The 57,671-nt window shown below is 58.7% G+C and carries 41 protein-coding genes (1 of these 41 running past the window's edge); 20 read left to right on the top strand and 21 right to left on the bottom strand.

Annotated features, from left to right (window positions below):
• From EYB53_RS05740 to hoxE, 5 genes are all read right to left on the bottom strand, one after another.
• Positions 1–1,158: the 5' portion of a Ni/Fe hydrogenase subunit alpha gene (locus tag EYB53_RS05740; protein WP_135477254.1), read on the bottom strand. The gene continues 267 nt to the left of window position 1, outside the view; only the first 1,158 of its 1,425 coding nucleotides appear in the window; its start codon is at positions 1,156–1,158; its stop codon lies off the left edge, out of view.
• Positions 1,159–1,225: 67 nt separating this feature from the next.
• Positions 1,226–1,759: an NADH-quinone oxidoreductase subunit B family protein gene (locus tag EYB53_RS05735; protein WP_135477253.1), complete on the bottom strand. Its 534-nt coding sequence runs from the start codon at positions 1,757–1,759 to the stop codon at positions 1,226–1,228.
• A 72-nt stretch (positions 1,760–1,831) separates the two neighbouring features.
• On the bottom strand, positions 1,832–2,539 hold the full coding sequence (gene hoxU, locus EYB53_RS05730; RefSeq protein WP_135477252.1) for a bidirectional hydrogenase complex protein HoxU: 708 nt from the start codon (positions 2,537–2,539) through the stop codon (positions 1,832–1,834).
• A 93-nt stretch (positions 2,540–2,632) separates the two neighbouring features.
• Entirely contained in the window at positions 2,633–4,249 is a 1,617-nt protein-coding gene (locus EYB53_RS05725) for a NuoF family protein (protein WP_135477333.1), read from the bottom strand.
• Positions 4,250–4,257: 8 nt separating this feature from the next.
• Complete coding sequence (gene hoxE / locus EYB53_RS05720) at positions 4,258–4,767, bottom strand: bidirectional hydrogenase complex protein HoxE (RefSeq protein ID WP_135477251.1); 510 nt, start codon at positions 4,765–4,767, stop codon at positions 4,258–4,260.
• Between the two features lie 196 nt (positions 4,768–4,963).
• Between hoxE and bchJ the strand changes: the two genes are divergently transcribed.
• The 3 genes from bchJ to EYB53_RS05705 all read left to right on the top strand — a co-directional run bounded on the left by bchJ (position 4,964) and on the right by EYB53_RS05705 (position 8,012).
• Positions 4,964–5,575, top strand: coding sequence for a bacteriochlorophyll 4-vinyl reductase (gene bchJ / locus EYB53_RS05715; protein WP_135477250.1), 612 nt, complete (start codon positions 4,964–4,966; stop codon positions 5,573–5,575).
• A gap of 109 nt (positions 5,576–5,684) precedes the next feature.
• Complete coding sequence (gene bchE, locus EYB53_RS05710; RefSeq protein WP_135477249.1) at positions 5,685–7,319, top strand: magnesium-protoporphyrin IX monomethyl ester anaerobic oxidative cyclase; 1,635 nt, start codon at positions 5,685–5,687, stop codon at positions 7,317–7,319.
• A gap of 261 nt (positions 7,320–7,580) precedes the next feature.
• A complete protein-coding gene (locus tag EYB53_RS05705; RefSeq protein WP_167857278.1) occupies positions 7,581–8,012 on the top strand; it encodes a phage tail protein in 432 nt (143 codons plus the stop codon).
• A gap of 153 nt (positions 8,013–8,165) precedes the next feature.
• On the opposite strand, the gene EYB53_RS05700 is transcribed toward EYB53_RS05705, so the two are convergent.
• Positions 8,166–8,702 (bottom strand): acyl-CoA thioesterase, encoded by a 537-nt coding sequence (locus EYB53_RS05700; protein WP_205712586.1) that lies wholly within the window; start codon positions 8,700–8,702, stop codon positions 8,166–8,168.
• 86 nt (positions 8,703–8,788) lie between these two features.
• Positions 8,789–10,753, bottom strand: coding sequence for a tRNA uridine-5-carboxymethylaminomethyl(34) synthesis enzyme MnmG (mnmG, locus tag EYB53_RS05695; RefSeq protein WP_135477247.1), 1,965 nt, complete (start codon positions 10,751–10,753; stop codon positions 8,789–8,791).
• Positions 10,754–10,825: 72 nt separating this feature from the next.
• Between mnmG and EYB53_RS05690 the strand changes: the two genes are divergently transcribed.
• A complete protein-coding gene (locus tag EYB53_RS05690) occupies positions 10,826–12,034 on the top strand; it encodes a response regulator (protein WP_167857277.1) in 1,209 nt (402 codons plus the stop codon).
• A gap of 109 nt (positions 12,035–12,143) precedes the next feature.
• On the opposite strand, the gene EYB53_RS05685 is transcribed toward EYB53_RS05690, so the two are convergent.
• The 4 genes from EYB53_RS05685 to EYB53_RS05670 form a co-directional block, all read right to left on the bottom strand.
• A complete protein-coding gene (locus EYB53_RS05685; RefSeq protein ID WP_135477245.1) occupies positions 12,144–14,174 on the bottom strand; it encodes a PP2C family protein-serine/threonine phosphatase in 2,031 nt (676 codons plus the stop codon).
• Between the two features lie 12 nt (positions 14,175–14,186).
• Positions 14,187–15,497, bottom strand: a complete 1,311-nt coding sequence (gene obgE / locus EYB53_RS05680) for a GTPase ObgE (RefSeq protein WP_135477244.1) — start codon at positions 15,495–15,497, stop codon at positions 14,187–14,189.
• A gap of 631 nt (positions 15,498–16,128) precedes the next feature.
• On the bottom strand, positions 16,129–16,326 hold the full coding sequence (gene tatA / locus EYB53_RS05675) for a twin-arginine translocase TatA/TatE family subunit (protein WP_097651868.1): 198 nt from the start codon (positions 16,324–16,326) through the stop codon (positions 16,129–16,131).
• A 98-nt stretch (positions 16,327–16,424) separates the two neighbouring features.
• The gene (locus EYB53_RS05670; protein WP_254150914.1) at positions 16,425–17,147 is read right to left on the bottom strand and encodes an NUDIX hydrolase; all 723 of its coding nucleotides are present in this window, start codon (positions 17,145–17,147) and stop codon (positions 16,425–16,427) included.
• A 363-nt stretch (positions 17,148–17,510) separates the two neighbouring features.
• Between EYB53_RS05670 and EYB53_RS05665 the strand changes: the two genes are divergently transcribed.
• From EYB53_RS05665 to EYB53_RS05655, 3 genes are all read left to right on the top strand, one after another.
• On the top strand, positions 17,511–20,099 hold the full coding sequence (locus EYB53_RS05665) for an MBL fold metallo-hydrolase (RefSeq protein ID WP_135477243.1): 2,589 nt from the start codon (positions 17,511–17,513) through the stop codon (positions 20,097–20,099).
• Between the two features lie 212 nt (positions 20,100–20,311).
• Positions 20,312–23,557 carry a PAS domain S-box protein gene (locus EYB53_RS05660; protein ID WP_135477242.1) on the top strand — a complete coding sequence of 1,082 codons (3,246 nt, stop codon included), beginning with the start codon at positions 20,312–20,314 and terminating at the stop codon, positions 23,555–23,557.
• The gene (locus tag EYB53_RS05655) at positions 23,554–24,492 is read left to right on the top strand and encodes a diguanylate cyclase (protein WP_135477241.1); all 939 of its coding nucleotides are present in this window, start codon (positions 23,554–23,556) and stop codon (positions 24,490–24,492) included. The genes EYB53_RS05660 and EYB53_RS05655 overlap by 4 nt, the downstream gene beginning before the upstream one ends.
• A 70-nt stretch (positions 24,493–24,562) precedes the next feature.
• Here the strand turns inward: EYB53_RS05655 and EYB53_RS05650 are convergent, their stop codons facing one another.
• Together EYB53_RS05650 and EYB53_RS05645 are read right to left on the bottom strand one after the other, a co-directional pair.
• Complete coding sequence (locus tag EYB53_RS05650; protein WP_135477240.1) at positions 24,563–25,741, bottom strand: MFS transporter; 1,179 nt, start codon at positions 25,739–25,741, stop codon at positions 24,563–24,565.
• Between the two features lies 1 nt (position 25,742).
• Positions 25,743–26,984 (bottom strand): cysteine desulfurase-like protein, encoded by a 1,242-nt coding sequence (locus tag EYB53_RS05645; protein ID WP_135477239.1) that lies wholly within the window; start codon positions 26,982–26,984, stop codon positions 25,743–25,745.
• Positions 26,985–27,124: 140 nt separating this feature from the next.
• Here EYB53_RS05645 and EYB53_RS05640 point away from each other — a divergent pair, with 140 nt between their 5' ends.
• Entirely contained in the window at positions 27,125–27,319 is a 195-nt protein-coding gene (locus EYB53_RS05640; RefSeq protein ID WP_135477238.1) for a hypothetical protein, read from the top strand.
• A gap of 68 nt (positions 27,320–27,387) precedes the next feature.
• Here EYB53_RS05640 and pknB read toward each other — a convergent pair whose 3' ends face one another.
• Positions 27,388–29,199 carry a Stk1 family PASTA domain-containing Ser/Thr kinase gene (gene pknB / locus EYB53_RS05635; protein ID WP_135477237.1) on the bottom strand — a complete coding sequence of 604 codons (1,812 nt, stop codon included), beginning with the start codon at positions 29,197–29,199 and terminating at the stop codon, positions 27,388–27,390.
• A gap of 163 nt (positions 29,200–29,362) precedes the next feature.
• Here pknB and EYB53_RS05630 point away from each other — a divergent pair, with 163 nt between their 5' ends.
• Positions 29,363–30,328 (top strand): nucleoside hydrolase, encoded by a 966-nt coding sequence (locus EYB53_RS05630; RefSeq protein ID WP_254150913.1) that lies wholly within the window; start codon positions 29,363–29,365, stop codon positions 30,326–30,328.
• On the opposite strand, the gene EYB53_RS05625 is transcribed toward EYB53_RS05630, so the two are convergent.
• Entirely contained in the window at positions 30,321–30,689 is a 369-nt protein-coding gene (locus tag EYB53_RS05625; protein ID WP_135477236.1) for a 2Fe-2S iron-sulfur cluster-binding protein, read from the bottom strand. The two genes, EYB53_RS05630 and EYB53_RS05625, sit on opposite strands and share 8 nt — an antisense overlap.
• 470 nt (positions 30,690–31,159) lie before the next feature.
• On the opposite strand from EYB53_RS05625, the gene EYB53_RS05620 reads away from it, so the two are divergent.
• From EYB53_RS05620 to acs, 3 genes are all read left to right on the top strand, one after another.
• Positions 31,160–32,110, top strand: coding sequence for a tyrosine-type recombinase/integrase (locus EYB53_RS05620; protein WP_254150912.1), 951 nt, complete (start codon positions 31,160–31,162; stop codon positions 32,108–32,110).
• A gap of 346 nt (positions 32,111–32,456) precedes the next feature.
• The gene (gene prpE, locus EYB53_RS05615; RefSeq protein ID WP_135477235.1) at positions 32,457–34,355 is read left to right on the top strand and encodes a propionate--CoA ligase; all 1,899 of its coding nucleotides are present in this window, start codon (positions 32,457–32,459) and stop codon (positions 34,353–34,355) included.
• Between the two features lie 30 nt (positions 34,356–34,385).
• Positions 34,386–36,320: an acetate--CoA ligase gene (gene acs / locus EYB53_RS05610; RefSeq protein WP_135477234.1), complete on the top strand. Its 1,935-nt coding sequence runs from the start codon at positions 34,386–34,388 to the stop codon at positions 36,318–36,320.
• Positions 36,321–36,401: 81 nt separating this feature from the next.
• On the opposite strand, the gene EYB53_RS05605 is transcribed toward acs, so the two are convergent.
• The 6 genes from EYB53_RS05605 to EYB53_RS05580 all read right to left on the bottom strand — a co-directional run bounded on the left by EYB53_RS05605 (position 36,402) and on the right by EYB53_RS05580 (position 45,835).
• A complete protein-coding gene (locus tag EYB53_RS05605; protein ID WP_135477233.1) occupies positions 36,402–37,979 on the bottom strand; it encodes a CHAD domain-containing protein in 1,578 nt (525 codons plus the stop codon).
• A 12-nt stretch (positions 37,980–37,991) separates the two neighbouring features.
• Positions 37,992–38,606 carry a CYTH domain-containing protein gene (locus tag EYB53_RS05600; protein WP_167857276.1) on the bottom strand — a complete coding sequence of 205 codons (615 nt, stop codon included), beginning with the start codon at positions 38,604–38,606 and terminating at the stop codon, positions 37,992–37,994.
• A 257-nt stretch (positions 38,607–38,863) separates the two neighbouring features.
• Positions 38,864–40,051, bottom strand: coding sequence for a tRNA guanosine(34) transglycosylase Tgt (gene tgt / locus EYB53_RS05595; protein ID WP_503827056.1), 1,188 nt, complete (start codon positions 40,049–40,051; stop codon positions 38,864–38,866).
• 25 nt (positions 40,052–40,076) lie between these two features.
• Positions 40,077–41,510: a cellulase family glycosylhydrolase gene (locus EYB53_RS05590; RefSeq protein WP_135477230.1), complete on the bottom strand. Its 1,434-nt coding sequence runs from the start codon at positions 41,508–41,510 to the stop codon at positions 40,077–40,079.
• 11 nt (positions 41,511–41,521) lie between these two features.
• A complete protein-coding gene (locus EYB53_RS05585; protein ID WP_135477229.1) occupies positions 41,522–42,943 on the bottom strand; it encodes a cellulase family glycosylhydrolase in 1,422 nt (473 codons plus the stop codon).
• 12 nt (positions 42,944–42,955) lie between these two features.
• Positions 42,956–45,835 (bottom strand): alpha-L-rhamnosidase-related protein, encoded by a 2,880-nt coding sequence (locus tag EYB53_RS05580; RefSeq protein ID WP_135477228.1) that lies wholly within the window; start codon positions 45,833–45,835, stop codon positions 42,956–42,958.
• A gap of 204 nt (positions 45,836–46,039) precedes the next feature.
• On the opposite strand from EYB53_RS05580, the gene EYB53_RS05575 reads away from it, so the two are divergent.
• The 8 genes from EYB53_RS05575 to EYB53_RS05540 all read left to right on the top strand — a co-directional run bounded on the left by EYB53_RS05575 (position 46,040) and on the right by EYB53_RS05540 (position 57,190).
• A complete protein-coding gene (locus EYB53_RS05575; RefSeq protein ID WP_135477227.1) occupies positions 46,040–47,278 on the top strand; it encodes a DUF445 domain-containing protein in 1,239 nt (412 codons plus the stop codon).
• Between the two features lie 192 nt (positions 47,279–47,470).
• Positions 47,471–48,745: a cystathionine gamma-synthase family protein gene (locus EYB53_RS05570; protein ID WP_135477226.1), complete on the top strand. Its 1,275-nt coding sequence runs from the start codon at positions 47,471–47,473 to the stop codon at positions 48,743–48,745.
• A 255-nt stretch (positions 48,746–49,000) separates the two neighbouring features.
• Positions 49,001–50,314 carry a glycosyltransferase family protein gene (locus EYB53_RS26370; protein ID WP_135477225.1) on the top strand — a complete coding sequence of 438 codons (1,314 nt, stop codon included), beginning with the start codon at positions 49,001–49,003 and terminating at the stop codon, positions 50,312–50,314.
• Positions 50,304–51,551, top strand: a complete 1,248-nt coding sequence (locus EYB53_RS05560) for a glycosyltransferase (RefSeq protein ID WP_135477224.1) — start codon at positions 50,304–50,306, stop codon at positions 51,549–51,551. The genes EYB53_RS26370 and EYB53_RS05560 overlap by 11 nt, the downstream gene beginning before the upstream one ends.
• On the top strand, positions 51,542–52,714 hold the full coding sequence (locus EYB53_RS05555) for a glycosyltransferase family 4 protein (RefSeq protein WP_135477223.1): 1,173 nt from the start codon (positions 51,542–51,544) through the stop codon (positions 52,712–52,714). Before EYB53_RS05560 ends, EYB53_RS05555 begins: the two co-directional genes overlap by 10 nt.
• Complete coding sequence (locus tag EYB53_RS05550; RefSeq protein WP_205712585.1) at positions 52,707–54,716, top strand: ABC transporter ATP-binding protein; 2,010 nt, start codon at positions 52,707–52,709, stop codon at positions 54,714–54,716. The genes EYB53_RS05555 and EYB53_RS05550 overlap by 8 nt, the downstream gene beginning before the upstream one ends.
• Positions 54,700–56,040 carry an aminoglycoside phosphotransferase family protein gene (locus EYB53_RS05545; RefSeq protein WP_167857275.1) on the top strand — a complete coding sequence of 447 codons (1,341 nt, stop codon included), beginning with the start codon at positions 54,700–54,702 and terminating at the stop codon, positions 56,038–56,040. Before EYB53_RS05550 ends, EYB53_RS05545 begins: the two co-directional genes overlap by 17 nt.
• A complete protein-coding gene (locus EYB53_RS05540; protein ID WP_167857274.1) occupies positions 56,030–57,190 on the top strand; it encodes an aminoglycoside phosphotransferase family protein in 1,161 nt (386 codons plus the stop codon). The genes EYB53_RS05545 and EYB53_RS05540 overlap by 11 nt, the downstream gene beginning before the upstream one ends.
• Positions 57,191–57,671 lie beyond the last annotated feature (481 nt).

Here is a 57,671-nt window from a genome sequence, read left to right as displayed (position 1 = left end):
CTGATAATGATGGAAGAGGCTCCCCCGTGGGGCTTCGCTACATCCGACGGCTTCGAGATGATTGACCCCGGCATCGGCGCGCAACACGCTCGAACCCAGCTCGGGGTCGTCGAGCAACTGAGTAACCAGTTCAAGCGCCGCGAGGATCTCGATCAGCCGTGCATAGTGGTAGTAGAAACTTGCCGTGACCATCCGGTGCCCAGCACGCTGGCGCATCTCGGTCAGTTCTGCGTCGGCGAGCGGTGTCCCTACCTGGTCGCACACGTTGAGGCGCGCCAATGGCCCCACCCGATAGATACCGTCGGGATAGCCGAGGGGTTGATAATACGGGAATTTCAGGTAGCTCCAGGCTTCCGATGCTTCACCAAAGAGTTGCTGATAGTCGTCAGCTTTGACCTGGTCGGCCAGGATTTGGCCTTCGGCATCACGCACGCGCAGTTTGCCGCCGTGATGTTCCCAGTTGCCTTCGGGTGTCACCATGCCCGCAAAAAGGCTAGGGAAGAAGCCATAGCTGGTAACTTCTTCGTCACTGGCATCAAGCACGGTCTTGAAGCGTGCCAGCGCATTGCGGGTGACATCCATTGCTTCGGGCAAACGCTGGCGAAAGGCCGCCCGCACCTCTGCACTCATCCCCGAACGGACGCCGCCGGGCACCGCCCAGGCGGGGTGGATCTTGCGCCCACCGAGCGCCTCGATGATCTCTTGCCCAAACTGGCGGAGCCGAATGCCCCCGCGGGCAAAGTCTGGTTCAGCCGCAATTAGTCCAAAGATATTGCGTTTCGCCGGGTCACTCTCATAGCCAAGAAACAGGTCGGGGCCGCTGAGATGAAAAAAACTGAGCGCGTGGGACTGAATAATCTGGCCGAGGTTCATCAGCCGTCGCAACTTATCGGCAGCCGGCGGAATCTCGACAGCAAGCAAAGCATCGCCTGCCTTGGCCGATGCTAGGATGTGGCTAATTGGGCAGATACCGCAGATGCGGGCCGTAATCGCCGGCATTTCCCAGAAGGGCCGCCCGATGCAAAAGCGCTCAAAGCCACGAAACTCGGTGACGTGAAACTGGGCATCGCGCACCGACCCGTCATTGTCGAGATAGATGCTGATCTTTGCGTGTCCCTCAATACGGGTGACAGGATCGATCACGATTGTCTGTGTCATAGGTCGTTCCTCTATAGGCCTCTGGCGAGGGCCATATGCGTCCAAGTGCGTTGCTTGGGTGTCGCGCTTACCCGAACCCTCCGACTAGTTCAGGAGGTGTACCTGCCAGCAAGGCTTCGAGCACGGCGCGGATGCGTGGGCCAGAAGGAGGACAACCTGCCAAGAAGAGGTCAACGGGGATAATCATATGGATCGGGACGACCTGATCAACCAGGATCGGGACAATCCCTGGCGTACTCGGCAGAATCCCACGGGGGTCGCCGTGTTCAATATAGACCTGCTGCAGGATGCTGCGCGCCTCGCCAAGTGGATTGCGCAGCGCGGTCACATTGCCGGTGACGGCGCAATCGCCGAGCGCAACGACCATGCGGCTACGTTCACGGACATCCTGGATCAATTCGAGATGCTCATCATTGGCAATCGCGCCCTCGACCAGGGTCAGATCGACATCTTCGGGAAAGGTCTTCTGATCTGCAATCGGGCTATAGACCAGATCGACGTGGGCGGCAAGATCGATCAACCATTCATCAAGATCGAGGAGCGACATATGGCAGCCCGAGCACCCTCCCAACCAGACAGTCGCAAGTTTCAGACGGTTCATATCGTCTCTCCATCGTTATGCTTCGGCGAGGTTCGATGGGCGATCAGGCTTGATCCCTACCCCGCCGAGGGGTCACCAGCGTTCATTGCGGGCTGCCACAATCGTGGCAATGCGACTGGCATCGCGTTCAAGCTCAGCCACGGTGCTGCCACGACTAAAGATTGCCCCGGTCGGACATGCCAGGAGGCACTTGCCACAGGAGGTGCAACTCGTGGCCTCGCCCCATGGCACATTGAGATCGGTAATGACCCGTGCATTCGTTCCACGTCCCGCAATATCCCAGGTATGCACGCCTTCGACCTCGTCGCAAGCGCGCACACAGCGAGTACAGAGCACACAGCGATTATGGTCAATGCCAAAGCGGGCGTGGCTAATATCAACGCTGCAATCTGGCGACAGATACTCGTAGCGCACGTGGCTCATCCCAACTTCGACGGCCAGTTGTTGCAATTCACAGTGACCCGAGGCGACACAGACGGCACAGATATGGTTGCGTTCAGCAAAGAGCAGTTCAACGATCGCCCGACGGTGGGCCTTGAGGCGGGGCGTATCAGTCTGTACCTCCATCCCCTCGGTGACGGTGGTATGACAGGCGGGTTGCAGTTTGGCCGAGCCAGCGATCTCAACCAGACAGAGCCGACAGGCACCTACTTCAGAGAGGCCATCCAGGTGGCAAAGCGTCGGGATGCTGATCCCGGCCTCACGTGCTGCTTCCAGCACCGTCTCATTCGAGCGGGCACTGATCAGCGTTCCATTAATCGTCAATGTTCTCGCGGCCATGCCATCATCCTTATAACGCTAGGGGTTGGGGGTGGTGTCAACACCCTTTGCGCCTTTGCGTCAAATCATCAAAAAACTTACTTCACACACTCCTCAGCGACTGGTGAGATTGATCCTCACCCGTTTGCGGAGCAGCCGTTCATACTCCTCACGAAAATAGCGCAGCGTACTCTGCACGGGATTGGGCGCAGACTGGCCCAGGCCACAGAGACTCGTCTCGCGCAGCAGGTGGCAGAGTTGTTCCAGGGTCGCCAGATCGGCTGCCGTTGCTTGCCCAGCACTGATTTTGCTCAGCAGGCGATACATTTGCACGGTTCCCGTGCGACAGGGAATGCACTTGCCGCATGACTCGTCCATGCAAAATTCCATGTAAAAACGGGCGATTTCCACCATGTTGGTGGTGGCATCCATCACCACCATGCCCCCCGAGCCCATAATCGAGCCAACCTCGGCGAGCGACTCGTAATCAACGGGGGTATCAAAGAGGGCTTCGGGAATACAGCCGCCTGAGGGGCCACCGGTCTGCACCCCTTTGACCGGGGTTCCATCGGGGGTACCGCCGCCGAGTTCTTCGACAATTTCGCGGATGGTCATCCCCATCGGTACCTCGATCAAGCCGGTATTGCGCACCTTGCCGGTAAGCGCAAAGACCTTGGTGCCTTTGCTGCGTTCCGTGCCAATGCCGGCGTACCAGTCGGCGCCATTGGTGATAATCGGCGCAATATTGCCAAAAGTCTCGACATTATTGATCAGCGTGGGATAGCCCCAGAGGCCGTGTTCAGCGGGATAAGGAGGCCGGGGTCGGGGTTGGCCGCGGCGACCTTCGATACTCGCGATCAGGGCCGTCTCTTCGCCACAGACAAACGCGCCGGCCCCGACCCGAATATCAACCCGGAAGTTGAAACTCGTATCAAAGATCTGGCTCCCGAGCAGATCATGTTTTCTGGCCTGGGCAATGGCCTTCTGCAGGCGCGCAATCGCGAGCGGATACTCACCGCGCACATAGAGGTAGCCCTGATCGGCCCCGACCGCATAGGCCGCAATGCTCATCCCTTCAAGGATAAGATGCGGATCGCTTTCGAGAATACTGCGATCCATAAAAGCCCCGGGATCGCCCTCATCGCCATTGCAGATGACAAATTTGCGTTCACCGGGACTCTTGGCGACCGTTGCCCATTTCAGGCCCGTCGGATAGCCGGCCCCGCCTCGCCCGCGCAGACCACTGCGGGTGATCGCATCAATCACCTCAGCCGGGCTCATCTCGTGGAGCACATGATAGAGCGCCTGATAGCCACCGACCGCAATATACTCCTCGATCCGTTCGGGATCGATCACGCCGCCATTACGCCGCACAATATGCAATTGACGGCTAAAAAACGGATGGGCGTGGTCGCCCTGTTTGACGTTGCATGGGCCGCCATCAAGTGAAGCAATAATTTCGGGGGCCTGTTCAGGGCGCACATGTTCAAAGAGCACCCCATCAGCTTCAACACTCACCATCGGTCCCTGGCCGCAAAAGCCCATACACCCGACGCCAACGATGTCAACCCGCTCGTTCTGTCCTGCCGCCTCAACCGCCGCTTGCAACTGATGAAAGAGTTCAAGCGCACCCGAAGCCTGGCATCCCGAGGAGGTACAGCAGTGGATCCGAATCGCCTTGCGGCGGCTTCGCTCCTGCTCGGCCATGATCTGAAGATCCTGAAATTCCATCACACCCCTCAATCCTCATCGAGCAACGCACGCACCCGTGCTCGCATCACTTCGGGATCGGCATGACCGGCCACATTGCCATCCACGATCACCGCAGGCGCAATGCCGCACGCCCCGAGGCAGCGAGCAGTCAACAGTGAAAGCTTGCCATCGGCAGAGGTTGACCCGGCCCGCAGGCCACTCTCGGTTTCGAGCGTCGCGAGCAGTTCCATCGCCCCTTTGACATAACAGGCTGTCCCAAGGCAGACCGTACAACTGTGCTCGCCCTGAGGGGTCAGGCTAAAGAAATGATAAAACGTCGCCACCCCATAAACACGACTGGGCGGAAGGTGTAGGCTATGGGCAATCTCGAGTAACCGATCTTCGGTCAGATGCCCATACAACTCTTGCGCTTTATGCAAGACCTCGATTAACGCATCGGCGCGGTACTGGTGGCGTTTCATCGTCGCCTCAAGGATCTTGAGGCGTTTGTCATTCGCCTGGTCAGCGGGTGACCTTGGGGGAGAGGCAGTAGACATACGCAGTCCCTATCTCGTCAACTATGACGCTCATATTGTCTCATGGTAGCATCCCGGCTCATCCTAATCAGAGAAGAAAACCTTACGTAGTGTTGAGCGATCATTACCCTTCGACCCGAGCCCGCGTGGTAGACTTTTCGCGGGCTGTCATGATATGAAATGTCATGGGATTGTTTTCATGGTGAAAGGTTCTGTTATGCATACAACACACGCGCCGGCAGGTGTTGTGCGCATTGGCCCTAACTCGATTATCCAGACGGTGGGGGCGCTCAACGAGTTGTATGGTGCCGAGGCTGCCCGGGCGATCCTGGAGCGGATTGGGCACAGCGCGTTGAACGAGCAATTGCCGACCGACATGGTTGATGAGCAAGTGTTTATGGCGCTGATCAACGCCTTGCGCACCGATCTCGGTTTTGAGGCGACCGGCAAGGTGCTGGCCCGTTCAGGCGAACGCACTGCCGACTATTTGCTCGCCAACCGTATTCCTGCACCGATCCGGATCCTTTTACCATGGTTGCCCGCTTCACTCGGTTTGCGCATCTTTTTGAAGGCGATCGCTGGTCATGCCTGGACCTTTGCTGGCAGCGGCCGTTTCAGCTACGACGTGGGGCGGCGAGGGGCCACCATTTGTCTGGCCGACAGCCCCGAGTGTCGTGGGATGGCAACTGATGCGCCGTTGTGCCACTACTACACCCACTGTTTTCAAACTCTCTTGCGTCCCTTGATCAACCCGCAACTCATGGTTCGTGAAACGGCATGTGGCGCGATGGGCGCTGATGCGTGTACGTTCGAGGTGACCATCCCCTGACAAGGGGCGTTCGCCGGAGGCACTGGCCTCCGTTCTCGTAGGTTTTTGTAGTACAGAGTCTGTTGTCAGTCGCAGGGCCATCACGGCCCCATCAACAAGGGAGACCGCTATGCGGATCATGATGATCCAGCCCAATTACCACGCGGGCGGAGCTGAAATCGCGGGCAGTTGGCCGCCGAGTTGGGTCGCCTACATCGGAGGCGCGCTTAAGACGGCCGGATTCGACAATGTTCGTTTCATTGACGCCATGACGCTCGACATCCCCAATGATCAATTGCGGGTCATCATCGAGCGCAACCGGCCTGACGTGATTCTGGCAACAGCGATCACCCCAATGATCATCAAGGCCCAAGAAACCCTGAAGATGGCGCGTGAGTTGTTGCCCAACACCAAGCTCATCCTCGGTGGCGTCCATCCAACCTTTATGTATGCCCAGGTTTTGTCTGAGGCACCGTGGATTGACTACATCGTGCGTGGTGAGGGTGAAGAGATCATTGTTGAGTTGCTCAAGAGCATTGAGGCCGGGAGTGATCTCAAAGATCGGGCGACGATCCAGGGCATTGCCTATCTCGAGAACGAGAAGGTTGTGGCGACGCCCGCACGTGATCCGATTGCGGATCTTGATACCCTGACGCCTGACTGGAGCCTGCTCGAGTGGGACAAGTACATTTATGTTCCGATGAATGTACGGGTCGCCGTGCCCAACTTTGCCCGTGGCTGTCCCTTTACTTGTCGTTTCTGCTCGCAGTGGAAGTTCTGGCGCAAATATCGTTCGCGCAGCCCGCTCAAGTTTGTCGATGAGGTCGAGACGCTGGTACGTGATTACAACGTGGGCTTCTTTATCCTTGCCGATGAAGAGCCGACCCTCAACCGCAAGAAATTTACGGCGCTCTGTGAAGAATTGGCGCGTCGCAAGTTGCCCGTGCTCTGGGGGATCAATACCCGTGTAACCGACATTATGCGTGACGAAGCCCTGTTGCCCCTCTGGCGCAAGGCTGGGTTGATGCATATCTCGCTTGGCACCGAGGCTGCCGCCCAGATGAACCTTGACCGCTTCCGCAAGCAGACGACGATCGAGCAGAATAAGCGGGCCATCAAGATGATCCAGTCTCATGGGATGGTTGCCGAAGCGCAGTTCATCATGGGCATGGAGAACGAAACGCCCGAAACCATCGAAGAGACCTATCGCCTCTCGCAGGACTGGAAGCCGGACATGGCCAACTGGAATATGTATACGCCGTGGCCGTTTGCCGAACTCTTCGAGGAACTGGGTGATAAGGTCGAAGTGCGTGACTATAGCAAGTACAACTTTGTCACCCCGATCATGAAGCCCGAGGCAATGGATCGCGAAGATGTGCTCAAGGGTGTGTTGCGCAACTATGCCCGGTTCTATATGCGCAAGGCCTTCTTTGAGTATCCCTTCATCAAAGATCCCGTCAAGCGTAAATATATGCTCGGTTGTCTGCGAGCCTTTATGAAGACGACCGTCACCAAGCGCTTCTATGACCTCGGACGTGTCCATATGAATGGGACGCAGATGGAGGTCGACCTGGCCTTTGATGAGTCGCGTGTCTTTACAATGGAGCAGCTGAGTACGCTGAAGGAAGATCGCCCCGAATTGGTGGCCGATATCACCTTCGGTGGGGCTATTCCCCGTGGCTTTGACCCCGAAGAACTCCGTCACCAGGCAGAGAATACCCTCAATACCCCTCTGCGTGACGAGAATAAGCAGGTTGGATGTTAGGTTCTTGGTGGCCCCCACGACCAGTTGCGCTGGTCGTGGGGGCTGTGTGGCGTTGATTGCCTGTTCCTCATTCACGTCCCTTGGCATCCCTGTAATGCTCTCTTAACTGTTAGGATGCATCTTACCACCCTACAGCCGCGCCTGTGGGGTTATACTGCATGGGACAGGGGATGTGTCGTTATTGTTCACAGCGGGAAGAGGTTCGTTAGACAGGGTCTTGCAGGATCTGTTGACAGGACTACGTTTACGAGGGAGGTAACCATGGCTTACAGAAAGTTGCCCAATCCCTTTGCCAATGTTCGCTACCTTGTCGAGGTTGATGGTGTTCCACGGGGTGTCTTTGGCTCTTGCAGTGGTCTTGAAGTTGAGCATCGCCATGTCGAGTTCTACTTTGGCCCTGATGCCATTGATCTCTTCGATGTCTACTCTCCCAATCACGAGGAGCGAGTGGTACTGGCTGAGGGAATCGCGCTCGATGACATGCTGCCAGAATGGGAACATGCGAATGCTGAAGGTCATATCGAGCGTCACGATGGTTCGATTGTTGCGATTGATGAGTTTGGCCGCCCCTGCGCACGCTGGCGCTTCCACGGGGCGTGGCCCGAGCATCTCGAGAGTGGGGGTGCTGTGGGTGATCGGCGTCGCCGGATTGAAAGTGTCGAGTTGATTTGCGACGATATTCTGATGAATTAGGACGAGCTGCCCCTGACAACTGAGGAGACCTGTCATCACGGTGGATTTGGATGGCAGGTCTTTTGCATGCCTTCGCCCTGCTTCGGCACAGAAAAGACGGCAACCAATAGGTTGCCGTCTTTTTTCGTTGTGGTGCGGTCAGGCAAGCACGACTCAAGCTGACTCAGGGCTCAGTTCGCTGAGCATATCTTCGGGGTGCTGGCGAATCTCCAGGCTGCGTGCTTCGATCTCTTTGCGGAGATCGCGACGGAGCTTGGCCGCCGCCCAGCGGCGACGCTGCTCGGCATTTTCAATTGGCACCGATGGAATGGGGCGTGGGTTACCCTCTTCATCAACGGACACCATGTTGAAATAGCAGGTCAGAACGTGGCGAATGGAACGCTCGGTGATATTTTCTGAAACAACCCGAATCCCGATCTCCATCGACGTTTTGCCGGTGTAATTGACTGAAGCAATGAAGGTGACAAGTTCCCCAACATGAACTCGCTCGTGAAACACCACCTGGTCAACTGACACCGTGACAACGTACGATCCTGCGTAGCGCGAGGCACAGGCAAAAGCAACTTGATCGAGTAGCTTGAGCAGATGCCCACCGTGGACGTTGCCTGAGAAGTTTGCCGTATCCGGTGTCATAAGCACCGTCATCTCGAGGGTGCGAAATTGCCCGGCGACACTGTTCGGGCTCTGCATACGAGCGCTCCTTGGCTTGGATCTGGAAGATGCGACCATACAGAAGGGTTTGAGGTTGCCCTTTCCCTTTAGTATAGATCGACGGGTTACAGGCTGCCTCCCGAGTTGCGGCGTTCCAGGGCAAAGAACAAAATGGCGACATCAGAAGGGTTGATGCCTGCGAGCCGACTCGCCTGCCCAAGCGTTGCTGGACGGAACCGGAGCAAGACCTGGCGCGCTTCGTTGCGGAGCCCGTTGAGCCCTTGGTAATCAAAGGTGTCAGGAATGCGCCGACTTTCCATTTTACGCATCCGTTCGACTTCACGTTGTTGCCGTTCGATGTAGCCCCCATATTTGCATGTGACTTCGACCAGTTGCTCGATCTCCCGTGCTGCTTCAGGCAGATCCAGCGCAGTGCGCAATTGCGGATAGCCGACATGGGGCCGGGCAAGCACGTCGGCGGCACTGGCCGGATTGTTCAGTGCCCCAATCCCTGCGGCGGTGAGTCGGGCATTGGTGTCAGCAGATGGGAAAATCCGGCGCTCGATGAGCGTTGTGTAGAGGGCTTCGGCGTCGTCGCGTCGTCGTTCAACAGCGGCAGCGCGGGCAGCGTCGATCAGCCCCAGTTCGTGGGCCAGCGGGCTCAGCCGGAGATCGGCGTTGTCCTGGCGCAACAACAGACGATGTTCGGCACGACTCGTGAACATGCGATAGGGTTCGTGGATCTCTTTGGTGACGAGGTCATCAATGAGCACCCCGATGTAGGCCTGGTCACGGCGCAGGATAAGCGCCGGAGCCTGCTGGACGAAACGAGCCGCATTGACACCCGCCATCAGCCCCTGCGCAGCCGCTTCTTCGTAGCCGGTGGTACCATTGATCTGCCCGGCCAGAAAGAGCCCGGCAAGGCGCCGCGCTTGCAGATCGGCCCCGACCTCGCCGGTACGCACGGCATCATACTCAATTGCATAGCCAATGCGCATCAACTCTACCTTGCGCAGGGCCGGAATAGTGCGCAACATAGCCCACTGCACATCTTCGGGTAACGAGGTATTGCACCCCTGCACATAGACTTCGTGGGTCTTCCAGCCTTCAGGCTCAAGAAAGAACCCGTGACGTTCTTTGTCGGCAAAACGGACGATCTTGTCTTCAATGCTGGGGCAATAGCGCGGGCCAACGCCTTCGATCACCCCGCTAAAGAGCGGCGCACGGTCGAGATTTGCACGGATCAGGCGATGAAAGTCCGCCCCGGTATAGACCTGATAACACGGGAGTTGGGGGCGCCACCCTTCACGCAGCGCAGCAGGATAGATGGCGGCTGGTTCGCCGTGGTAAGCTGGGGCGGGAGGGGCTTCGAGATCGGCATAATAGTGCCCAAAATAGTAGGGTACGCGGCTGCCGTGCTGGATCTCGGTCTGGCTAAAATCAATGCTGCGGGCATCGATCCGTGGAGGGGTGCCGGTTTTGAGGCGTACCAGCGGAAAGCCGAGTGAGGCGAGATCATTGCCGAGCGCCATGGCCGGTGCTTCGCCTGCACGCCCGGCCCCCCATGTCGCCTGGCCCGTGACAGCACGGCCACGCAGAAAGGTTCCGGTGGTCAGCACGAGCGCCCGTGCCTGGTACTGCCAGCCAGTGTGGGTGACAACGGTAAAACGTGCTGCTCTGGGATCGGTCGGGTCAGTGGGCATCAGGGGGATAATCTGCTCGACCATAGCTTGGCGCAAATCAAGCCCGGGCATGCGCTCAAGCGTCTCTTTCATCACCTGGGCATAGAGCCGCTTGTCGCACTGCGCACGCAGTGACTGCACAGCTGGCCCTTTGCTCTCGTTGAGCAGGCGGATCTGGATGGCCGTCTGGTCGGTCACACGGGCAATGAGCCCACCCATCGCATCAAGTTCGCGCACCAGGTGGCCTTTGGCTGGCCCACCGATGCTTGGATTGCAGGACATATGGGCCAGTTTATCGAGATCAATCGTGAGGAGCAGGGTACGGCAGCCGAGGCGTGCCGCTGCATTGGCAGCTTCACACCCGGCGTGACCGGCACCGATGACAATGACATCATATAAATGTTGCATAGTTACTATGGTATAATCGCCTCGACCGGATAAGTGTATCACCGTCTGCTGAAACCGGCGAGGAGCGATGGCTTGCCTTCTATTCTGATTATAGACGATGATGTGACTTTGTTGACGCGCCTGAGCATCCAGCTTGAACTTGCTGATTTTGAAGTTATCAACAGCAGTGATCTGGTCTATGGCGAGCAACTCTTTCATAAACACAAGCCCGATCTGGTGATGATCGAGGTTCGTTCGGGGAACGAGGCTGGCTGGGATGTCCTTGAACGGCTGGCCGGCCGCACCCAGGTGGTTGTGCTCAGTGCTGCTTCGCGTGAAGAGGATGTGGTTCGCGCCTTTACGTTGGGTGCGGTTGATTATGTGAGCAAACCCTATCGTTCCGCCGAACTGGTGGCACGGTTGCGTGCGCGTGTCGCTGCCGTACCGAAGAAGACTCGCTCGGTTGGTATGGCTACCCCAGGTACGGTTGAGCCTGCCCAGGCTCTAGCGCCAGGCGCGACTGGCAATATGAGCAGTGGCGCAAGTGCGGCTGCTCGTTCTGTTGTGACACCCCCGCCGCCGGTCGTTGAGCCGGTGTCTGTTGCTCTGCCAAAGCCCGAGCCATCGATGACCTCCCCAGCGGCTTCGGTAGCGCCAACGCCTGCCCAACCTGCTGGCGCGACTGGCTCGGTTCGTCCAACCGCAGTTGCCACGCCACCGGTTGCCCCTGGCCCACAACGCACCCCTCCTGATGAAGATCGGGTCTTTATGACGGAAGCCGAAGAGATGGCGATGCTCCGCATGCCGCCTGCTGCTTCGGGTGGATCCAAAACGATCCTTGCCCCTGATCTTGATGAGCACGCGGGCATCGGAGCACGACTTCGCCACGAGCGTCAGCGGCGGCATTTGACCCTGGTGCAGATCGAGAACGAACTCAAAATCCGGATGTCCTATCTACAGGCGATTGAAGACGAGAAGTTCACGCTCTTGCCGCGTGGCCCTGCTGCATTGCAGATGTTCCGCTCGTACCTGAGCTACCTGGGGCTTGAGACACCAGAGATCATGGACGAGTTTCGGCGCTTGCACTATGTTGAAATCAGTGAACCGCCGCCAGCCCTTGGTGGGATCGCGATGCCGCGGATGATATCGCGTCGCTCCATTGTCATCCTGGCCATCCTTCTGGCCCTTGTCGTAGGGTTGACGCTGATCTTTGTTTTTGATCCCGGCTTCTTCACCCGCCTCCCCGAGTTTTTTGTCTATCTCTGGCAAGAACTGGTCGCCCTCTGGCCGGGCGGTACGTAGGGTGATTGCAGCTTTGCGCCTTTGCGCCTTTGCGTCAAAACAACCGCCTTCTTTGCAAGGTATTGTGCCGAGACCTGGGTTTCCGCGTGCGCGGGAACGACATGGTTTTCTAGTGGCGGGCGAGGATCAACAGGGCAATATCATCGGATTGTGCGGCGTTGCCGGCGAAGGTCGTCACCGCATCAAGAATGTGCTCTTGCAGTTGATGGGCGTCGGTGGTGGTGCGGGCAACGGTGAGCAACCGTCTGGTTTCAAACATCTCTTCGTGCTCGTTCTGCGCTTCGGTGATGCCATCGGTATAAATGACGAGTACATCACCCTGCGCAAGGGTGATGTCGCGGGTTGCCCAGGTGCGTTCGTGATCAATGCCGAGGGGCACGCCGGTATTGGTCAGGGTCGCCAGTGAGCCATCGTGACGCAGCAAAAAGGGCGGATTGTGGCCGGCATTCGCGTAGCGCAAGGTTCCGGTGGCGGGGTCGAGGATGCCATAAAAGACCGTCACAAACATGGTGCTGTCCGTATCCATCAGGATACGTTCGTTGGCGGCACGCAAGACCGACGCGGGATCATCGCGATACTCAAACGCATACGTACGCAGCAGCGTCCGTGAGAGTGCCATAAAGAGGGCGGCCCCGGTTCCTTTGTCGGCGACATCAGCGATAATAAGCCCCAGGCAGCCACCGGGAAGCATGACGAGATCGTAGAAGTCGCCGGAGGTCTCGCGGGCAGGGCGGAGGGTTGCGGCGAGTTGCCAGCCGGGGATGGTGGGGATGCTTGTGGGCAAGAAGCTTGCCTGGATCTGCCCGGCCATCGCCAGTTCTTGATCAAAGCGATGGAGCCGCAGCGTGCGGCGGTGTTCGTCGACCCGATGGATCGCCGAAACAATCGTTGCGCCCAGGGTTTGCAGGGCAGGCAACATACTTTCGGGATCGCCTTCGAGCGTGCCCAGTTCAAGAAAGATCATGCCAATGGCGGGTTCGTTCTCGACGGCACGGATCGGCATGGTGACGCGCACAAAGCGGCCTTCGGCCCCGGGCCAGGGTGGGGTTTCATGCGGTTGCCAGATCCGCTCGACTGGATGCGCCGCGAGCCAGGCGAGCAGCGGCGTATCAACTGGCTCATCGGCAGGTCGTCGCAGCAAGATCTGATCATCAAAGAGCCCAATGCAGATCCGCCGCTCGCGGAACATGCCGGAAACGTGCTGTGCAAGTAGTGTGGGGAGAGCAGCAAGCTCGGGAGGGCTGGTCAAAATACTGCGCCCGAGCGCTTCGAGACGGGCGAGTTCTTCGCGTCGCTGATCGCTTGCGGCGACCGATTTGCTGAGCCAGTGGGCGATCAGGTTGATCATCACCACGCTTATGCACCAGAAGAGATAACCGGTCAGGGCATAGGCGCTGTAGACAACCGCCCCAAGCAGGGCAAACGGCAGCGGGGGCATGATCGTCAAGCCAACAAAACGGGTGAGGTACTGCATGCCCATGCGCCGTCCGGCTGTCTGCTTGAGCACGATCTGCAGGAGAAAGAGCACGGCAAAACAACCGAGCAACACCGCGCTAAAGACAAGCAAGGCCCCGAGCATCGCGCCAAGCGTTGTCAGCCCAAGATCGTTCGGGGGCAGGCTACCGCCGAGCATCGTGAACGCATAGTAGCAACTCAGGTAGCTCAGCCCGAGGGTACTTTGCGAGACGAGCGAATTGCGGATCACATTCCAACGCTGGACAAAGAGACGATACTGCCAGAGGCGGTGGGCTAGCTCGAAGAGGTGGGCGAGCAACAACATCCAGATCAGGCCGGGGCCGACAATCAGCAGCGTTGCCAGGCCGATCAAGACACTCAGATTGCCACTGATCATCTCGGTCTCGCCATCAGGCTGGCGGAGAATCCAGAAGAAACTCAACTGATTGATAATAACAATAAAGATGATCCCGCTGAGCATCAGCAGCCAGTTGGCCTGCAAGTCAGCGAGATCAGTGGCGACGGTGAGCCAGCCAAGCATACACACGAAGAGCACCACCCCATAGAGGGTGCCAACCACCTCGCGTTGCAAGATGGTGAAATCGCGGAGTGGCAGGTTGCCGGCCTGTGGCCAGAGACGAACAATGATCCTGGACAGGCGGTTGGGTGAGTCTGCCTGTGTCATCGTGCGGTGGGCTCACTCAAAACGCTGACTATCCCATTCGAGTTCGATATCGCCAATATAGACCATATCGCCCTCGTTGAGGCCAGCCTCAAGGAGGGCCTGACTGATCCCGGTCGCCTCAAAGACGCGTTGTACGCGGTCAACGGCCTCGATCTGGTCAAAATTAGTCATCTTGAGCAGCCGTTCGATCTTGATGCCGCGCACGCGCCAGCCATTGCCTTCGGGTTCAACCGAGAAGACATTCTCTTCGACCTCAGGTACCGGCCAGGTGAGGGGTGGTTCATCGGGTTCAACCGGTTCCAGATGGGGGACTGGCATTGCTCGCAGGTGGGTAGTTACGCGGCGTAACAGTTGCTCAATACCCTGGCGCGTTGCCGCCGAGATCGCAAAACAATCTTCGGGGTCAAGGCCAAGCTCGTGCTGCAGACGGGCGAGATTAGCGCGGGCCTCGGGCAGATCAATTTTATTGAAGGCAACGACCTGGGGGCGTTGGGCCAGTTCAGGCTCATAGAGCCGCAATTCTTCGTTGATCTGATGGAAATCGGTGACTGGATCGCGCCCGTCGACCCCGGCGGCATCAATAATATGAATGAGCACGCGGGTACGCTCGACGTGGCGCAAAAAAGCGTGTCCCAAGCCGACACCTGCGTGGGCACCCTCGATCAACCCGGGGATATCGGCAACCACAAAACGATCATATTCACCCACATCAACCATGCCGAGGTTGGGTTGGAGCGTGGTAAAAGGGTAATTCGCAATCTTGGGGCGGGCGGCACTGATGACCGAGAGCAGCGTTGACTTGCCAGCATTGGGAAAGCCAACGAGACCAACATCGGCAATGAGCTTCAACTCGAGATCGAGAGTCAGCTTTTGCCCTGGCTCACCGAGTTCAGCGATGCGCGGTGCCTGCCGCACAGATGAGGTAAAGTGAACATTGCCAAGGCCCCCGCGTCCGCCACGCGCCACCCGCAAGCGCTGTCCGGGGCGTGCGAGGTCAACCTCGTAGGTTTGACCATCGATCACGGCACGGACAACCGTCCCTGGCGGCACATTGATCACCAGATCATCGCCCTGACGCCCATACATCTTATTTTTCTGTCCATTGCCACCCGACTCGGCACGAAACGAGCGCTCATAACGGAAACTGAGCAACGTATTAAGATTGGGGTCGGCCTGCAGATAGATGTGCCCTCCACGGCCACCATCGCCGCCATTGGGGCCACCGCGGGGGATAAATTTTTCACGGCGAAAGGTTGCTGCGCCAGATCCGCCTGTGCCGGCCTGTACCTGGATGGTTGCCTGGTCAAAATAATCAACTGCCATATTCTCGTTCCATAAAGAGGTAGTAGTCCGTCAACGAACTTTTCTTGTTTTCCTGGGGGCGCGGGCGGCCCGCCCGCTTCGGGAGCAAAGGCGGGCCGGCCGCGCTCTCGGCCCGCGAACTTTCCCGGCGTTTTGTCATCCTGAGCGGAGCCGCAGGCGGAGCGAAGGATCGCGGCGTCCAGACGCCCAGAGGTGCTTCACTCCGCTCGGCATGATAAGGCCGCGAGCAGAGCGGAAAACGTACTTGACAGACGATTTAGCGATTCGCTTCGTCAGACGTCCGATCGAAGCCTGTGTCCACACGTACAATGAAAAAGGCGACAGAGAAGTGATCAGATCACACCTCTCTGACGCCCCAGGCTGGGCAACACATCTTTCAAGCTAGCAGCCCGTAGGTAGGGCGAAGGGCGATTGCATCATCTGCCGTCGCCGTAAATGGCTCGGCTCCTTGTCAGCGAAGGCCACCTGTGTGGCCTGATCAAGCCGACGAAGGTCGGCTTCGCCCCTGCTCGCCAAGGCGTTGACGCCGATGGTGTGGGTGCATGGGGGGCATCCGTAGATTTGACCTATGATGCGCACGGACATAGCGTCACGTACCAGCAGAAGATGTAATCGCCCTTAGGTGTGGGCGTTACACCTTGCTTTCACGCTCGGCTTTGGTCTCAGTTGTAGTAGTTGGTGCTGCATCATCGTCTTTCACGGCGTTCTTGAACTCACGGATGCTGCCCCCAAGGGCGCTCCCGAGGCCAGCAAGGCGTCCGGCACCAAATATGGCAATCACAATCACCAGAATAACAATTAATTCGCCCCATCCCAGTCCTAACATGATTCACTCCTTTTGCTATCTTTGCCTGAACAACCCTCTGATGAGGAAGCACGGCATAGCAAGGTACCTTGTACGGATGCTTGATGTAGGTTCATTATACCCTAGCCAGGGGGCGTGTCAACTGAAACCGACTCGGCGACTCGGCGCATGCGGGCTAATAATTCGCTCAACAAGAGCGCTGTGGCCCCCCAGACTTTATAGCCTTCGAGGGCAAAAAAGGGCACCCGCATGCGTACTGACCCACGCTCCCAGATCTCCTCCTGGACAATCGCCGGGTCAAAGAGGCACCTAAGCGGCACGCTGAAGGCAGCCTCAACCTCATCGGGGTTGGGGTGGAGGTCAGGTTCAACGAGGCTGAGGCCGACCACCGGGGTGAGACGGCTATTGCTTGGTGGGATATAAAAAGGCGTCAGTGTACCGAGTGGCTCGACATAACTCGTCCTAATGCCCAATTCCTCCCAGGCTTCGCGCAGGGCGGTTCCGATAGGGCCATCGTCTTGTGGGTCAGTCCGTCCTCCTGGCAGCGAGACCTCGCCACGATGGGTAGTGAGGCGTGTCGAGCGTACGGTCAGGGGGAGCCAGAGTTCACCCTCACTCGGATAGAGCAGGAGCAGGGCCGCTGAGTCGCGGGGCGTGACACCGGGCGGTGGTAGCATCGGGCGCATTGGTTGCCCATCGAGGTCGCGTAGAACCAGCAACTCGTCCATAGTCAACGCAAACGACCGGCTCATGGCCTGGCGCACTACATCACGTTGCATCGTTAGTAGAGGTGTTGCAGGGGCAACACCCTGGGGTAATTCTGGGCTCATATCTTCCTCAGCCATATCTTCTTATGGTATTGTAACATGCTTGCAGCGGGCTTTTCTGCTAGAGGGGCGTAGCCCTAGGGCGATTGCATTTTCTTCCGTCGTCGTGAACGGCTCGGCTTTTGGTTTGCAAAGGCCATCTGAGTAGCCTGAGCAAGCCGGCGAAGGCCGACTTTGCAGACCGTCGCCGAGGCGTTCTGGGTTTTACCCATTCCATCGGGCGTACCGGAGTGCCGACTTCAGTCGGCTGAGCCGGAAGCCGACTGAAGTCGGCTGAGCCGGAAGCCGACTGAAGTCGGCACTCCCTCCTGGTTTCTTCCGCGAAGGAACGACTCTTGTGCTGGCGCACGCTGCCAGCGTAGCTGACAGCAGGTGAATGATATGCAGATCCAGTTTCTTGGTGGTGCGAGTGGCGTGGGTGCGACCTGTCAACTGGTTGCGCTTGGGGGGCGGCATGTGCTGGTTGATGCCGGGGTGCGTATGGATGGCGGCGATCGTTTGCCTGATCTGGCCGCCCTCGCTGGGGTTCACCTTGATGCGATCCTGGTGACGCACGCCCATGCTGACCATATTGGTGCTTTGCCCCTAGTGGCTGATCGCTTTCCGGGGGTGCCGATCTATGCGACGGCGGCGACACTGCGCTTGATGGAGGTGATGCTCGGTGATGCGGTGCGGGTGATGGCCCGTCGTGCCGCCGATGAACTTGAGTTGCCGCTCTATGACGATGCGCTGGTCGCCGCGACGCTGCGCCGCCTCCGTCCGCTTGCGGTTGGCGAGCAGCGCTTGCCCGAGTTGCCTGATGTGCTCGTCTCTGCGCAGCGAGCCGGCCATATCGCCGGGGCTGTGAGCCTCGGGTTTGAGGCCCAGGATGGGCGTCTGGTGATCAGCGGCGATGTCAGCATCACGCCGCAACGGACGATCCTGGGGGCGGCGACGCCTGCGCCGCTACGCCCGGATCTGCTTGTGCTCGAGAGTACCTATGGGGCGCGGTTGCATCCTAATCGGGCGATCGAAGAGCGGCGTCTGGCCGAGGCGGTGGCCGAGGTGATCGAACGCGGCGGCCACTGTTTGATTCCGGCCTTTGCGCTCGGGCGGGCGCAAGAGGTGATTCTGATTCTGCGCGCCGCTCAGCGTGATGGCGTGATTCCGCCGTTTCCAATTGCCGTTGATGGACTCGTTCGTTCGGTCTGCGCGGCCTACGCCGCGTTTCCTGATGCGCTTGGCCCCGCGCTCCGTCGTTATGTGTTGGGCGGCGGGCGGCCCTTTTTCAGCAGTCGTATTCAGCCCGTCGAGAACCAGATGCAACGTGAACGTGTGCTGACCGGGCCTCCTGGTGCGATCATTGCCTCGTCGGGGATGCTCACCGGTGGCCCGTCGGTCTGGTATGCCGAGCGCCTCGCCGAGCAGCCGCAGGCGGCGATCTTCTTTAGTGGCTACCTCGACGAGGAGGCGCCGGGGCGCCGCTTGCTTGATCTGGCTGATGCGCAGCCCGAGCGTCGCCAGATGACGTTTGGCGCACGTACGGTGCGGGTGGCCTGCCAGATCGGGCGTTACGGGCTCAGTGCGCATGCCGATGGCGACGAACTGGCCGCGCTGGTGCGCACGCTCAAGCCGCGTACCGTTGCGTTGGTGCATGGCGATCCCGAGGCGCGTGCGGCGCTGGCGGCACGGCTCGTTGGCCTGGCCGAGTTGATCTCCCCTCAGGATGGTCAGACGTTGACGGTTGCGCCGGCGGCGCGTGGGGGACGGCGGGTGGTTCTCCCTCCTTCGCCCGAACCTGCCGCGCCCGCCTATGCCTTGGGCAACGGTGATCCGCTTGAGACCGCCGGACTCGAACGGCTCTGGACGGCGCTGCGCGATGGCTCGGGCATGCAGACGATGAGTGTACGTGAGCTTGCGCGGGTCTGGTATGGCCCGGAGGTTACCATTGAGCAGGAAGCGCAGGCCGGAGCTAGCCTGGAAGCTGGCAGCGCCTATTTTATGTCGTTGCCCCTTGTTCCGGGTTTGTGGCGTTTGCCTGCACCTGCCGAGGTGCGCCGGGTGCTGGCGGCGGGTGGTGGTCGTCGCACCGGGCCACGGATCAACAGTGCGGGCATCCAGACGATCATTGATCAGCACCTCGGGGCGGCCCCCGATCTCTACCAGCGCAGTATTGATGCGGAGACCGGAGCGGTGATGCTCCGTTATTTTTTTCCGGTGATTGCTGCGGAACGTGATGCCGAGGCGATCACGCAGATCGCTGCCGAAGCGGGCGTGCCCGTGACCGTCTGGCCGTATCCGCACCAGGCGCAACTGGCTGCGCTGGCCCTTGAACTGCTCCCTGATGGCTTGCAGGCCGAGCGGAGCCCGGCGATCTACCACGAGGAAGGGCGGGTTGAAGTACGTTGCCAGGGCAGCGTCGATCCGGCAACCATTGCCGCTGTTGAAGCGGCCTTTCAGCAGCGGACGGGGCTACGTCTGGTGCTCAGAGTGCCCGGGGTGCCGCAGGAGGCGGAAGGGTCAGTGGCGGTGGATGAGGCGAGTTTTGCGCCGCCTGAAGGAGCTATGCCAAGCGAACTCAACTTTGCCTTGAGCACCGCGCGTTCCTGGTTTGGCCCTGCGAGCGGCTGCTACAAAGCGAGTGCTGACCAGCAAACGCGGGTTGTCACGCTGCGGTTCCATTTTCCCCTGGTTGCTCGTTCATCCTATGCAGCACAACTGGCTGAGCTGGCGGCGTTCATCGGCTGGACCGTACGGCTCTGGCCGCAGCCTCACCAGGATGCGCTGATGCGAGCGGCGCGTGAAGCCTTGCCACCAGGCCTGACGGCGCAAAGTTCGCCGGCCCTGCAGAGCGCCACCCGTGAGGTGGTTGTGCGAGTGCAGGGCTCGTGCAGCAGGGCTGAATTGACCGAGGCCGTCACTCGTCTACGTGAACAGACGGGATGGACCCTGACCGTACGTGGTGCGCATCATACCGATGCATCGGTATGAGTACTGGTAGACAACTTGCGTACATCTATTTATACTTAACCTTAATTATATGACTTCTCATGGCATATACGTAGTCTGTCAACTAAATTTTCTGCCTTTCCTGGGAGCGAGGGCGTCTCGCCCTCGGGGTGCGTTCGAGGGCGGAACGCCCTTGCTCTCAGGAATTTCTGACATGCTCGCGACCGTGTCATGCTGAGTGAAGCGAAGCATCTATGAATATTGATGCACTCACCCTCTCGATCACCTTGATCATCGCCAACCTGCTGCAAGTAGTGGCGCTTATTGGCCTTGCCTGGGTCAATCAGAGCCGCCCTGGCGTGGGATGGTGGGCACCGGGTATGGCGGCGATCACCCTGGGTTTTGTGACCTACGCCTTGCTTCAGCAGCGCATTCTTGGTACGGTTGCCATTTTTGCCAACAACATCTTTTTTCTGGCAGGTATGACGGCGATCTACATTGGGGTCGTGCGGTTTTTTGGTGAGCGCGAGCAACGTAGTTTTCTGCTGTCCTTCTGGGCGAGCTTTCTGCTGGCTCTTGTCGCCCTGATCTATGGTCTTGAGAGCCTGGCTGCGCGTCGCATGCTCCTCTCGTTCAGCGTAGTGCTCTTCTCGGGTTTGATCGCGTGGACATTGTGGCGCCACAAAGGTTCTGTGGTCCCGAGCGCGTCCTCTTTTCTGGCGCTGATCTTTCTGGTCAATGGCGTCTTCTTTGGCTTGCGTGGCTTCGCGCCGCTGGTGTATAGCCTGAATGCGACCGTGCTTGTGCTTTCGCCGACGGAAACAGTGACCTATCTGCTTTCGCTTGGCACAACGACCCTCTGGACCTTTGGCTTTATTCTGCTGGTCAACCAGCAGTTGCATAGTGAAAACCGTGAAGCACGCGAAAACCTCGAGGCCATTTTTAATGCACGCTTTGAGGCCGTGATCATTACGCAGCTAGAGGGGGGGTATGTTGTCAAGGTCAATGAAGGTTTTACGCTGCTGACTGGTTTTACTCCCGAGGATGTCATTGGGAAGAACGCGGCTGTGATCAAGATCTGGAAAACCCCGGAAGATCGCTACCCGATCCTCGATCTGATCCAGACCCAGGGTTTTTGTCAGAATGTTGAGTTACAGCTTTTGCGTAAAGATGGCACTGAATTCACGGCGATGCTTTCGGCCAAGGTCATCTCGTTGCAAGGTATTCTGCACATGATCACGGTGGTGTATGATATCAGTGAGCGCAAGCAGATCGAGCATGCGCTACGGCAGAGTGAGGCCCGCTATCGGTTGATCTCAGAAAATACCCAGGATGTGATCTGGCTGATGGATCCATTGAGTGGCCGTTTTACCTACGTAAGCCCGTCGGTGCAGAAGTTGCGTGGCTACACCCCCGAAGAGATCATGGCCGAGCCGGTGACGGCAGCCTTGACCGAGGAGTCGCGGCGTGTGGTGGAGGAGGAACTGCGCCAGCATCTGAGTGCATTTCTTGCTTTGACTGAAGGAACGATCTCGCGCATCAACGAGATTGATCAACCGCACAAAGACGGTCATATCATCCATACGGAAGTAATTACGACCTATGTATGGAACGAACAGCGTGAGGTCGAAATTCTGGGCGTGACGCGGGATGTCACTGAGCGTAAACAGACTGAAATGACGTTGCGTGAGACCAATGCCTACCTCGAGAACCTGATCAACTATGCCAATGCGCCGATCATCGTCTGGGATCCACAGTTTCGTATGACGCGCTTCAATCGCGCCTTTGAACACCTGACTGGTTGGTCTGAGGCCGAGGTCAAAGAGCAATTCCTGACGATCCTCTTTCCACCAGACCTTGCCGAGCAGTCAATGACGCTGATTCACAAAACGCTGACTGGTGAGCGTTGGGAAACCGTAGAGATCAAGATCCAGCATCGTGATGGTTCGGTGCGTACGGTGCTCTGGAACTCGGCGACACTCTTTGAGGCCGACGGGGTGACGCCGCTGGCGACGATTGCTCAGGGCCAGGATATTACCGAACGCAAGCGCGTTGAAGAGGCGTTGCTGGTTGCCAAGCAGCAGGCCGAAGCCGCCAATCATGCCAAGAGCGTCTTTCTTGCCAATATGAGTCACGAGCTGCGCACGCCGCTCAATGCGATTCTCGGGTTTTCGCAATTAATGACGCGTGATCCCAACCTGACCCCGGCGCAACACGAGAATCTTGATACGATTAACCATAGTGGTGAGCATCTGTTGCATATTATCAACGACGTGCTCGATATGGCGAAGATCGAGGCTGGCCGACACACGTTCCTGGCTGGCCCGGTTGTCGTCAAGCGGCTGCTTGACGACCTGCGGATCCTCTTTCGGCTGCGTGCCGAGGGCAAAGGGTTGGCCCTGAACATCGAGGCGGCACCGACTGTCCCACCGCTGGTGATCACCGACGAGGCCAAACTGCGGCAAATCTTGATCAACCTGCTGGGCAATTCGATCAAATTTACCACCGTTGGCCAGGTGACCCTGCGGGTACGCACCCAGATCTTACCTGCCCCGCAACTCATCTTCGAGGTGCAGGATACAGGGAGTGGCATTGACCCTAATGATCTGGATTCGATCTTCAACCCGTTCATTCAATCATCGATGTCCGATCGACTGCGTGAAGGAACCGGCCTCGGCTTGACGATCAGTTATGAGTTTGCGCAGTTGCTCGACGGGGATCTGGTTGCGGCGAGTAGTGGCATTCCGGGAGAAGGCTCGGTCTTCACTCTGACGCTGCCGTTGCAGGTGGAACGCTCAGAACTTGAACCAGTTGCGCCTCTGCCGGGCTATGCGCGGGCAATTGGGCTTGAGCCAGGCCAACCCCACTACCGTATGCTGATCGCCGACGATCGCCCTGAAAATGCACGCTTGCTGGTGACACTGCTGCTGCAGCTTGGCTTTGAAGCGGAAAGTGTGCCCAATGGCGCTGAAGCAGTCGAACGGTGGCGCACCTGGCAGCCTCACGTCGTCTGGATGGATCTACGGATGCCGGTGATGGATGGCATTGATGCCAGTCAGCATATCCTCCGGGCATGTGAGTATGATCCGGCGCTCTTGCGTCCGGTGATTATCGCCCTCTCGGCGAGTGTGTTTGGTGAGGCTCAGTCACATATTTTAGCTTCTGGTTGCGATGCTTTCATTGCCAAACCATTTCGTGAGCACGAAATTGTGTTGATGCTCGAACAGTATCTGGGGGTTCACTTTTGTTATGAAGCCCAGCCAGCGAACGGCACGCATCCGTCTGCGGGCGATCGGGCAATGTATAGCCTTGATCCGATCTGGCGTGACCAATTGCGTCAGGCCGCCGTTGAAGTCAATGTGGCCCAGATGCATGCGCTGATCGATCAGATAAAGGTGAACTATCCTGATTTAGCTACCCAGATGGGAGCCTGGATAGATGACTTTGCGTATGAAACCTTGCTTGCCTGGCTGGAGATACCAGGGTCAGAATCACTATGACAACACCAAAGCTACCAACGATCTTGATCGTTGATGATACCCCCGCCAACTTGCGCTTGCTTGCGCAACTCCTTGCTGACCATCAGTATGAAGTTCGCCCAGTGACCAAAGGAACTGCCGCTCTGGCGGCAGTGCGGGCGGCCGCACCTGATCTTATTTTGCTTGACATTCGCATGCCGGATCTTGATGGTTACAGCGTGTGTGCGCAACTTAAAGCCGATGAGCTGACGCGCAGCATTCCGATTATTTTCCTCAGTGCGCTTGGTGATACGGATGATAAGCTCAAAGCGTTTCAGGTTGGTGGGGTTGACTATATTACCAAGCCGTTTCACCCCGAAGAGGTGCTGGCGCGGGTACGCACCCACCTGGCGCTGGAACAGGCGCGCTCAGCCCTCGAAGTTGCCAATCGCGAATTGAAAGAGGCCCTGGTGCGGCAGGAGTATCTTGCGCGCACGGACTGGCTGACGGGGGTGCTCAACCGGAGTCATTTTTTTGCGCTGGCGGTACACAATTTTAACAACGCAGTCCGCTATCGCCGTCCGCTCGCGTTGATGATGTTTGATCTTGATCACTTCAAACAGGTGAACGACCGTTTTGGGCATCCTGCGGGTGATCTGGTCTTACAAGAAGTGGCGCGGGTTACGATTGAACAGATGCGGTCGGCTGATGTCATCGGACGTTATGGCGGTGAAGAGTTCATTGTGCTGTTGCCCAATACGGGGCTTGACGCAGCAATGACAACCGCCGAGCGGCTACGTGAGCAGATCCGCCAGCTTGAGGTGGTGACTGAACGTGGGGGAATCAAGGTGACGGTGAGCATCGGGGTTGCTGAGCATCTGCCGAGTGACGAGTCGATTGAGCACCTGATTGATCGTGTCGATCAGGCCTTGTATGCGGCCAAGGCGCAGGGGCGGAATTGCGTCGTGAGTGGGTAGGTGGATGCGGGGTCGAGACGTTGCATTGCAACGTCTCGACCCCGCATCCGAGGTGATCTGATCCAGCGGCTCAGATGGCGTGTGGGAGGATGGGACGGCGGTTGTAGATGCCGTAGGCCACGACCCCTGCAAGGGCGGCGAGGACACCGCCGAGCAACAGCGGGGCACCTGGAGCAACGGCTCCGAGCATCCACGTAGCGGGGATAGGTGCCAGCATGCGGGCCAGGCTGTCGAGTGAGGTGTAGACCCCGAGGATCTGCCCACGTTCGTCGGCCTCGCTGGTGCGGATCAAGAGGCTCTGCAGGCTTGGCCCAATCAATCCCGAGCCAAGGGCGACAAGCATCAATGAGATAAGCAGAAGGGGCCAGATCCAGGCGATTGCTGTGATCATTAATGATGCATAGAGCAGGATTGTTCCGGTGATGATGAGGCGTTCTTCGCCAAAGCGTTTGACGAGTCGTCCGGTAAAGCCTGCCTGCAAAATGACGGTAACCACGCCGACATAGGCGAGCAAGAGGCCGGTCTCACGTGGGCCAAAGCTGTAGCGCCGCTCACCGTAGAGGGCAAAACAGCTCTGGAAAAAGATGAGGGCCAGCGCACTCAGGAACCCGGTCAGATAGAGAGGCTTTAACACGGGGCGCTGGCTGAGCCTGAAGATCGCCTTGAAGGTTGCGATGGGACCACCCTGACCACTGCGGCGGCGCTGGGGTGGTTCTGGCAAAACGATAAGCGTGACAAGCAGGGACACGAAAGCAACGGCAGCGGCAGCAAAAGCGGGCAGTGCAAAGCTGAAGGTGGCAAGGATCCCGCCAAAGACTGGCCCGAGGATGAAGCCCAGGCCAAACGCCGCCCCGATGAGTGCCAGGCCACGGGCGCGATTGCTGTCGTCGGTGACGTCGCTGATGTAGGCCTGGGCGACTGTGATATTGCTGGCCATGATGCCGCCGACAAAACGGGCTAGAAAGAGCATCGGCAGCGAGGTTGCCAGGCCAAGCAGCACAAAGCCCAGGACGGTGCCAAGCTGGCTCAGGACAAGGATGCGGCGGCGTCCAAACCGATCCGACAGGCTCCCAATAATAGGTGCGCCAACAAACTGAGCAGCAGCGTAGGTGACCAGCAGCAAACCAACTTGCACCTCACTTGCCCCGAGGTGTTCGGCATAAAACGGCAGAAGGGGCAGAATAATACCAAAGCCGAGCAGGTCAATAAAGACGACCAGAAAGATCGCCAGCAGGGGTGATTTTTGCATATCAGTGTGTTGTTGCTAACTGTTCGAGCTCGGCAAGCAGGTACTCGACTTCTTCGACGGTGTGATAGTGGGCCAGGCCGATCCGCACCATGCCCCCGTGGGGTTCCACGCCGAGACGCTCGCTCAGGCTCAGGGCATAGTAGTTGCCGTCCCAGGCAAAGATCCCGCGGGCGGCCAACGCCTCGGTGATGGCCCGTGGGGTAGAGCCTTCTAGGCGGAAAGAGACGGTGGGGGTACGTGCGGTGAAGCGCTCGGGTTCGCGCAGGCCATAGAAGGTGAGCCCGGGAATCTGGAGTAACCCGCTAACCAGGCGCTCGCTCAGGGTGCGTTCGTAGGCCTGGATGGTTTGCAGCGCCGTTTGCAAGGCTGCGCGACGATTGGGGGCACCTGGTTGGGCCAGACTGGCGAGGTAATCAACGGCAGCCACGGTGCCTGCTAGTCCTTCGTGGTTCTGGGTGCCGGTCATCCAGCGTTCGGGCGAGGTATTTGCAGCGGGGCGGACTTTGTAGGGCTGCAGGTGTTCGAGGTGCTCGGCTTTGCCATAGAGGACACCGACGTGGGGGCCAAAGAATTTATAGACACTACAGGCGAGGAAATCGCAGTCAAGGGCCTGCACATCAATGGGGCCGTGGGGGGCATAATGCACGGCATCAACAAAGGTGAGTGCCCCGGCCTGACGAGCCTGGCGTACAATCGTAGCGACATCATTGATTGTTCCGACGGCATTCGAGGCATAGCCCACGGCGACCAACCTGGTGCGCGGCGAGAGCAAGGCCGCGAAGTTTGCCATATCGAGGGTACAATCTTCGACATCAACATCGACCTCGCGGATCGTCACACCGCGCTCTTCGAGGGCACGCCAGGGCGCCACATTGGCATCATGGTCGAGGCGGGTGACAATGATCTCATCACCCGGCCCCCAGGTGCGCCCAAGGGCGCGACTCAGAGCAAACGTCAGACTCGTCATATTGGCCCCAAAGACCGTCTCGTGGGGGGCACAGCCAAGCAGATCGGCCATGGCTGTGTGGGCAGCGGCAAGGGTCTCATCGGTACGCTGGCTGGTCAGAAACGCCCCGTGGGTATTGGCATTGCGCCGGGTCAAATAATCACTGATGGCATCAATCACCATCTGGGGCACCTGTGTACCACCGGGGGCATCAAAGAAGACGGCCTGGCGACCGGCAACGAGCTCGGACAGGGCAGGAAACAAAGGGCGTACGTGATGGGGATCAAAAGGGTACATAAGACTTTTGTTACCTCGCGAGCACATTCCTGCAAACACCTTGTTATCAAGCAATGGTATACTTGATTCTATACTACTGTAACTGTTTCAGCTACAATCGGGTAGAACTATCAACAAGACTTTGTTAAGGAGATCCGTTCATGTCATCATCTCTCGAACTACGACATTATAAGGCCCCTCGTTGGATCAGCACACCGGCTGGCCAGTGGGCGTATGAAGTTAACGCAGAATGGCGCAAGCAGGCGGATGGCACGTTTGCTGTTTCTGAGCGCCGCCTCTTGCTCGAAGAGGCTGAAAAACTGCAGAAGGTGGCCACTGAGGCGCATCAAGACTAAACGCATATCCCATTGATACGACGAAGAAACCGCCAGTTTTACTGGCGGTTTCTTTGTCGTATCAATGGTTAGCCACCGGGGGCTTTGACCCCGAGGATCACCTGGCTGCCACGAGGAAGCATGTCGCCATTGCGCACCGGTGGCCCATCGGCAATCTGCGCACTCACGACTTCGTTGTCACGGAAGCGATCATAATCAATGAGCCGATCGCGCCCCTGTTCATCGACATAGATCAGCGTGATACCGGGTGTATCACCGAGGATCTGCTCGGCCTGGTCGCGTTGCAACCCGATCACATTGGGGAACCGTACGACATCGCCCTGGCTCACCGTTAGCACAACGACCTGGCCCTGGGGCACACGGAGACCCGGCCCAGGGGTCTGGCGAATCACAAAGCCCACGTCAATCGTGGTGCTTGGCGTTTCGACGACTTCTACGCCGAGGCCGGCCCCGGTGAGACGTGAACGAGCGTTGGAAGCGGGGGTGCGGATCACATCGGGCACTTCAACGAGTTGCGGGCCAAGACTAACGGTAAACGTCACCCGCTCGCCTGGCAATACTAGGGTGCCTGGGGCGAGTTCCTGGCTCACAACCTGCCCGGCAGCGACGGTGGCATCAAAGGTTTCACGGCGAACTGGTTCAAGTTGCAATTGACGCAGCGATGTTTCGGCAGCTTCGGCACTGAGCCCGATCAGATTTGGAAGCCCCACTTCGAGCGATACCGTTGGCGTTGGCTCATCCGGCGTGCTCGTTGGCGTGAGTGCCGATGGTACTGTCGGCGTTGGGCGATTGCCTCCTGTGCCCCAAAGACTACCGATGACACCCTGAAACATCCCACTGCTGAAGAGATAGATCATCCCGACGAGCACCCCAAGCACGAGCATGCCAACAAGAAAGACCCCACAGCCAGGGCCTTCCTGTCGTGGGGCTCGGGCTGGCGCCGAGCGCGGTGCTGGTGGCACTGGGAAACGCCCAGAACTACCGGTGCTTGATGAAGGACGCACTGGCGGAGTGGCGATCGTGGTTTGCGCCAGCGACGGATTAACCGTTGTCTCTTGCTGGGCCAACTGGCTGTAGTTGCTCAGCAGATTGATGAATTCCTGGGCATCGCGGGGGCGTTGGGCGGGATCCTTCGCCAGCGCGCGCAAGATCAGGGCCTCAAGACCAGGCGGGATCGCCGAATTCAAACGACGTGGCGGGACCGGTGGCTCAGAGACATGTTTCATCGCGACGGCCACCGCGTTATCCCCGGTAAAAGGCAGCCGACCAGTCACCATCTCGTAGAGCACAATGCCAAGCGCATAGATATCAGACTGGACGGTCGCCGGGCGCCCCTGGGCCTGCTCAGGTGACAGGTAATCGACTGTCCCAAACGAGACTCCGGTCTCGGTGAGGGCGGTCGAGAGATGGCTTTTGGCGACGCCAAAATCAGTGACGTGGGCCTGACCATCGTGGGTGACGATCACATTCTGGGGTTTGATATCGCGATGGATCATGCCGGCGCGATGCGCGGCCTGGAGCCCACGGGCAATCTGGGTTGCGAGATCAATGGCTCTGGCGACTGGCAGCGGTCCTTCGCGGAGAATAATCGTCTTGAGATCCGTGCCATCCACATATTCCATCACAATATAGTGAACATCGCCATCCTGGCCGACATCATAGATGTCCACAATATTGGGGTGCGCGAGCATAGCTGCTGCTTGCGCCTCGTGGCGAAAGCGTTCAAGAAAATCTTTTTCACTGAGAAAATGGCGATGCGGGATCTTGATCGCCACGCGCCGATTGAGACGCCGATCAAGGCCCAGATAGATGCGGGCCATTCCTCCTTCACCGATCTTCTGCTCAAGCTCGTAACGTCCATCAAGGACTTGTGTATGCATAGCGGTCGTCATTACAACGTGCGAACCCTGACGCGGGACGCGAAAGTATTGCGTAAGGCAGGGTCATTATGACACTTTGCGCCAGAGGCGTCAATGCAGATCGCTGGAGGCGATATGTCCTATAATGCGTGGTACAGCCGAAAGTCAAGGTAAAGGAAGCGCTATGGATATGGTCTCTTCACGACCGCGCCGGGTGGTTCTTGATACTGATCCCGGGATTGATGATGCGCTGGCGATTTTGCTGGCGCTTGCTTCGCCAGAAATAGATCTTGTCGGGTTAAGTATCGTGCATGGGAATTGCCCGTTGTCAGATGCGGTGGCAAATGCGCTGGCCGTCTTGCAGCTTGCCGGGCACCCGCATCTTCCGGTGGCGGCTGGGTGCGAGCGTCCGCTGCTGCGTGAGCCGGTGACGGCACGGAAGACGCATGGCGGGCGTGGCCTTGGTTATGCCAGTTTGCCAGCGAGCCCGGCGGTGCCAGTGGCCGAACATGGAGTGGATATGATCATCCGCGAGATCTTGGCTGATCCGGGTGAGGTAACGCTGGTGGCGGTCGGTCCGCTCACGAATGTCGCATTAGCGTTACGCAAAGCGCCGCAGATCGCCAAAGCGGTACACGAATGCATCATCATGGGTGGGGCGTTGCATGATCAAGGCAATACGACCCCGCTTGCCGAGTTCAATATTTATGCGGATCCCCACGCAGCGCAGATTGTCTTGAGTAGCGGGATGCCGATCACCATCATGCCGTGGGACATCACCAAGCAGGTGCGGGTCACTGAGGAGCAGGTGCAAGCATTGCGTGCGCATGGTGGGCCTGTGCCCCAGTTTATTGCCGACGCAACCCGGTTTTATATGGACTTCCACCGTGAACATTTTGGGTGGGCGGGATGTGCCATTAACGACCCTGCGGCCCTTGCCCTGGTCTGGTGGCCCGAACTGGCCGAATTGGCCGAACTCTATGTCACGGTAGAGACAGCGAGTGAGTTGACCATGGGCAAGACCGTGGGTGATTTTCGGGGGTTAACCGGGCAACCTGCGAATGTTCGCTATGTGGCCCGGTTTGACAGTGCGACCTTCGTTGAACGTTTTCTGGCTCGTATGGCGGCCTTGAGCCAGCTGATCAGGTGAGTTGATCAAGCGGAAGGAAGACGGCTTCGGGCGTCACCTCAGCTTCCAGGGCGGGGCCAGTATCGGTCCAATTCTGGCTCGCTTTCGTCATCGGAACCTCGGTGATGGTCATATCGTGGTCACAGGTAATCTGGCAAGCGAGGCGGTACTGGCCCAGCAGTTCCCGTTCAACCAGTTTGGCGTATTCAGCGTGGGTCATCGTCGTCGGCTCACCGTCGGCAAAGGCTACACGACAGGTGGTACAGCGAGCGTGCCCGCCACAACGATGCCCAATTTCAACCCCGGCCTGTTCAATTGCCACCGCGAGACGTGTCCCTTGCGCAACTTCGACAGTTGCCTCGCCAACCTTCAACATCGGCATACCAAAACCTCCAGGAAAGCAGTAATTATACAGTCTTAGGAATATGAGCAATATGGTTACGATATATTTACCGTACCACAGGACATCTTCAGCGTCAACCTCATAGGGAAAGACTGGTCTTGTCGGCCTTGTGACAACACGGGTGACAGGGCGTAGAAGTGATTGCAATCAGCTAAAAAGAGGTTTGAGGGCAGAACGAAATGCGTCTGGTGGGGAGATGGAAAATATGACAACCTCTTTATATATGAGGCTTCAAATATTCAGAGACGTGAACTAGAATTATCGCTAACTTTTTGCTATAATGCGCGTGAATATAACCAAAAGAGCGTGACTCGAGAACGAGAGGGCCCAAGGGCTCTTAGGTGATAGCCAACTGATGCCCATAGCAGCAGATGGCTAGGTGACGCCAGCAAGAAGTAGGGTGCGCAGCAGCAAGACGCGGACCCAGAGCGTCACACAGGAGGGCGGACATGTCCACGAACGCCAATCTCTCACTCCATTGCCCGCGTACGATCGCAAGTGAAATGGAGACATTTCTCAGCGATGTTGTACACGAGCATGGTCTGAGCACAAACACGATCACATCATACCGGTGCGATCTCCGCACGGCCGCAGCAATGATCGAGGCTCCACTCGAGGCGATTACGGCTGACGACATCAAGCAGTTTTTCGCCAGTCGTAACGAACAGCCGGGAACAACCAACCGGCGGATTGCGAGTCTGGGTCGGTTTTTTCGCTGGGCGGTCAAGCAAGGTCTAGCCTTGCACAACCCGGTCGAGCAGGTGAATTCACGCTATCATACCGAACATCGTCCACAGCCTATTGCCAGCGAAGCCGAGCGGCGGGCGTTAGACAGTGCGATTGCCAATTCATCGCAGCCGTACCGTTTGATCTTTATTCTTTTGCGCGAGATTGGGATTCGTACCGACGAGGTGCTGAACCTCAATGTTGGCGATGTGATTCTTGAACCCGGACGCGAAGTGTTGCTGGTTCAGGATAGCAAGAGTGGCACCAAACGAATGGTGGTGTTGACGCCTGATGTGATGCCGCGCAGCCTCCGTGGGTTGCGGAGTTGGATGCGTGAAATGGCCGAGGCGCTTCCCCCCGAGACACCGCTCTTTCGTTCATCGCGGGGCAACCGTGCGTCGTATGACACATTGCATCGCCGCTGGGTACAGGTCTGCAAGCAGGCCCACCTTGTCGACATTGAGGATGGACGCGAAGTACCGCGTTACACGTTGCATCACTTGCGTCACACGGCTGCCGCCGAACTGATCGCCTTCTATCCCGAGCAGGTCGTACGGCGGATCCTTGGTCACCGTGATCCGCGTAGCACACGTCGGTACGCCGAAATCGTGCATGCACACCAGCTTGGTGGCTCAACACAAGAGGAAGCCCAGCGCGAACAACAGGCTTCCTAACGCCTGTTTGTGCATTGGTGTAGCCCACGAGAAAACCGCCAGCACTGCTGGCGGTTTTCTCGTGGGCTGAAGTATTTTAGCTAGGGCGGACACTCTTGGCGGCCTGGTTACGCTGTTTCTGTTTATGGTGAAATTTTCTTCACCAGAAAGGTAGATGTATTCTACCTGCAATTGCGTTTTCAGGGATTACAATAGAGGGACAGTCACACAGACTTGGTATAGAATCTTTACAGTGTTTTGCGAAAGCGCAACCCTTGCAATACCACGCATTGCGTGGTATTGTTCTGCAACACTGTGTACAATTTCCTTGTCCAGGAACCGAATTCCTCAGAGAGGAGGCGTTTGTATGGGCTACGCGGAACTTCACCGCCGCTCGATCGAAGACCCGGAGGGCTTTTGGGGGGAGCTTGCTGCTGAGCTTCATTGGTACAAGCCGTGGGATAAGGTGCTTGATGACAGCAAGGCACCTTTTTATCGCTGGTTTGTTGGTGGTGAGACCAACATGTGCTACAACGCCGTCGACAGGCACGCGCTCGGGCCGCGTCGCGGTCAGGCGGCTTTGATCTGGGAGAGTCCAGAGGTTGGGCAGTCGCGTACGCTTACCTATTTTGAACTCTACCGCGAAGTCAATCGGCTTGCTGGGGTTTTTCATAGCCTGGGGGTACGCAAAGGTGATCGGGTGATCATCTATATGCCAATGGTGCCCGAGGCGATTTTTTCGATGCTGGCCTGTGCGCGCCTTGGCGCGATCCATTCGGTTGTGTTTGGTGGCTTTTCGATTACGTCGCTGGCGTCGCGCATTGATGATGCCGAGCCAGTCTTGATTGTTACCGCCGATGCTGGGATGCGCAAAGGCATGCCCGTTCCGCTCAAGGAGATTGTTGATCGTTCGATCGAGGCTGCAGATTCAGATAGTGTGCGTGATGTGCTTGTTCTGGATCGCGGGCTTGTGCCAATCGAGATGAAGAAGGGCCGTGATCTTGACTGGGCCGAGCAACTCGAGAAGCGTGGGATGCGCTACATCGAGCCAACTCCCGTGCAGTCGACTGATCCACTCTATATTCTCTATACCTCGGGCACAACCGGCAAGCCCAAGGGTGTCGTGCGTGACACCGGTGGGTATATGGTGGCCCTGCACGCCTCGATGAGCCACATCTATGATTGTGGTGATGGCGATGTCTACTGGTCGACGTCGGATATTGGCTGGGTCGTTGGGCATAGTTATATTGTCTATGCGCCGCTGCTCAAGGGTGTGCCGACGGTGGTCTATGAGGGTCGGCCTGACCATCCTGATCCAGGCGTCTGGTGGCGAGTGATCGAGAAGTATGGCGTGACCCACGTCTTTACGGCCCCGACGGCGCTGCGGGCGTTGCGCAAGTTCCCCGATCAGTGGATGAAGAATGCCGACATCAGTTCGATGCGGATGCTGTATGCCGCTGGTGAGCCGCTTGATGCGCCGACCTACGAGTGGGCCAAAGATACCCTTGGGGTGCCGGTGATTGACCACTACTGGCAGACCGAGAGCGGCTGGAGCATGCTCACGAACCCGGTCGGGGTCGAGCAGATGCCCGTCAAGCCTGGTTCGCCCTCGGTGGCGGCCTTTGGGCATAATCTGGAGATTGTTGACACCGATGGCAACTCGATCCCGCGTGGGGAAAAGGGCTTTTTGATTGAGCATGGCCCGTTGCCCCCCGGCATGTTGATGACGCTCTGGAATGATGATGATCGGTACCTGAAGAGCTACTGGGAGCATTTCAAGGGCAAGACGGTCTATATGTCGGGCGACTATGCGATCCAGGATGCAGACGGTTACTACTGGATGCTTGGTCGCGCCGATGAGGTCTTGAATGTGTCTGGGCACCGCCTGGGCACGCGTGAGATCGAAGAGGTTATTTCGAGCCATCCCGCCGTTGCCGAGGCAGCGGTGATTGGCGTCCGTCACGAACTCAAAGGCGAAGGTGTCTTGGTGCTCGCGGTGCTCAAGCAGCACATTGCGGCTGCTGATCGCGACAGCATTTCGCGCGGTCTAACCCAACTGGTGCGCGAGAGCATCGGGCCGATCGCCACACCTGATGCCATTCACTTTGTCAGTATGTTGCCCAAGACGCGCTCGGGCAAGATCATGCGCCGTGTGATGCGAGCCGTCTATCAGGGCGATAATATTGGTGATCTGAGCACGATCGAAGACGATGCCACCGTTGATATGGTGCGCGAGGCGGTTGATCTGCTCAAGGGCGATCTGTAGTTGTGTGTTGTGGAACAAGGAGGTTACCCCATGACCGAGCCCCGCGATGTGGCAACGTACCATCACGATGAGGTTTTTACGCCGGACTCGTCAATCGTCGAACAGTCCAATGTGATGGCCTACGCCCGTTCCAAGGGTCTTTCGAGCTACGATGAACTGTATCAGTGGACACTCGATAACAATGAGCAGTTCTGGGCCGATATGGCCAGTGAGTTGGAGTGGTTTGAGCCCTGGGAGAAGGTGCTTGATGATAGTGACAAGCCCTTCTTTAAATGGTTCACTGGTGCCAAGACGAACATTGTGCATAATGCGCTTGATCGCCATGCCCGTTCGTGGCGCAAGAACAAGCTGGCGATCGTGTGGGAGGGTGAAGACGGTACGCAGCGCACCTTTTCGTACCATGCGCTGAACCGCGAAGTCAACAAAATGGCGAATGTGCTCAAGAGCGTGGGTGTGAAGAAGGGTGATATTGTCACCATCTATCTGCCACGTATTCCTGAGTTGCCGATGTTTATGCTTGCCTGTGCGAAGATCGGGGCCGCCCATAGCGTGGTGTATGGCGGTTTCTCTGAGGCGGCCCTGGCCGACCGCCTGGCTGATGCGCACAGCAAGGTTCTGGTGACCGCCGACGGCGGCTTTATGCGCGCCAAGGTGATCGAACTCAAGCAGATTGCCGATGAGGCGATGTCGCGTACGCCAACTGTGCAGACGTGTCTGGTCGTGAAGCGCACCGGCCACGAGGTCAATATGGAACTTGGCCGCGATCTGTGGCTGCACGAGTTGATGAGCTTGCCGATTGCTGCGGCTGAGTGCCATACCGAGGCGCTCGATGCCGAGACGCCACTCTTTATTTTGTATACCTCGGGGACAACCGGTAAGCCCAAGGGTGTGGTGCATACCCACGGCGGCTATATGGTCGGTACCTATGCGACGCTCAAGATGGTCTTTGACCTGAAGGAAGAGGATCGCTACTGGTGTGCCGCTGATCCGGGCTGGATCACCGGCCATAGCTATATTGTCTATAGCCCGCTGTTGAATGGCGCAACATCGTTTATGTACGAAGGGGCCCCCAACTATCCCTTCCCCGACCGCTGGTGGTCGCTCGTCAATCGTCACTCGATTAGCATTCTCTATACGGCGCCAACCGCTATTCGTGGGCTGATGCGCTTTGGAGAGGCCTGGCCTTCCCGCCACGACTTGAGCAGCCTGCGTTTGCTTGGTTCGGTCGGTGAGCCGATCAACCCCGAGGCGTGGAAGTGGTTCTACAATGTGATCGGTGGCAGCCGCTGTCCGATTATGGATACGTGGTGGCAGACCGAGACGGGCCACTTTATGATCACGCCCACGCCGGTGGTGCCGCTCAAGCCGGGCAGCGCAACGCGGCCGTTCCTGGGTGTCGAGGTTGATGTTATCCACGAGGATGGCTCTTCGTGTGGGCCAGATGAGGATGGGTTGTTGGTGATCAAGCGACCCTGGCCTGGCATGATGCGGACGATCTTGAATGATCCGCAGCGCTATGTTGATACCTATTGGACCAAGGTTCCCGGCATGTATGCTGCTGGCGATAGTGCTCGCAAGGACGCCGATGGCTACATCTGGGTCATTGGACGTCTCGATGATGTGATCAAGGTCTCGGGGTACCGCCTTGGCACGGCAGAAGTTGAGAGTGCGCTGGTCAGCCACCCAGCGGTGGCCGAGGCTGCGGCGATTGGTTTGCCGCACGAGGTCAAGGGCAATGCGATCCATGCCTTTGTCATTCTGCGGGCGACCTTCGACGGTAGTCCCAAGCTCGAAGATGAACTGCGGAGCCACGTTGGTCACGAGCTCGGGCCGATTGCGCGCCCAGATCAGATTACGTTCGTCACTGTGCTGCCCAAGACGCGTTCGGGTAAGATTATGCGGCGTGTGCTCAAGGCGCGTGCCCAGGGTCTGCCTGAGGGTGATGTGAGTACGTTAGAGGAATAGGGTTGCTTCTCGCCCATGCAAAAAAGCCAGCGTCGCTGGCTTTTTTGCATGGACGATAGTTCTGTAAGCCAGCGTTGCGGTTTACAAGTTGAGCATTAAATCCACGAGGATCTGACGATACGCGGGGCTATTGAGCTGAGCCCAGCGCTCGGGGAGTTCAGCGATGAGTTGGTGGCCGTGCTCTTCGCGCAGGGTCATATAGGCGGCGACGGCGGCCCCGGTGGTGGCGTCGCGGCGATGCGGTACGAGCAGGGCGCGGGCGACATCGAGGTCGTTGAGTTCACCGAGGTGATCCTGGAAACCGACGAGCGCGTTCACCGCTGTTTCAGCGCACTCACCGAGGGTATCACTGAAGAGCTCGAGCACATAACGCATGCGTTTGCCCTCGATGCGCATCATGTGGAGTTGAGCAATTTCGGCTGGCAAGCCACCCCGGTCGTAGGCGCGGAGGGCTTCGTAGTGCCGCCAGATCGTACTCCCACCGAGATCGCAGACGCGGGGTTGGTCGTCCCACTGGGCATGATCATTCATCATACGGGCGCAACGTTGGACAAACGCCGCGTGATCGTCACGGTTCAGGTGCTTGATCAGGGCGGCATAGGCTGCCTTGCGTTCGCTGCCGAGACGTTCGATCAGCGTAGCAAGGCCGGGTTGCAACTCGCTGGGGAGTGACGCGGCCCGTCGGGTGAGATCATCGAGCAAGACATCGCGGTCGCGTACGGCGCTTGCTTCGCGGGCAATGCGCCCGATGCCTTTGCTATACTTGCGCAGATCGGTGCCACTATAGACCGGGTCAAGCAGGCGCAGAATCGCACGCAGGCGTCGCGTGGCCACACGGAGGGCATGGACGGCCTCGATGTCGGTATCGGCGCGAACATCGCGCTCAGCGAGCAACATCCGGCGAAGTTGACGCCGCAGCAAGACGCGGCCCAGTTCGGCCAGGGGCGTGGTCGCCTGCGCATACCATGGCTCGAGCAGGCCAGTTTCACTTGCCTCGGGATCGTCGGGTTGCGCGATCGGCGCATCCAGGGCCTGGGCCGGCTCGGGTTGAGCCGCTTCTTCGGCCCATTGGAACCCGTGCGGCGCTTCATCCCCAGCATTTTCAACCACCATATCGAGCGACTCACCAAAGACCCTGGTCCAGAGATCGGCCTTCGCGATGGCCCGTTCGCCATCCTCCTGGGCATAGGGGCCGGCGAGGTGCAGACAAAAGCCACTGGTTGTGCGGCTTACGGCGTGCAGCACGGTGGTTTGCGACTGGCTATTATCGAGGCCATCGGCCACCCGTAAGAGGGCGGCATAGTGCAGCGCCTCGGCGCGAGCTTTGTTGCCCAAGGCAAGATAGGCGGGCTCGACCTGGGGGCGTACCTTCTTGCGATGAAAGGCCACCTGTGCGGCCACGATCGCACGTTCTCGCTGGGCAAAACCATCGGTCAATTGACCAAGGACAAGATCGCGGCCCACGAGGTGATGATCGGCAGGATTGGTGGTCAAACCAACATTATGGAGCAGTGCGCCAACTTCGAGCAGATACCGTCGATCAGGATTGAGCGAGTATTGTTCGGCGGTGGCATCAAAAAGCGCGAGGGAGAGATCGGCAACCCGCCGAGCGTGGGCTTGATCGACGTAATAGGTTGTCAACAGTTCATCAATGCTCATAATGATATCCCCTTACGCGTGGGCTCGTAACTCGAGCGCACGCTGAAGCTTGGTGCGTGGTTCAGGTGTAAGCGTAATGTGCAAGCTCAGGGCTGACGCAAGGGCGACGAGGTCTTCGTGGACACCCTCGCTGAGCAATTCAATTTCGAGTTCACTAAAGGGTTGCTCATACGCGCCAACACCGAGCATCCCGTGATCGAGGCAAATTTCGGCAACTGGCACCCCTTCGCGCTGGGCATAGAGCACCTGGCGTTGGGTCGTAATGGTTACCGTTGGCACCAGCGTGGCTCCTCCAGTCAGAGCGAGGGCCAGTTCACGCGCTACCCCGGCGGGCCAGGTTGTGGGCTGGGGATTGGTGCCAGGGAACTCGAACTCAGAGCGGCGATGCACGCCATCGGCGGCTACTTCGGCGGGGCCTTTGAGTGTAATCAGCGAACGCGAGCCAACCCGGCGCACACGCAGGCCATAGCGTGCTGCGGTGAGGCGCGCATCAACGGTATCATAGTACACATTCTCTTGTTGTTCGGGGGCGGGGGCCGGTTCGAGATGATAAATACCCAGGCTTTGCAACGTGGCGACGATGCCAAGATCAGCGGTCTCTACACGATATTTTGCTTCAATTTCCATAGTTGTTCCATTGCGCTGGTGGTGCGACGGGCGTACTCCCGGCCGCATCAACCAGGTCGCTCGTAACGCAGCAGCGAGAAACAGACCACACTGGCTGTTGCTGTGCTGTCTCTGCTTAGGATACCATACCTTGAGGGCTGTCGCCTATGCGCGATTCGGCGGAGGCTTCGCCTCCCCCGAAAAACTGCTTACATTCAGTTTTGGTGGCTTCGCCGCCAAAACTGAATGTAAGCACCGATGTTAGGGCCTGCCCCACTTCACAGTGTAAGCGCCTTGCCCATCCAGGCGGCATAGAGTTCAGGGAAACGTCCGGCGGCAATGGCGGCGCGTACTTCGGCCATGAGGTCGAGCAGAAAGGCGACGTTGTGCAGGCTGACCAGGCGCAGGCCAAGGATCTCTTTGGCGCGGTAGAGGTAATGAATATAGGCGCGTGAGAAGTGTTGGCAGGCGTAACAACGGCATCCTTCTTGCAAGGGCGCATCGTCTTCACGGAGGGGCGCATTGAGCACATTGAGCTTCCAGCGGCGGCTGGGATCGCGGATCAGCGCAGTGCCGTGGCGCCCGAGGCGGGTGGGACTCACGCAGTCGAACATATCAATGCCACGGGCGACCCCTTCAAAGAGGTCATCGACATCGCCAATGCCGAGCAAATGGCGGGCAAGACCGTCGGGCATATGGGGCACGGTCATGGCGACGACTTCGTAGATCTGGCTTTTATCGGCCCCGAGGGAACCACCGATGCAGAGGCCATCGAAGCCCATCGCGCCAATATGTTCGGCGCTGGCCTGGCGAAGATCGGGGAAGACGCCCCCGTGGACAATGCCAAAGAGGCGCTGATCGGGATTGGGCAAGGCCCCCGGATCCCGCTCGCGATGCGTCGTGAGGCAGCGCTCGGCCCAACGATGGGTGCGGGCCAGGCTCTCGCGGGTATAGTCATAGCCAGCGCGGAAGGGCGGCAACTCATCAAAGGCGAGGATGATATCGCCGCCAATGCCGTGCTGCACCTGAATGGATCGTTCGGGCGTAAAGACATGGCGCGAGCCATCGAGATAACTTTTGAAGATGACCGCATCTTCGGTCACCTTCACCATATCGGGCAGGCGCTGGGCGTGCTGAGGGCGGCGGCCCTTGACTTCATCGGCAATGCCGCCATAGATGAGCGAGAAGACCTGGAAGCCCCCGCTATCGGTAAGAATCGGGCCATCCCAGCCCATAAAACGGTGCAACCCCCCGCGACGGGCAAGCAACTCGTGACCGGGTTGGAGATAGAGATGGTAGGTATTACCCAGAATAATGCTGGCACCATGGTCGTGCAACTCGTGGGGCGTCAACGCCTTGACGGTGCCACGGGTACCGACCGGCATAAAGACAGGCGTTGCCACCTGTCCATGCGCGGTGGTAAGCACGCCACAGCGCGCCTGCGATGCCGGGTCACGATGAGTAATGGTAAAGATGACGTGCCTCCATTTGCTATTTCCGACGCTCGATAAAGATAGGGGTAAACCCGATGGTTACGTGAAACTCGTCACCCACCCGTTGCATAAGTGACTCGTCTAATTCCACCCCATCGAGCGAGGTTGCCATAAAAAACTGTCCGACTGGGATGCTCACCGTTTGGTTTTCGGCCGAGCGCGACCAGAGCACATCAATCTGGCGAGGGCCATTGGTGAAGCGATAGCCTTCGATCGCTTCGGGTTGGCCGTAATCAATGATCTCTACCTGTTGATAGCCGCGGGTCAGCCGGATCATATGTTGCATTGCAATAAAGACGGGGCGCGGGCGATTTTGCCCATCAAGCAGACCTGAATTGCGCCAGCCGGGGCCATTGAGGGTATACCAGGCGACCATATCGATCTGGTTGCCAGCAGCACGTGCCATCACGCGCACAACGTGGTCGGCCTGGGCAATCGAAAAGGTCGGGAACAAGAGATCGGAGCAGTTGGTACAGAGCAGACTCGTTTCGTTGAGCCAGAGCGGTTTGTCGACGCCATAGCGGCTCATCACCTCGCGTAAAAAGCGTGCTTTGCCCAGGGTCACCCCACCCAGCGGTGTCCAGACCGAATTAGCCTGCAGGTCGTGGTCGAGGGGATAACGCCCTGTGAAGGATGGATAGCCATGAAAGGCCACGATATCAAACGAATCGGCGGCACCGGCCCGCAGCACGCCTTCAAAGAAGCGTTCAGGCTTGCCACGGGTGGGATCTGTCGTATCGGGGCGATCGAGCAAGAGCCCGCCGAGGATGATTTGGGCCTGTGGGTTGGCCCGACGTACGGCCGGTGCGACGGCCTTGAGCATGCGCCCATAGCGATCACCGCCATAGTAGGGATCGCGAATATCGCCCCAGCAGCCAAAAATCTGGTCGGGTTGCAGCAGCACCGGATCGATATCGGGCTCGTTGCCAAATTCCCAATATTGCACCTGATCGCGGTAACGACTGACGAGGGCTTCGACAAAGGCCGCGTAGGCCGGGAAGGCCTCATCTTTAATGGCGGCGCAGTTGGAAGGAACGATGGTGGCCCAGCGTGGTGAGCCACGGATGATGACGGTTGGGGTCACCCCGGCCTGACGGGCCGCAGCGAGATCGCGTTCAAAGTTTTGCAACGCTGCCCAGTTGTAGGGCCCGTTCTCTTCGGGTTGAACGAGATCCCACCGGACGCTGTTGAGGCGTACCCAGGTCGCCCCGAGATTGGCGGCCTGGGTGCGCAGGGCGTCAGAATTAGCCAGTGCATTGGGCCAGGTTTCAATCCCAAAGATCGGGGTTGCCCCGCTGCGCCCCATCACCGGGAAATAGAGCGTATAGGGTGATTGGGCCGGGGTAGGCGGTTGGGCCAATGTTGCTGCGGCCCCACCAACGACGATCAACAAAACCAGGCTAACAAGAAGAAGGCGCTGATACCAGGCCATACTCAATCCTTTCAGGGGAGCCGTTCGAGATAGATCGGATCAAATCCGATCGGTAGTTCAATCGTGCCATCGCTTGTGGCAACGCGCGATGGTAACAGTTCCGTTCCGTCCAGTGCGGTAACGCTGATCACCTGATCGGCGGGCAGGGTGACCGTCTGGTTCATCGTTGACCGTGACCAGAGCAGATCGACCACGGTCTCGTCTTTGTGAAAACGATAGCCCTCGATAGTGTCAGGCTGACCATAATCAACCGGTTCGATGCGGCGATAGCCTTGCAGCGTGGCAATCATATGGCGATAGGCAACAAAGGCCGGGCGTGGTTCCTGGCTACGGTCAAGCAGACCGGCCCCGCGCCAGCCAGGGCCATTGAGGGTGTACCATGTTACCATGCGTACGTCATGCGCGGCGGCGCGGGCCACTAGGCGCACAATATGATCGGCTTGTGCCTGAAAATGTTCTGGCAACTCAGGATCACACTTGTCATCGCGCGAATGGCAGACAAGCCCGGCCTCGTTGAGCCAGAGGGGCTTTTCGACGCCGTACCGATCCATCACCTCACGCAAGAATTTGACTTTGCCGAGCGAAAAGCCGCCCAGTGGCCCCCAACGATCATCGAACACAATAATTTCGGGATCAAAGAGACCCAGATCGTGATCGTAGCCCAGGCGGGCAAAGAAGGGGTAGCTATGGAAGGCCACAATATCAAATGAGTCGGCGGCGCCCGAGCGAAGAATGCCTTCAAAGAAACGCTCGGGTTTGCCTTTGGTGGGGTCAGTTGTCTCGGGTCGATCGAGCATCAGGCCGCCGATGACAATCTGTGCCTCGGGGTTGGCCCGCCGTACCGCCGGGGCGACGGCTTGCAACATGCGACCGTAGTGCTCGCCGCCATAGTAAGGGTCGTCAATGTTGCCCCAGCAGCCATAGACCTGGTCAATCGCAACGAGGCGCGGATCGGCATCCGGTTCGTTGCCAAATTCCCAGTACTGTACCTGGTCACGATAGCGCGTCACGAGGGCCTCGATAAAGGCGGCAAAGGCGGGAAAACTCTCTTCTTTGACCGCCGCGCAATTTGAGGGAAACACCGTGGCCCAGTGGGGTGACCCACGAATAATGACCGTCGGCTCCATGCCAAGTTCACGGGCCATCGCTAGATCGGCTTCAAAGCCACTCAAGACACTCCAATCGTAGTCACTCTCGGGCGTGGGCTGGACTTCGTCCCACCTGACGCTATTGAGGCGCAACCAGGTGACGCCCAGTTCAGCGGCTCTGGTCTGGACGATCTCTGATCTTCCCAGCACATTGCGGCTTGTTTCGACACCAAAGACAGGAGGAGTCCTGATTGGTTCATCTGGTTCTGCGGCAGGTTGGGAGGCACAGGCAGTGACCAGGAGGGCCATGATAAGAAGGAGGAGCAGACGCTGAGACCATTGCATAGCTACGTTCTCCTATGGTACGGCACGATCGCAGTGCCGATGGGTGTGCAACTGATAGCTTCCCCCGTCAAGCGCGATTTCCAGCGCTGTGTCCACAAGGGTCACGCTGGTGCTGGTCGCTGCTGTGTCGCGCGCCCAGATGACGTGATCATCAAGGGAGAGGCTCACGATGTGAGCGGCGTCAGGCAACCTGACGACGCCGGTTGTGCCAACGGGGGCGGTGAGCGTTACGGTCATTTCTTGGCAAGGATTGACGACCCGGTGGACGCTGAGAAGGCCCTCGGCGAGCGGGATGGTGCCGTGCATTTCGGTGAGGCGCGAGTGGTGCAGATCAACGCGCCAGCGCCCCTGGTCGAGTTGTTGCGCACCGAGGGCGTAGGTTGAGAGAAACCAGGTTGGCGAGCCTCCCCAGGCGTGCGAGAGACTGGCCCGGTAGGTCTGGTCGGCCCCGAGATTTTCCCACCAGGTTGTGGCCCCGCGGTCAAGCATAAACCCAAAGAAGCGTTCGATGACATCCAGGCCATCATCAATTCGTCCGGCCTGCCCGAGGCCCTCGAGCACATAGTAGAGGCCGAGCACTTGCACACGGGGTTGTTGGGGCGTGCCTAGCATTTCGAGCATTGCATCGGTCACGCGATCAGTGGTGCCGTCGGGCGGCAACCCGAAGGTGAGCGCTGCCGACTGGGCCTGGGGGGTGGCTGGGGTAAGGGTACCGTTCAGCAACCCGGCCATATAGCGACCTTCGGCAGGCCGATAGAGCAACTGGTTGATGCGGGTACGCAAGGCAATGGCGCGTGCTTGCCAGCGTTCAGCTTCGTCGTCGCGGCCCAGGGCCTGGTTGATGGCGGCCATATTGTGCAAGGCCCGATAATAGAAGGCATTGATCGCAGTACTTTGGCCCATACGATCCCAGTAACTGATCGAATCAAAATAGGCAATCCGGATCGGGCTATCGATCCGACTGAGATCGAGCAGGTTTGTTTGAGGATCTTCATTGGCCGCCAGGAAGTGCATAAACGTCACCATCCTGGGATAGAGGGACGCAACAAAAGCCCAGTCGCCGGTGAGCGTTCCATACTCGTAGGCACTCTGGATCCAGAGCATCCCATAGTCGAGCAGAAATTCGGTTCCGTTGGGGGCAAACGCCGTTGGTGGACCGTCGGTAACGGAATCCGCGATCTGTTGGAGCCCGCGGCGCAACAGAGCTGTTTCGCCAAAGGTGACCTGATTGACGCGGTCGGCAATATGGGCATCACCCCACCACTGGCCGCGCTCGCGCCAGGGGTCAGCATAGGCATCCTGCATCGAAGGATAGAGCGTCGTTGGTCCAAGCATCCAGATCTGATCGAGACGCGCATTGGAACTGGTAAAACTTCCCTGCAACGTGACCGGGTAGCGTTCTTCGTAGACCTGAACATGGCGCAACGTGACCGGCTCTTCGCCCCAGACCGCAATCAACACATAGCGGCCTGCGCGTGCATCAAGCGTGGTCAGCGTATGGATGCCTTCGGCCAGCACCCAGGTATCGACCTGATTCCATTCAGGATGGAGCGAACCGGGATGCGGCAACGGGCGAACATTGTTCCAGAGCCGCTCGTCCCACCCGAGATCAACGACGGTTCCTGCTGGTCCTTCCACCTCGGCAACGAGCCGCCCGTGGATCGTCCGCCCGAGATCAAGCACCACATAGGCTGGCCCCTGTTGAAATAACAGGTCGAGTTGTGCGCCTGGGCGAATGGCAACGACTCCTTCAGCGGGAACGAGATCGGCGAGCAAAAGGCGTCGTCCGGCGTGGCCCGTCTGGGTTGGTGGCGGCGTCAGTTGGGTTGCGGCCTGACTAATAGCAAAAGCCCAGGGCTCATCGCCGGGGTTGAGTCCGTTCACCTGTAGCAGATGTTGCCCCGGACCGAGTTGGGTCTGAGACTGACGCAGATCCGGTGGAGCATTGGGCACAGGTGACCAGACAAGGGGCACGGCATTCAGGTTGACCGACGAAGGCGGCTGGGTATAGCCAGGGTTAGTGAGCATCATCAGCGTGATCGGCGTTGTCTGAGTGAGGGTAAACCGATACTGGGCCGACCCATCGTTCTGGGGAGGCAAGGCCCCGACACGCAAACCGGGGGCCAGATACCCGGCGGTGTGAACACGAGCGGTTATAGGAACATCAACAAGTTGCGCAATCGAGCGCGGCTGGTAGATTGTTGTTGCGCCAGGGCCGGGACGGAGGACTGCCGGTGACCAGGTACGATCATCAAAAACTGGCGCTTGCCAAGCTACAGGCAACAACCGGAGATCGAGTTGTTCGGAAGGCCCAAGGATGCCCCAAGCGTGAACATGGGCCGGATGAGGGTTCCAGGCCGTGCTTCGCCAGGCACGGCACTGTTCAGGCGTGAGTACCTGCGTAAAACCAGGTGTTACCAGCCGCATCTGGACATGCGGATCGACCGACTCAGAGCGACGCAGATTGGGTGCCCACTGGGCCTGGACAGCCAGCACGAGTGAGCCTGCCGGGAGATTGCTCAACGGCAAGCGATCATACTCACGGCGCATATGGGAAAACCGCGCCGGCCCGCGACCTGCGACGACTCCATTCACCCAGGCTTGATAGCGTGTATCAGCAAACACCTGAAGCTCGGCCTGGTTCAACGGAGTTGGCAGATGCAACGTACAGCGCAACAATGTCACCTCGTGTCGTGCCGGAGGCTCAGTATGTGACCAGAGTTTTGGGATATAAGTAAAAGCATCAGCCTGAGTAACGTGGGGTAAGTAGACCACAAAGGGATGGGATCGCCCATCCTGCGCCAGGATCGCCCGGGGTGCGAGAATGAGCGCCAGAGCGAGCCCGCCTAACAGAAGCAGCCAGAAGGTCAACCGGAGAATCTGATAGTGCATGGGGTAAATATACCACAAGGTGCAGTTTCTTTTTGTGTACAGGGCTGTCGCCCTGAAGTCCAGGTTCTTTCGCGGAACAAGCGCAAGAACGAATTCCTCGGAGCTATAGGCACCCAGGAGGCTCAAGGTGCTGTACAATCACAGAGGAAGATGAACCTTGTTGAATGAGACCAACCCTGGTTTGAGTGAGAAATAGACAGAGCTATGGATGAAGCTCAACGCGCACTTGCTCTGCGCAAGATGCAACGCATTGCCACCGGCTTGCTCATTGCGATGAGCATCCTTTTCGTAATCACGTCGATCTACCGCGAGATGGCCCCGTGGATTGGCTTTGTGCGCGCTTTTGCCGAAGCGGCGATGATTGGGGCGATTGCTGACTGGTTTGCGGTGACGGCCCTCTTTCGTCACCCGCTTGGCATTCCCATTCCGCATACCGCCATCGTTCCACGACGCAAAGAGCGCATTGCCGAGAGTTTCGGTCGGTTTATCGAGCGCAACTTTCTTGATCCTGACAAAATCGCTTTACGGCTGCGGCGACAGAATGTTGCCAGTCGGCTGGCGCGCTGGTTGCGTCAGCCCGAGCGGAGTAACCAGCTTGCTGATCTGGCCGCCGAGAGTCTGACCGGATTGCTGCGGGTGGCAAATGATGACGAAGTCGGTGCCGCCATCCAACGCACCCTCAGTGATCGTGTTGCCGGGGTTCCGGTGACGCCAATGATTGCGCAACTGCTTGGGGTGGTTGTGGTCGAACAGCGCCAGCGCGATGTCTTGCTGCAACTTGCCCGGGTCTTGACCCAGTGGGTGGAAGCGAATCAGGAGGCAATCCGCAAACGCATTGCCGGCGAATTGCCAGCGTGGATGCCGCGCATTGTTGACCAGAAGATCTACGAGCGCCTGCTCGATAGCGTTCGTCGGACACTGGCTGAATTGAGCGAAGATCCTGACCATCCTCTCTATACGCAGTTTACCCAGACGCTCGACCGCTGGATTGTCGATCTCCAGTATGACCCTGAGGTGCGTGCGCGCGGGGAAGCGTTAAAACAAGAGTTGCTGCAACATCCGATGTTTCGTGATGTGGCAAGCAAGCTCTGGCAAGATATGAAGGCGAGCCTGTTGACCCAGAGCACTATGGCTGGATCGCCCCTGCGCGAGTCGATTGCGCGCGGCCTCGCGAACCTTGGTGATGTGCTGGAAAACGATCCTGAATGGAGTGCTCGGATTGATGGATGGACTGAAGATTTGTCGCGCTATATTGTTCAGCGGTACGGTCGTACTGCCGGTGAATTTGTCACCCAGACGGTCAATGCCTGGGAGACCGAGGAAGTGACGCGGAAAATCGAGCTTCAATTCGGACGAGATCTTCAGTTTATTCGCATTAACGGGACGATTGTGGGGGGGCTGGTTGGGATCGTGATTTATACACTCTCACTCTGGTTGTTGTAGCGCTGTTGGCTGAGCGCCAGCCTTTGCTAATTCACATCTAGGGCTACGCTGAAAATGGGGGAACCAAGTTCCCCCATTTTCAGCGTAGCCCTACTTCACCTCTCCCTGACTTGAAAAGCAGCGCAGGTACGCGTACTATGAGATCGAACACAGGGCGTTGAGGCCCTGTGCTAGCCGCAAGGAGGCAGCAGGATGGCTGAACGTAAACCGGAGGGGTATCTTGAGGGACGCCCGTTGCACCCCGAGAGTCTGATGATGAGTTATGGCTACAAGCCAGCGCTCTCACAGGGTGCCGTGAAGTGTCCAATTTTTCAGACGTCGACCTTTGTGTTTAAGACGGCTGAGGAGGGCAAATCGTTTTTTGAACTGGCGTATGGCTTGCGTCGTCAGCGACCCGATGAAGAGATGGGCTTAATCTATAGTCGCTTGAATAATCCTGATCTTGAGATCCTTGAAGATCGCCTGACGCTCTGGGATGATGCTGAGGATGCGGCGACGTTTGCCAGTGGCATGGCGGCCATCAGTACGACGTTGCTCTCTTTTCTTCGCCCGGGCGATGTGCTTCTCCATAGTGAGCCGGTCTATGGGGGCACCGATTTTCTGCTGAAGCATGTGTTGCCGCAGTTTGAGATTCGGGTGGTTGGTTTTGCCGCCGGGGCACCTCCCGAGGAAGCCGAGATGCGGTTGCGCCAGCTTGGTCTGGCCGACCGTCTCAAGATGATCCTGATCGAGACGCCCGCGAACCCGACCAATGCGCTGGTGGATATCGCGGCGTATGCGGCCTTTGCGCAGCGGCTCGGGGGCAATCAGCGTGTGATTACGGCGGTCGACAATACCTTTCTCGGCCCGCTCTGGCAACAGCCGCTCACGCACGGGGCCGATCTCGTGCTCTATTCGGCGACCAAGTATATTGGCGGCCATAGCGATGTGATTGCCGGTGTCTGTCTTGGTTCCAAGGAATTGATGACCCAGGTCAAGCTGATGCGGACCATTATGGGCACGATGGCTGGGCCGCAGACGGGCTGGCTCTTGATGCGTAGCCTGGAGACCCTGAAATTGCGGATGACGGCGCAGATGAAGACGGCGCGCCATGTGGCGGCTTTTCTTAGTGAACATCCCGCTGTCGAGCGGGTGCATTATCTGGGCTGTCTGAAGCCTGGCGATCCGCAATACGAGGTATTCCAGCGTCAGTGCAGTGGGCCTGGCGGCATGATCTCGTTTGAGGTCAAGGGCGGCGAACGTGAAGCATTTCGCGTGCTTGATGAGCTCAAACTCTTCCATTTGGCAGTCAGCCTCGGTGGTACCGAGTCGCTCGCCGAGCATCCCGCCACGATGACGCACGCCGATGTTGATCCTGAAGAGCGCATCGAAATGGGCATCACCCCGGCGATGATCCGACTCTCGATTGGCGTCGAAAATCCCGAGGATTTGATCGATGATCTGAAGCTGGCCCTTGATCTGATCTGAGGCCAGGTGTGAGGGCTTCGCCCTCATGCATCACGCCCGCACAAGGACATGCGCCCGATCAGCGAAGCTGATCGGGCGCATGTCCTTGTGCGGGCTTTTTCATCCATCCTCCACGCTTACGTGATCCGTGGCGCAGAGGATGTATTTTTTGCTGTTCGGGTTCCTCTGTTGGGGCATACCACCTGATCAAAGCCCATGTCCAGTGCCATTGCTCACACCTTCTTCGCCACTGGGTAACAATGTGAGGAGGCCCATGTGATTGATAGGCATGCTCATCTGCTCAATGCGAGCAATCCGCTGATCCTTCAGCCGTACCTTGAGCCGGGCTATGTTCCAACAGAGTGGCTCACCAGTGCAACGCGTCCTCGCCGGATTGTGCTCTACTCGCACGATACCCAGGGGCTCGGCCACATGCGCCGTAATCTGTTGCTTGCACGAGCACTGCTGCGTCTGACGCCGCGCCCCAATATTTTGTTGATTGGTGGGGCGCGTGAAATGGGGGCGTTTGCGATCCCTGAGGGCATTGATTGCCTGACGTTGCCGGCTCTGCACAAAGAGTCGGATGGGTTGTATCGGCCCCGTTCGCTTTCTATTTCGTTGCGACGGATGCTTGACATGCGGGCCAGTTCGATCAAAGCGGCGGTCGCTTCGTATGATCCCGATCTGTTGCTGACCGATAAAGTGCCGCTGGGGGCGTTTGGCGAATTGCGACCGACGCTCGATTGGCTGCGCGAGCGCAAGAAGGCGCGTTGCGTGCTTGGCTTGCGTGAGATTCTCGATGAGCCGACCGTTGCCCGCCGCGAGTGGGCGGTTGAGGGTAATAATGCCGCCGTCGAAACTTATTATGACCAGGTCTGGATCTATGGCGATCGACGCATCGCTGATCCTGTCCGTGAATATGGCTTCAGTGCTGAGGTCGCAGCCAGGCTGATCTATACCGGCTATCTCAATCGGGCCGCCTTTCTTGATGATGATCCGCAGGCGGAAGCGGCGCTATGCGCGAAGATCGACTTGCCCGAAGATGCACGTATGGCGCTCTGTTGTGTTGGCGGCGGTCAGGATGGTTTTGCGCTGGCCCGCTCTTTCGCCAGGGCGGCTTTGCCCGAGGGCATGGTTGGGGTCATCCTGACCGGGCCGTTGATGGCCGCTAGCGAGCAAGCTGCCTTACAGCAGATGGTCGCCGAGCGCCCCTGGTTGCGTCTGGTGACGTTTCTAGAGGAACCAACGCCGTTGATGCGACGTGCTGATGCGGTGATCGCAATGGCTGGCTATAACACGGTCTGCGAAATCCTGACGCTTGCTCGCCGTGCGTTGCTGGTGCCACGGGTGGCCCCCCGCCGTGAGCAGTTGATCCGGGCGCAACGCCTGCGCGATCTGGGGTTGGTTGATATGCTGCATCCTCGCCGTCTCTCGGCAACTGCGCTCGCAACTTGGCTTGCCCGTACGCCCGATCCTGAACAAAAACCGCGCCTCCAACTCGACATGGGCGCGCTGGATCGGGTCGCCGAATTAGTGCAAACGCTGGCCTTTCGCCAGTTTGACATAAAGGAGAGCCCCTGTGCTGATTGAATCTGCGCCACGCATTGGGTATGTGTTGAAAGTGTATCCGCGTTTTTCCGAGACCTTTATTGTGAGCGAGATCCTGGCGCACGAGGCTGCCGGTACCGAGCTTGAGATTTTTGCGTTGCGCCCTCCCACCGAGGGGCGCTTTCACGAACAGTTGGCGCGTGTGCGTGCACCAGTGACTTATCTGCCGTCGCAGGGGTTGCGGGCCAGTGATTTTTGGGCGCAGGTGCGCCGTGCCGCAGCAGGCGATCCGCTCTTTTGGGAGCGTTTTGCCCCCGCGCAAAACGAAGATCTTGTCGATGTGGCGCAGGCGCTTGCTCTGGCTGACCTGGTGCGCGAGCGCGGGTTGACCCATCTGCACGCCCATTTTGCCAGTTCTGCCACGACGGTCGCCCGCCTGGCGGCTCGTCTCGCTGGGATTAGCTATAGCTTTACGGCGCATGCCAAAGATCTCTACCACGAGTCGGTTGATGCGACGCAGATGCGGCATAAGTTGGCCGATGCGTCGGCGGTCGTCACGGTGAGTGACTACAATGTCGCCTACTTGCAGACCCAATTTGGTGAGGCGGCGGCGGGGGTGCGCCGGATTTACAATGGCCTCGAACTTGCGTGCTTCCCGTTCCAGGCTCCGATGGGCCGGCCACAGCAGATCATTGCGGTCGGACGTCTGGTCGAGAAAAAGGGCTTTGATGTGCTGATTGATGCGTGTGCGCTGTTGCGCGATCAGGGCCGCACGTTTACCTGCCTGATTGTTGGCACGGGCGATCAGCAGGTGGCCCTGGCGCAGCAGATTACCCGTCTCAACCTGGATGCTCAGGTGCGCCTGGTGGGGCCGCGCCCTCAGAGCGAGGTGGTTGATCTGGTGCAGCGTGGGTCGGTCTTTGCGGCCCCGTGTGTGGTCGGGAACGACGGCAATCGCGATGGTCTGCCAACGGTGCTGCTTGAGGCGATGGCGCTTGGTACGCCGTGTGTTGCTACTGATGTGACCGGTATTCCTGAACTGATCGAACACGGCGTGACTGGTCTGCTTGTACCCCAACGCGATCCAGGGTCGCTCGCGGCTAGCCTTGCCGCACTGCTTGACGACGAAGCGCTACGCGTTGACCTTGCGCTCGCGGCGCGCCAGCGCATTGAGCAGATGTTTGATAGTGCCCGGAATAGTGAGGCCCTGCGGATGTTGTTTGCCGAGGCGTCGGAGTGTGCGCCATTGCGTATGAAGGAGGTATCGCGATGCGCGTAGCCTATGTCTGTGCTGATCCCGGGGTGCCCGTCTTTGGCACGAAAGGTTCGTCGGTGCATGTCCAGGCAGTCATACGTGCCTTGCTCCGCCGTGGTCTCAAGGTTACGCTCTTTGCCAGTCGTTTTGATGGACCATTACCAGCCGATCTGGCGGCAGTGACGTGCGTTCCGTTGCCTCTTCCGCCAAAGGGCGCTACGCGCATCCGTGAAGCCGCGCTGCTCGCCGCGAATGAAGATCTGGCCGCTGCGTTGGAGCGCTCAGGGCCGTTTGATCTGGTCTATGAGCGCTATAGCCTCTGGAGCTATGCTGCTATGGGGTATGCGCAGCGCACGGGTGTGCCAGGTTTGCTTGAGGTCAATGCTCCCCTCATTGACGAGCAGATCCGGCACCGCGAGTTGATCAATCGTGCCGGAGCGATGCAGGTTGCCCAACGGCTGTTTCGTACGGCAACGGCGCTGCTTGCCGTTTCTCAAGAGGTGGCCGCGTATCTGCGTACATTTGCCAACGAGACGTCGATTGTTGTCGTGCCCAACGGGGTTGATCCCGACCGTTTTCCGGTTAGGCCCCGCTCTGCGTCGCATCCGACCTATACCGTCGGCTTTGTTGGCACGTTGAAACCGTGGCATGGCCTGGAGGTATTGCTGGCTGCTTTTATCCAACTGCACCAGCGCCTGCCCTCTGCGCGCCTGCTGCTTGTTGGCGATGGCCCGGAACGGGACAAACTGGAAGCTCAGGTCAACGCCTCCGGCCTTGCCCCGGTTGTCGAGTTCACCGGGGCTGTCTCGCCCGAGGCGATTCCTGGTTTGCTGGCGCGTATGGATGTGGCGACTGCGCCGTACCCTTCGCGTGAGCGCTGCTACTTTTCGCCCCTCAAACTCTTTGAGTATATGGCCGCTGGTCTGCCCGTTGTTGCCAGCCAGGTTGGGCAGGTGGCCGACATCCTTACCCATGGCGAGACTGGTCTGCTCTGTCCGCCGGGTGATCCTGAGGCACTGATGCATGCGCTGGTCGCGTTGCACGACAGCCCTGCGCTACGGGTCAAGCTTGGTGCAGCCGGACGGCACTTGGTGCTCGGTCAGTACACCTGGGATGCCGTCGCCGGGCGTATTCTCGCGATTGCCCAGGGGCAACTGGTAGCGCAGGAGTGGGCCAGTTATGCGTAATGTCGCTCAGCATCCCCGTGTACAGGCCGTCATCGAACGATGCTCAACGCTGCGGCAGCATATAGAATCGCGTGTCGCCGCGCTACTCGCGCAGCTTCTGGTGATCTGGGCGCGTTTTGTGGCGACCGGCCAGCAACGGGTGCAACGCCTCGGGCTCGATTCCCGTGTTGCGATGATGCAAGCCCATACCGCCAATGGCGTGCGGCTTGTCCGTCGCTTCCAGCCCTATCTGCGCCCTCAGGCACCCTTGATTGCCGGCGGTAGTCTTGCCCTGCTTGGTGAGATTGCGATGCGCTTGCTGGAACCCTGGCCGCTCAAGTTGCTGGTGGACTATGTGTTGGTTCCGCAGGTGACCGGTCTGGCCGCGCGTCCGTTGCAACTCGATCCGCCGCTGCTCATCGCGGTGGCTGCATTGATGGTGCTTGTTGTCGCGGGTAGCCGTGCGCTGCTGGCCTATCTCAGCACGGTTGCGCTTGCCCTGGCCGGAAACCGCGTGATGATCGAATTGCGGGCCGATCTCTACCGTCACATCCAGCGGCTCTCGTTGAGTTATCACAGCAAAGCGCGCACGGGCGATCTGATCAATCGGCTCACCGGGGATATTGGCCGCCTCCAGGAGGTCACGGTGACGGCGATGCTGCCTTTGACGGCGAATCTGCTCACGCTGGTTGGCATGCTCGCCGTGATGCTCTGGATGAATGTGCAATTGGCGTTGCTTGCTCTCATGGTAATTCCGATCTTTTTGCTTACAATGAATCGTATGGGCAAGCAGATCCGCACGGTTGCCCGCGAAGAGCGCAAGCGCGAAGGGGCGCTGGCGGCCTCGGCTGCCGAGACGCTGGGGGCGATCAAAGTTGTGCAGGCGCTGGGGCTTGAACCGCTGCTTGAACGGGCCTTTGCGCGGCATAACCAGAAGAGCCTGAGCGAAGGAGTGCGTGGACGCCGTCTCGCCGCTGGCTTAGAGCGTCGGGTGGATGGTCTGGTTGCGCTGGGTACGGCGCTGGTGCTCTGGTACGGCGCTACCCTTGTATTGCGTGGCGATATGCTGCTGGGCGACTTGCTGGTCTTTACGGCCTATCTGAAGAGTGCCTTCAAGCCAATGCGCGATCTGTCGAAGTATGCCGGACGCATTGCCAAAGCGAGCGCCTCGGGCGAACGTGTTCTTGAAGTGCTCGACACTACCCCCGAAATACGCGATCTGCCTGGTGCAGCGCCCGCGCCACGGCTGCGCGGGGAGGTCACGTTTGACCAGGTAAGCTTTGCCTATACCCCGGGCACGCCGGTGCTCCACGATCTTTGCCTCACCATTGCGCCGGGAACACGCGTGGCGCTGGTCGGCCCTTCAGGTGGTGGCAAAAGTACGCTGGCGAGTCTGCTCTTACGGTTTTATACCCCCACCGCAGGGCGTCTGCTGATTGATGGGCGCGATGTGCGCGCCTATACCCTGGCCTCGCTCCGCCGCCAGATGGCCGTCGTCTTGCAAGAGAGCGTCCTTTTTGCGACCAGTGTCCGTGAGAACATCGCTTATGGCGCACCGGGTGCTTCTTTTGACGAGGTGATCGCAGCGGCGAAACTCGCCAATGCTCACGAGTTTATTCTGCAATTGCCGCAGGGCTACGCGACGATCCTTGGCGAGCGTGGCGCGACGCTTTCGGGGGGCCAGCGCCAACGCATTGCGATTGCCCGTGCGGCTATTCGTCGTGCGCCGATCATTCTCCTCGATGAGCCAACCACTGGTCTCGATCAGGCCAACGAACGCGCCGTGAGTGAGGCACTCGAACAGCTGACGATGGGGCGTACCACGTTTATGATTGCGCACGACCTGCGGACCGTCGAGCACGTCGATCTGATTCTCTATATGGAAGGTGGCGAGGTGCGCGAACGCGGAACCCATGCCGATCTGCTCGCTGCTGACGGCAACTATGCGGCGTTGTACCGTATGCAACGCGAAGAACGGCTTCATTCTACAAGCGAGGAGCAGAGGTATGTTATCGTCCGCTGATGCGGCGCTGGCACGGCGCGATCCGGCGCTTCCTGGTCTGGTTCACTTGCTTGACCCCGAGGCTTTTGGGGCCTTGCTTCGTGGGGCGCTTCCGACGCTCGCCATTGGTGCGATCGAACCGCGCTACATCCGCTACAAGCCAGGTACCAACTGCCTGGTTGGCTATCGCATCGGTCTTCCTGAAGGCCCAACCATGGTCTATGCCTGTACCTATGCCCCTTCAGGCCGTGCCAAACTTGCCCGTGCATCCCAACTGGCCGCTCAACCGGGGGCGCTCGGCGTTGGCGGGCTTGTTTTTGACGAAGAGCAGATTGCGCTCTATAGCTGGCCGCACGATCAGGCCTTGCCCTTCCTGGCGCACCTGACCAACCCGTCCAACCGGGCGTCTCTGTTGAAGCAGTTCTGCCCAGCGCGTGAAGATCTTCACCAGGCCGCTCTGGTGCATTTACGCTACCGCCCCGAACGCCGTTATGTTGGGCGGCTCGTTGGAGCTGCCGGGGGTGACGCGCTGCTCAAGCTCTATGCGGCCAATGATTATCATCTGGCGCACAAGGCCGCCGGGGCTTTCCAGAGCGAAGGGCCCCTTGCGATTGTGCCGCCATGCGGGGCGAGCGATCACGTGCGTGGCCTCATCTTCCCGTGGCGTCCCGATGAGCCACTCGATACGCTCGTGCGTGATGAACGCGACGATCTTCGTGCAGTTCGTCTTGCGGGGGCAGCGCTGGCAACCCTGCATCGCCAGCCAGCCCCCAGGCTGCCGCAGACAGTCCTGGCAACGCCCTTCGTGGCGCTTGACGCGAATGCGCGCACGTTGCTCGCCCTCTGTCCTGAGCTTCAGCCGCAGATCGGGCGCCTCTGCCAGGTCTTTGCCGCGCAACTGCCGCAGAGTCTTCGCCATCCGCAGCCACTGCATGGCGACTTTTATGCCGATCAGATCCTGATTGATCCCGAGCGACGCACGGCGACGCTGCTTGACCTCGACAATGCCCACTGGGGCGATCCGGCTGCCGATCTCGGCAATTTTGCGGCGCACCTGCAGCGTCAGGTCGCTCTTGGCCGCATGCCAGGCGACCGGGCGGCCATGCTCACCGAGGTTCTTTGCGCAGGCTACGCCGAAGTTGCGCTTCCGCCGAGTCACCAGCGCATCAGCCTCTACACAGCCCTGGGCCTGCTGCGGCTTGCCCCTGAACCCTTTCGTTATCGCGAACCAGACTGGCCGGTGCGCATTCACGCCATCGTTGCCACGGCTGAAGCGATCCTTGCGCGTGTGTTTGTTGCCCAAACGACGCCATACCAGATCAAAGAGGATGCCTATGTCGGCTAACCCTATCGCGAACCTTGCTACCCTGACCGTGCCATACGACCTTGCGGCACATGCTGGCCTTGCCGAGCGCACGCTGCATCTACGGCGCGCCTGGCCGCGTTCGTCTGAGCATCTTTTGTTGGAGTATGAAGCCCCCGGTAGCGGCATGATCGTTCCTGCTCAATGGCATGCCCTGGCCCCGTCTGCCGAGTCGCTGCCTCAGGGGACGAAGGCGGAAAATACGGTGACAATGCACTCAGGCACGACCGGGGGCCGCATCAGCTTGCATCTACACGGGGCCGATCGCCGTCTTGTTGGCTTAGCCGCGCTGGTACGACAACCGGGCGCACGCCTGTTTGTGCATCAACCCGAGCGACGCGCCGTCGTCCGCCTCGTCGAAGCAGAGCGCCCCGTCTTTGCGCGGGTCGTCAGGCCTGCCCGCACCGCGAACCTGGCGGCAATCGGTGAGGCTGTGGCGAACCTGCGCCCACGCCATTTCGCCACCCCGCGCCTGCTCAGCGTCGACGAAGCAAACGGCATTATGCGCTGGCAAGCGCTGCCCGGCGTCGCTCTTCACCAACTTGCTGGCGGGGTTGCCCTTGAAGCCGGGGCACACGCGGCAGGGCGAGCCTTGCGCGAATGGCATGCAACCCCACCACCGACTGCCGTTCAGCCCCATCGCCCCGACGACGAATGGCAGATGCTCGAGCGCTGGCTTGCTCTAACCGCTACCTATATGCCCGCGCTGGCTGCTCAGATTGCTCCGCTTGCCGACAGAGTCGCCGACGCATTGACCGCAACATGTGGCCCAATGACGATGATACACCGCGATTTTTACGACAAGCAGATCTTGATTCATAACCATAATCAGATCGGCCTGCTCGACTTTGACACCATCGCCTCTGGCGAACCAGCGCTGGATCTCGCCAACGTCCTCGTTCACCTCGAACTGCGCGCCTATCAGGGCTTGCTCAGCCCGACGCATGCCCGGCATGCCCAGACAGCGCTGCTAACAGGTTACGCCCCAGACGCGGCAACCCAAGCACGTCTCACAGCCTACGCCAACGCCACCCGGCTCCGCCTTGCCTGCGTCTACAGCCTACGCCCGCGCTGGCACGCCTGCGTCACCGCATTGTGCCAACAAATCGAGGCTGGCACAACGCGCTTGTAGCATAGAGCGAGGCCGGCAAGCCTCTTAGGCTTTTCAGGCAGCCTCTCATCCCAATAGCTTGCAAATAAGCTCACGCGAAGGCGCGAAGGGTTCGCTCACCGACGCGAAAACCTTTGCGCCTTTGCGTCAAACCAACCTTTGCGCCTTTGCGCCTTTGCGTCAAACCAACCTTTGCGCCTTTGCGCCTTTGCGTCAAAAAAACGCCTTCTTTGCAAGGCAGTGCCGCAATCCAAAATCTGCCATCTGAAATGCTATAACACTCCGTTCGGAATGACATGGCTGGCGTTGGCCCCCCCGCTGCGCGCCCTTGCCACCCCAAGGCATTCTCCTTGTCACTCCGCTGCGCCCGCCCTGTCACCCCGAGTACCAAGTGGCCCGCGGGCCAGTGGTGCCGAGAGCAACCAGTGTGTTGCACCGGCCCGCCCATGTCACCCCGAACGGAGTGAGATACGGTAATGTTTGTCAAGTCCCTCCTCTTCGC

Source organism: Candidatus Chloroploca mongolica (assembly GCF_004762035.2).
Classification (GTDB): domain Bacteria; phylum Chloroflexota; class Chloroflexia; order Chloroflexales; family Chloroflexaceae; genus Chloroploca; species Chloroploca mongolica.
The sequence above is the reverse complement of the archived record's forward strand: the minus strand, read 5'-3'. Positions and strand labels throughout refer to the sequence as shown.

Coding starts and splice junctions, on each gene's coding strand:
- EYB53_RS05640 (WP_135477238.1), top strand. CDS start 27,125: ATGTCATCATCTCTCGAACTACGACATTATAAGGCCCCTCGTTGGATC.
- EYB53_RS05555 (WP_135477223.1), top strand. CDS start 51,542: ATGCGCGTAGCCTATGTCTGTGCTGATCCCGGGGTGCCCGTCTTTGGC.
- EYB53_RS05650 (WP_135477240.1), bottom strand. CDS start 25,741: ATGCAAAAATCACCCCTGCTGGCGATCTTTCTGGTCGTCTTTATTGAC.
- EYB53_RS05625 (WP_135477236.1), bottom strand. CDS start 30,689: ATGCCGATGTTGAAGGTTGGCGAGGCAACTGTCGAAGTTGCGCAAGGG.
- bchE (WP_135477249.1), top strand. CDS start 5,685: ATGCGGATCATGATGATCCAGCCCAATTACCACGCGGGCGGAGCTGAA.
- EYB53_RS05540 (WP_167857274.1), top strand. CDS start 56,030: ATGTCGGCTAACCCTATCGCGAACCTTGCTACCCTGACCGTGCCATAC.
- EYB53_RS05705 (WP_167857278.1), top strand. CDS start 7,581: ATGGCTTACAGAAAGTTGCCCAATCCCTTTGCCAATGTTCGCTACCTT.
- obgE (WP_135477244.1), bottom strand. CDS start 15,497: ATGGCAGTTGATTATTTTGACCAGGCAACCATCCAGGTACAGGCCGGC.
- EYB53_RS05620 (WP_254150912.1), top strand. CDS start 31,160: ATGTCCACGAACGCCAATCTCTCACTCCATTGCCCGCGTACGATCGCA.
- hoxU (WP_135477252.1), bottom strand. CDS start 2,539: ATGGCCGCGAGAACATTGACGATTAATGGAACGCTGATCAGTGCCCGC.
- EYB53_RS05570 (WP_135477226.1), top strand. CDS start 47,471: ATGGCTGAACGTAAACCGGAGGGGTATCTTGAGGGACGCCCGTTGCAC.
- EYB53_RS05630 (WP_254150913.1), top strand. CDS start 29,363: ATGGATATGGTCTCTTCACGACCGCGCCGGGTGGTTCTTGATACTGAT.
- EYB53_RS05605 (WP_135477233.1), bottom strand. CDS start 37,979: ATGAGCATTGATGAACTGTTGACAACCTATTACGTCGATCAAGCCCAC.
- EYB53_RS05580 (WP_135477228.1), bottom strand. CDS start 45,835: ATGCACTATCAGATTCTCCGGTTGACCTTCTGGCTGCTTCTGTTAGGC.
- EYB53_RS05725 (WP_135477333.1), bottom strand. CDS start 4,249: ATGGAATTTCAGGATCTTCAGATCATGGCCGAGCAGGAGCGAAGCCGC.
- EYB53_RS05645 (WP_135477239.1), bottom strand. CDS start 26,984: ATGTACCCTTTTGATCCCCATCACGTACGCCCTTTGTTTCCTGCCCTG.
- mnmG (WP_135477247.1), bottom strand. CDS start 10,753: ATGCAACATTTATATGATGTCATTGTCATCGGTGCCGGTCACGCCGGG.
- bchJ (WP_135477250.1), top strand. CDS start 4,964: ATGCATACAACACACGCGCCGGCAGGTGTTGTGCGCATTGGCCCTAAC.
- EYB53_RS05550 (WP_205712585.1), top strand. CDS start 52,707: ATGCGTAATGTCGCTCAGCATCCCCGTGTACAGGCCGTCATCGAACGA.
- EYB53_RS05685 (WP_135477245.1), bottom strand. CDS start 14,174: ATGACACAGGCAGACTCACCCAACCGCCTGTCCAGGATCATTGTTCGT.
- pknB (WP_135477237.1), bottom strand. CDS start 29,199: ATGCATACACAAGTCCTTGATGGACGTTACGAGCTTGAGCAGAAGATC.
- EYB53_RS05665 (WP_135477243.1), top strand. CDS start 17,511: ATGCAGATCCAGTTTCTTGGTGGTGCGAGTGGCGTGGGTGCGACCTGT.
- EYB53_RS05545 (WP_167857275.1), top strand. CDS start 54,700: ATGTTATCGTCCGCTGATGCGGCGCTGGCACGGCGCGATCCGGCGCTT.
- EYB53_RS05670 (WP_254150914.1), bottom strand. CDS start 17,147: ATGGCTGAGGAAGATATGAGCCCAGAATTACCCCAGGGTGTTGCCCCT.
- EYB53_RS05600 (WP_167857276.1), bottom strand. CDS start 38,606: ATGGAAATTGAAGCAAAATATCGTGTAGAGACCGCTGATCTTGGCATC.
- acs (WP_135477234.1), top strand. CDS start 34,386: ATGACCGAGCCCCGCGATGTGGCAACGTACCATCACGATGAGGTTTTT.
- EYB53_RS05585 (WP_135477229.1), bottom strand. CDS start 42,943: ATGCAATGGTCTCAGCGTCTGCTCCTCCTTCTTATCATGGCCCTCCTG.
- EYB53_RS05660 (WP_135477242.1), top strand. CDS start 20,312: ATGAATATTGATGCACTCACCCTCTCGATCACCTTGATCATCGCCAAC.
- prpE (WP_135477235.1), top strand. CDS start 32,457: ATGGGCTACGCGGAACTTCACCGCCGCTCGATCGAAGACCCGGAGGGC.
- hoxE (WP_135477251.1), bottom strand. CDS start 4,767: ATGTCTACTGCCTCTCCCCCAAGGTCACCCGCTGACCAGGCGAATGAC.
- EYB53_RS05735 (WP_135477253.1), bottom strand. CDS start 1,759: ATGAACCGTCTGAAACTTGCGACTGTCTGGTTGGGAGGGTGCTCGGGC.
- EYB53_RS05700 (WP_205712586.1), bottom strand. CDS start 8,702: ATGCAGAGCCCGAACAGTGTCGCCGGGCAATTTCGCACCCTCGAGATG.
- EYB53_RS05590 (WP_135477230.1), bottom strand. CDS start 41,510: ATGGCCTGGTATCAGCGCCTTCTTCTTGTTAGCCTGGTTTTGTTGATC.
- EYB53_RS05655 (WP_135477241.1), top strand. CDS start 23,554: ATGACAACACCAAAGCTACCAACGATCTTGATCGTTGATGATACCCCC.
- EYB53_RS05575 (WP_135477227.1), top strand. CDS start 46,040: ATGGATGAAGCTCAACGCGCACTTGCTCTGCGCAAGATGCAACGCATT.